Annotated in this window: 64 protein-coding genes (2 of these 64 running past the window's edge); 29 read left to right on the top strand and 35 right to left on the bottom strand. The window is 71.1% G+C overall.

Annotation, left to right across the window (positions count from 1 at the left end; translation table 11 throughout):
- From J8M51_RS44140 to J8M51_RS44160, 5 genes are all read left to right on the top strand, one after another.
- A protein-coding gene (locus tag J8M51_RS44140) for a DUF305 domain-containing protein (protein WP_076968402.1) crosses the window boundary here: on the top strand, nucleotides 1–95 show its 3' end. The gene continues 532 nt to the left of window position 1, outside the view; the window shows 95 of its 627 coding nt (coding positions 533–627); its start codon lies off the left edge, out of view; it ends in the stop codon at nucleotides 93–95.
- A 91-nt stretch (nucleotides 96–186) separates the two neighbouring features.
- Nucleotides 187–1,089 carry a F510_1955 family glycosylhydrolase gene (locus tag J8M51_RS44145; protein ID WP_079251450.1) on the top strand — a complete coding sequence of 301 codons (903 nt, stop codon included), beginning with the start codon at nucleotides 187–189 and terminating at the stop codon, nucleotides 1,087–1,089.
- Nucleotides 1,090–1,170: 81 nt separating this feature from the next.
- Entirely contained in the window at nucleotides 1,171–1,686 is a 516-nt protein-coding gene (locus J8M51_RS44150; RefSeq protein ID WP_076968429.1) for a DUF4396 domain-containing protein, read from the top strand.
- Between the two features lie 133 nt (nucleotides 1,687–1,819).
- A complete protein-coding gene (locus J8M51_RS44155) occupies nucleotides 1,820–2,230 on the top strand; it encodes a four-helix bundle copper-binding protein (protein WP_076968401.1) in 411 nt (136 codons plus the stop codon).
- A gap of 49 nt (nucleotides 2,231–2,279) precedes the next feature.
- A complete protein-coding gene (locus J8M51_RS44160; protein WP_179115584.1) occupies nucleotides 2,280–2,450 on the top strand; it encodes a hypothetical protein in 171 nt (56 codons plus the stop codon).
- Nucleotides 2,451–2,501: 51 nt separating this feature from the next.
- Here J8M51_RS44160 and J8M51_RS44165 read toward each other — a convergent pair whose 3' ends face one another.
- Nucleotides 2,502–2,876 (bottom strand): ArsR/SmtB family transcription factor, encoded by a 375-nt coding sequence (locus J8M51_RS44165; protein ID WP_076968400.1) that lies wholly within the window; start codon nucleotides 2,874–2,876, stop codon nucleotides 2,502–2,504.
- Between the two features lie 205 nt (nucleotides 2,877–3,081).
- Here J8M51_RS44165 and J8M51_RS44170 point away from each other — a divergent pair, with 205 nt between their 5' ends.
- From J8M51_RS44170 to J8M51_RS44180, 3 genes are all read left to right on the top strand, one after another.
- Nucleotides 3,082–4,455 carry an MBL fold metallo-hydrolase gene (locus J8M51_RS44170; RefSeq protein WP_086762467.1) on the top strand — a complete coding sequence of 458 codons (1,374 nt, stop codon included), beginning with the start codon at nucleotides 3,082–3,084 and terminating at the stop codon, nucleotides 4,453–4,455.
- 65 nt (nucleotides 4,456–4,520) lie between these two features.
- Nucleotides 4,521–4,880 (top strand): rhodanese-like domain-containing protein, encoded by a 360-nt coding sequence (locus tag J8M51_RS44175; RefSeq protein ID WP_086762465.1) that lies wholly within the window; start codon nucleotides 4,521–4,523, stop codon nucleotides 4,878–4,880.
- On the top strand, nucleotides 4,877–5,626 hold the full coding sequence (locus J8M51_RS44180; RefSeq protein ID WP_086762463.1) for a sulfite exporter TauE/SafE family protein: 750 nt from the start codon (nucleotides 4,877–4,879) through the stop codon (nucleotides 5,624–5,626). Before J8M51_RS44175 ends, J8M51_RS44180 begins: the two co-directional genes overlap by 4 nt.
- A 72-nt stretch (nucleotides 5,627–5,698) precedes the next feature.
- Here the strand turns inward: J8M51_RS44180 and J8M51_RS44185 are convergent, their stop codons facing one another.
- Nucleotides 5,699–5,977 (bottom strand): metal-sensitive transcriptional regulator, encoded by a 279-nt coding sequence (locus J8M51_RS44185; RefSeq protein WP_076968396.1) that lies wholly within the window; start codon nucleotides 5,975–5,977, stop codon nucleotides 5,699–5,701.
- 68 nt (nucleotides 5,978–6,045) lie between these two features.
- On the opposite strand from J8M51_RS44185, the gene J8M51_RS44190 reads away from it, so the two are divergent.
- Nucleotides 6,046–6,618, top strand: coding sequence for a rhodanese-like domain-containing protein (locus J8M51_RS44190; protein WP_076968395.1), 573 nt, complete (start codon nucleotides 6,046–6,048; stop codon nucleotides 6,616–6,618).
- 52 nt (nucleotides 6,619–6,670) lie between these two features.
- On the opposite strand, the gene J8M51_RS44195 is transcribed toward J8M51_RS44190, so the two are convergent.
- From J8M51_RS44195 to J8M51_RS44205, 3 genes are read right to left on the bottom strand one after another with little or no spacing between them, the layout of a single operon-like run.
- Nucleotides 6,671–7,192: a signal peptidase II gene (locus tag J8M51_RS44195; RefSeq protein ID WP_076968394.1), complete on the bottom strand. Its 522-nt coding sequence runs from the start codon at nucleotides 7,190–7,192 to the stop codon at nucleotides 6,671–6,673.
- On the bottom strand, nucleotides 7,189–7,893 hold the full coding sequence (locus tag J8M51_RS44200; RefSeq protein WP_086762461.1) for a cation diffusion facilitator family transporter: 705 nt from the start codon (nucleotides 7,891–7,893) through the stop codon (nucleotides 7,189–7,191). Before J8M51_RS44200 ends, J8M51_RS44195 begins: the two co-directional genes overlap by 4 nt.
- Nucleotides 7,890–8,276: an ArsR/SmtB family transcription factor gene (locus tag J8M51_RS44205; protein ID WP_076968392.1), complete on the bottom strand. Its 387-nt coding sequence runs from the start codon at nucleotides 8,274–8,276 to the stop codon at nucleotides 7,890–7,892. Before J8M51_RS44205 ends, J8M51_RS44200 begins: the two co-directional genes overlap by 4 nt.
- A 48-nt stretch (nucleotides 8,277–8,324) precedes the next feature.
- Between J8M51_RS44205 and J8M51_RS44210 the strand changes: the two genes are divergently transcribed.
- The 7 genes from J8M51_RS44210 to J8M51_RS44240 all read left to right on the top strand — a co-directional run bounded on the left by J8M51_RS44210 (nucleotide 8,325) and on the right by J8M51_RS44240 (nucleotide 14,743).
- The gene (locus J8M51_RS44210; protein WP_237277300.1) at nucleotides 8,325–8,489 is read left to right on the top strand and encodes a hypothetical protein; all 165 of its coding nucleotides are present in this window, start codon (nucleotides 8,325–8,327) and stop codon (nucleotides 8,487–8,489) included.
- A complete protein-coding gene (locus tag J8M51_RS44215) occupies nucleotides 8,486–8,953 on the top strand; it encodes a class I SAM-dependent methyltransferase (RefSeq protein WP_237277298.1) in 468 nt (155 codons plus the stop codon). The genes J8M51_RS44210 and J8M51_RS44215 overlap by 4 nt, the downstream gene beginning before the upstream one ends.
- A gap of 395 nt (nucleotides 8,954–9,348) precedes the next feature.
- On the top strand, nucleotides 9,349–10,746 hold the full coding sequence (locus J8M51_RS44220) for an NAD(P)-binding domain-containing protein (protein ID WP_086762459.1): 1,398 nt from the start codon (nucleotides 9,349–9,351) through the stop codon (nucleotides 10,744–10,746).
- Complete coding sequence (locus tag J8M51_RS44225) at nucleotides 10,743–11,984, top strand: MFS transporter (protein ID WP_076968390.1); 1,242 nt, start codon at nucleotides 10,743–10,745, stop codon at nucleotides 11,982–11,984. Before J8M51_RS44220 ends, J8M51_RS44225 begins: the two co-directional genes overlap by 4 nt.
- Nucleotides 11,985–12,724: 740 nt before the next feature.
- Nucleotides 12,725–13,111, top strand: a complete 387-nt coding sequence (gene gcvH, locus J8M51_RS44230) for a glycine cleavage system protein GcvH (protein WP_086756902.1) — start codon at nucleotides 12,725–12,727, stop codon at nucleotides 13,109–13,111.
- A gap of 292 nt (nucleotides 13,112–13,403) precedes the next feature.
- Nucleotides 13,404–13,721, top strand: coding sequence for a hypothetical protein (locus J8M51_RS44235; protein ID WP_143673223.1), 318 nt, complete (start codon nucleotides 13,404–13,406; stop codon nucleotides 13,719–13,721).
- Between the two features lie 383 nt (nucleotides 13,722–14,104).
- On the top strand, nucleotides 14,105–14,743 hold the full coding sequence (locus J8M51_RS44240; protein WP_143673222.1) for a hypothetical protein: 639 nt from the start codon (nucleotides 14,105–14,107) through the stop codon (nucleotides 14,741–14,743).
- Nucleotides 14,744–14,818: 75 nt separating this feature from the next.
- Here the strand turns inward: J8M51_RS44240 and J8M51_RS44245 are convergent, their stop codons facing one another.
- The 4 genes from J8M51_RS44245 to J8M51_RS44260 are packed head-to-tail and all read right to left on the bottom strand — an operon-like array spanning nucleotide 14,819 to nucleotide 20,725.
- Nucleotides 14,819–15,343 carry a hypothetical protein gene (locus J8M51_RS44245; protein WP_179203161.1) on the bottom strand — a complete coding sequence of 175 codons (525 nt, stop codon included), beginning with the start codon at nucleotides 15,341–15,343 and terminating at the stop codon, nucleotides 14,819–14,821.
- A complete protein-coding gene (locus J8M51_RS44250) occupies nucleotides 15,340–17,523 on the bottom strand; it encodes a hypothetical protein (RefSeq protein ID WP_086756897.1) in 2,184 nt (727 codons plus the stop codon). Before J8M51_RS44250 ends, J8M51_RS44245 begins: the two co-directional genes overlap by 4 nt.
- Nucleotides 17,520–19,316 (bottom strand): hypothetical protein, encoded by a 1,797-nt coding sequence (locus J8M51_RS44255; RefSeq protein ID WP_086756895.1) that lies wholly within the window; start codon nucleotides 19,314–19,316, stop codon nucleotides 17,520–17,522. The genes J8M51_RS44250 and J8M51_RS44255 overlap by 4 nt, the downstream gene beginning before the upstream one ends.
- Nucleotides 19,313–20,725, bottom strand: coding sequence for a site-specific integrase (locus J8M51_RS44260; protein ID WP_086756893.1), 1,413 nt, complete (start codon nucleotides 20,723–20,725; stop codon nucleotides 19,313–19,315). Before J8M51_RS44260 ends, J8M51_RS44255 begins: the two co-directional genes overlap by 4 nt.
- Before the next feature lie 384 nt (nucleotides 20,726–21,109).
- Here J8M51_RS44260 and J8M51_RS44265 point away from each other — a divergent pair, with 384 nt between their 5' ends.
- Together J8M51_RS44265 and J8M51_RS44270 are read left to right on the top strand one after the other, a co-directional pair.
- Nucleotides 21,110–22,609: a TniQ family protein gene (locus J8M51_RS44265; protein WP_086803313.1), complete on the top strand. Its 1,500-nt coding sequence runs from the start codon at nucleotides 21,110–21,112 to the stop codon at nucleotides 22,607–22,609.
- A gap of 207 nt (nucleotides 22,610–22,816) precedes the next feature.
- Nucleotides 22,817–23,566, top strand: coding sequence for a nuclease-related domain-containing protein (locus J8M51_RS44270; RefSeq protein ID WP_060880406.1), 750 nt, complete (start codon nucleotides 22,817–22,819; stop codon nucleotides 23,564–23,566).
- Nucleotides 23,567–23,855: 289 nt separating this feature from the next.
- On the opposite strand, the gene J8M51_RS44275 is transcribed toward J8M51_RS44270, so the two are convergent.
- The 8 genes from J8M51_RS44275 to J8M51_RS44310 all read right to left on the bottom strand — a co-directional run bounded on the left by J8M51_RS44275 (nucleotide 23,856) and on the right by J8M51_RS44310 (nucleotide 29,614).
- The gene (locus J8M51_RS44275) at nucleotides 23,856–24,356 is read right to left on the bottom strand and encodes a hypothetical protein (protein ID WP_086761562.1); all 501 of its coding nucleotides are present in this window, start codon (nucleotides 24,354–24,356) and stop codon (nucleotides 23,856–23,858) included.
- Between the two features lie 70 nt (nucleotides 24,357–24,426).
- Complete coding sequence (locus J8M51_RS44280; protein WP_086761564.1) at nucleotides 24,427–24,909, bottom strand: hypothetical protein; 483 nt, start codon at nucleotides 24,907–24,909, stop codon at nucleotides 24,427–24,429.
- 126 nt (nucleotides 24,910–25,035) lie between these two features.
- Nucleotides 25,036–26,292, bottom strand: a complete 1,257-nt coding sequence (locus tag J8M51_RS44285) for a hypothetical protein (protein WP_234374017.1) — start codon at nucleotides 26,290–26,292, stop codon at nucleotides 25,036–25,038.
- A 55-nt stretch (nucleotides 26,293–26,347) separates the two neighbouring features.
- The gene (locus tag J8M51_RS44290) at nucleotides 26,348–26,803 is read right to left on the bottom strand and encodes a hypothetical protein (protein ID WP_060880409.1); all 456 of its coding nucleotides are present in this window, start codon (nucleotides 26,801–26,803) and stop codon (nucleotides 26,348–26,350) included.
- Between the two features lie 41 nt (nucleotides 26,804–26,844).
- Nucleotides 26,845–27,444, bottom strand: coding sequence for a hypothetical protein (locus J8M51_RS44295; RefSeq protein WP_086761566.1), 600 nt, complete (start codon nucleotides 27,442–27,444; stop codon nucleotides 26,845–26,847).
- A gap of 251 nt (nucleotides 27,445–27,695) precedes the next feature.
- Entirely contained in the window at nucleotides 27,696–28,196 is a 501-nt protein-coding gene (locus tag J8M51_RS44300) for a hypothetical protein (RefSeq protein ID WP_086761568.1), read from the bottom strand.
- Between the two features lie 327 nt (nucleotides 28,197–28,523).
- The gene (locus J8M51_RS44305; RefSeq protein ID WP_086761569.1) at nucleotides 28,524–29,084 is read right to left on the bottom strand and encodes a hypothetical protein; all 561 of its coding nucleotides are present in this window, start codon (nucleotides 29,082–29,084) and stop codon (nucleotides 28,524–28,526) included.
- On the bottom strand, nucleotides 29,081–29,614 hold the full coding sequence (locus J8M51_RS44310; protein ID WP_060880413.1) for a hypothetical protein: 534 nt from the start codon (nucleotides 29,612–29,614) through the stop codon (nucleotides 29,081–29,083). Before J8M51_RS44310 ends, J8M51_RS44305 begins: the two co-directional genes overlap by 4 nt.
- A gap of 284 nt (nucleotides 29,615–29,898) precedes the next feature.
- Between J8M51_RS44310 and J8M51_RS44315 the strand changes: the two genes are divergently transcribed.
- From J8M51_RS44315 to J8M51_RS44335, 5 genes are all read left to right on the top strand, one after another.
- Entirely contained in the window at nucleotides 29,899–30,180 is a 282-nt protein-coding gene (locus tag J8M51_RS44315; RefSeq protein ID WP_086761571.1) for an HU family DNA-binding protein, read from the top strand.
- Nucleotides 30,181–30,354: 174 nt separating this feature from the next.
- Nucleotides 30,355–31,128, top strand: coding sequence for a hypothetical protein (locus tag J8M51_RS44320; RefSeq protein ID WP_086761573.1), 774 nt, complete (start codon nucleotides 30,355–30,357; stop codon nucleotides 31,126–31,128).
- Nucleotides 31,129–31,165: 37 nt separating this feature from the next.
- The gene (locus J8M51_RS44325) at nucleotides 31,166–33,310 is read left to right on the top strand and encodes a hypothetical protein (RefSeq protein WP_086761575.1); all 2,145 of its coding nucleotides are present in this window, start codon (nucleotides 31,166–31,168) and stop codon (nucleotides 33,308–33,310) included.
- Nucleotides 33,307–33,888, top strand: coding sequence for a helix-turn-helix domain-containing protein (locus J8M51_RS44330; RefSeq protein WP_060880545.1), 582 nt, complete (start codon nucleotides 33,307–33,309; stop codon nucleotides 33,886–33,888). The genes J8M51_RS44325 and J8M51_RS44330 overlap by 4 nt, the downstream gene beginning before the upstream one ends.
- A 50-nt stretch (nucleotides 33,889–33,938) precedes the next feature.
- Entirely contained in the window at nucleotides 33,939–34,358 is a 420-nt protein-coding gene (locus J8M51_RS44335) for a hypothetical protein (RefSeq protein WP_086803312.1), read from the top strand.
- A 49-nt stretch (nucleotides 34,359–34,407) separates the two neighbouring features.
- Here the strand turns inward: J8M51_RS44335 and J8M51_RS44340 are convergent, their stop codons facing one another.
- From J8M51_RS44340 to J8M51_RS44350, 3 genes are all read right to left on the bottom strand, one after another.
- On the bottom strand, nucleotides 34,408–35,091 hold the full coding sequence (locus J8M51_RS44340; RefSeq protein ID WP_086761579.1) for a hypothetical protein: 684 nt from the start codon (nucleotides 35,089–35,091) through the stop codon (nucleotides 34,408–34,410).
- A 302-nt stretch (nucleotides 35,092–35,393) separates the two neighbouring features.
- Nucleotides 35,394–35,714, bottom strand: coding sequence for a hypothetical protein (locus tag J8M51_RS44345; RefSeq protein WP_060880542.1), 321 nt, complete (start codon nucleotides 35,712–35,714; stop codon nucleotides 35,394–35,396).
- Nucleotides 35,715–35,780: 66 nt separating this feature from the next.
- Nucleotides 35,781–36,227, bottom strand: coding sequence for a hypothetical protein (locus tag J8M51_RS44350; protein ID WP_086761581.1), 447 nt, complete (start codon nucleotides 36,225–36,227; stop codon nucleotides 35,781–35,783).
- A 596-nt stretch (nucleotides 36,228–36,823) separates the two neighbouring features.
- Between J8M51_RS44350 and J8M51_RS44355 the strand changes: the two genes are divergently transcribed.
- The gene (locus J8M51_RS44355; RefSeq protein WP_086761583.1) at nucleotides 36,824–39,433 is read left to right on the top strand and encodes an MXAN_6230/SCO0854 family RING domain-containing protein; all 2,610 of its coding nucleotides are present in this window, start codon (nucleotides 36,824–36,826) and stop codon (nucleotides 39,431–39,433) included.
- A 92-nt stretch (nucleotides 39,434–39,525) separates the two neighbouring features.
- Here the strand turns inward: J8M51_RS44355 and J8M51_RS44360 are convergent, their stop codons facing one another.
- The 8 genes from J8M51_RS44360 to J8M51_RS44395 all read right to left on the bottom strand — a co-directional run bounded on the left by J8M51_RS44360 (nucleotide 39,526) and on the right by J8M51_RS44395 (nucleotide 46,848).
- A complete protein-coding gene (locus J8M51_RS44360; protein ID WP_060880539.1) occupies nucleotides 39,526–39,825 on the bottom strand; it encodes a hypothetical protein in 300 nt (99 codons plus the stop codon).
- 83 nt (nucleotides 39,826–39,908) lie between these two features.
- Nucleotides 39,909–40,223 carry a hypothetical protein gene (locus J8M51_RS44365; RefSeq protein WP_060880538.1) on the bottom strand — a complete coding sequence of 105 codons (315 nt, stop codon included), beginning with the start codon at nucleotides 40,221–40,223 and terminating at the stop codon, nucleotides 39,909–39,911.
- Between the two features lie 125 nt (nucleotides 40,224–40,348).
- A complete protein-coding gene (locus J8M51_RS44370; RefSeq protein ID WP_060880537.1) occupies nucleotides 40,349–40,831 on the bottom strand; it encodes a GIY-YIG nuclease family protein in 483 nt (160 codons plus the stop codon).
- Nucleotides 40,832–40,919: 88 nt separating this feature from the next.
- Nucleotides 40,920–42,785, bottom strand: coding sequence for an RNB domain-containing ribonuclease (locus J8M51_RS44375; RefSeq protein ID WP_060880536.1), 1,866 nt, complete (start codon nucleotides 42,783–42,785; stop codon nucleotides 40,920–40,922).
- Between the two features lie 131 nt (nucleotides 42,786–42,916).
- Complete coding sequence (locus tag J8M51_RS44380; RefSeq protein ID WP_060880535.1) at nucleotides 42,917–43,546, bottom strand: hypothetical protein; 630 nt, start codon at nucleotides 43,544–43,546, stop codon at nucleotides 42,917–42,919.
- Between the two features lie 81 nt (nucleotides 43,547–43,627).
- The gene (locus tag J8M51_RS44385) at nucleotides 43,628–45,436 is read right to left on the bottom strand and encodes a VWA domain-containing protein (protein WP_086757775.1); all 1,809 of its coding nucleotides are present in this window, start codon (nucleotides 45,434–45,436) and stop codon (nucleotides 43,628–43,630) included.
- The gene (locus tag J8M51_RS44390) at nucleotides 45,436–46,404 is read right to left on the bottom strand and encodes an AAA family ATPase (RefSeq protein WP_060880813.1); all 969 of its coding nucleotides are present in this window, start codon (nucleotides 46,402–46,404) and stop codon (nucleotides 45,436–45,438) included. The genes J8M51_RS44385 and J8M51_RS44390 overlap by 1 nt, the downstream gene beginning before the upstream one ends.
- A gap of 45 nt (nucleotides 46,405–46,449) precedes the next feature.
- Nucleotides 46,450–46,848: a hypothetical protein gene (locus tag J8M51_RS44395; protein WP_060880812.1), complete on the bottom strand. Its 399-nt coding sequence runs from the start codon at nucleotides 46,846–46,848 to the stop codon at nucleotides 46,450–46,452.
- 253 nt (nucleotides 46,849–47,101) lie between these two features.
- Between J8M51_RS44395 and J8M51_RS44400 the strand changes: the two genes are divergently transcribed.
- On the top strand, nucleotides 47,102–47,275 hold the full coding sequence (locus J8M51_RS44400; protein ID WP_164992630.1) for a hypothetical protein: 174 nt from the start codon (nucleotides 47,102–47,104) through the stop codon (nucleotides 47,273–47,275).
- A 35-nt stretch (nucleotides 47,276–47,310) separates the two neighbouring features.
- Here the strand turns inward: J8M51_RS44400 and J8M51_RS44405 are convergent, their stop codons facing one another.
- From J8M51_RS44405 to J8M51_RS44420, 4 genes are all read right to left on the bottom strand, one after another.
- A complete protein-coding gene (locus tag J8M51_RS44405) occupies nucleotides 47,311–47,757 on the bottom strand; it encodes a hypothetical protein (RefSeq protein ID WP_060880811.1) in 447 nt (148 codons plus the stop codon).
- Nucleotides 47,754–48,719, bottom strand: a complete 966-nt coding sequence (locus J8M51_RS44410) for a DNA cytosine methyltransferase (RefSeq protein ID WP_317853012.1) — start codon at nucleotides 48,717–48,719, stop codon at nucleotides 47,754–47,756. The genes J8M51_RS44405 and J8M51_RS44410 overlap by 4 nt, the downstream gene beginning before the upstream one ends.
- Nucleotides 48,716–49,192, bottom strand: coding sequence for a hypothetical protein (locus J8M51_RS44415; RefSeq protein ID WP_060880810.1), 477 nt, complete (start codon nucleotides 49,190–49,192; stop codon nucleotides 48,716–48,718). Before J8M51_RS44415 ends, J8M51_RS44410 begins: the two co-directional genes overlap by 4 nt.
- Nucleotides 49,193–49,431: 239 nt before the next feature.
- Nucleotides 49,432–50,205: an RNA ligase family protein gene (locus J8M51_RS44420; RefSeq protein ID WP_060880809.1), complete on the bottom strand. Its 774-nt coding sequence runs from the start codon at nucleotides 50,203–50,205 to the stop codon at nucleotides 49,432–49,434.
- A gap of 203 nt (nucleotides 50,206–50,408) precedes the next feature.
- Between J8M51_RS44420 and J8M51_RS44425 the strand changes: the two genes are divergently transcribed.
- The 3 genes from J8M51_RS44425 to J8M51_RS44435 all read left to right on the top strand — a co-directional run bounded on the left by J8M51_RS44425 (nucleotide 50,409) and on the right by J8M51_RS44435 (nucleotide 51,548).
- Nucleotides 50,409–50,576: a hypothetical protein gene (locus J8M51_RS44425; RefSeq protein ID WP_164992629.1), complete on the top strand. Its 168-nt coding sequence runs from the start codon at nucleotides 50,409–50,411 to the stop codon at nucleotides 50,574–50,576.
- A 44-nt stretch (nucleotides 50,577–50,620) separates the two neighbouring features.
- Nucleotides 50,621–51,193 (top strand): hypothetical protein, encoded by a 573-nt coding sequence (locus J8M51_RS44430; RefSeq protein ID WP_060880808.1) that lies wholly within the window; start codon nucleotides 50,621–50,623, stop codon nucleotides 51,191–51,193.
- A 97-nt stretch (nucleotides 51,194–51,290) separates the two neighbouring features.
- Nucleotides 51,291–51,548: a hypothetical protein gene (locus J8M51_RS44435; RefSeq protein ID WP_060880807.1), complete on the top strand. Its 258-nt coding sequence runs from the start codon at nucleotides 51,291–51,293 to the stop codon at nucleotides 51,546–51,548.
- 138 nt (nucleotides 51,549–51,686) lie between these two features.
- On the opposite strand, the gene J8M51_RS44440 is transcribed toward J8M51_RS44435, so the two are convergent.
- Nucleotides 51,687–52,247 (bottom strand): hypothetical protein, encoded by a 561-nt coding sequence (locus tag J8M51_RS44440; protein ID WP_234374056.1) that lies wholly within the window; start codon nucleotides 52,245–52,247, stop codon nucleotides 51,687–51,689.
- 398 nt (nucleotides 52,248–52,645) lie between these two features.
- Here J8M51_RS44440 and J8M51_RS44445 point away from each other — a divergent pair, with 398 nt between their 5' ends.
- Entirely contained in the window at nucleotides 52,646–53,275 is a 630-nt protein-coding gene (locus tag J8M51_RS44445) for a hypothetical protein (RefSeq protein ID WP_063817491.1), read from the top strand.
- Nucleotides 53,276–53,348: 73 nt separating this feature from the next.
- Here the strand turns inward: J8M51_RS44445 and J8M51_RS44450 are convergent, their stop codons facing one another.
- Entirely contained in the window at nucleotides 53,349–53,906 is a 558-nt protein-coding gene (locus J8M51_RS44450; RefSeq protein WP_060880804.1) for a DUF6248 family natural product biosynthesis protein, read from the bottom strand.
- Nucleotides 53,903–54,253, bottom strand: partial view of a DUF262 domain-containing protein gene (locus J8M51_RS44455; RefSeq protein ID WP_060880803.1) — the 3' portion only. The gene runs 267 nt beyond the window's last position; the window shows 351 of its 618 coding nt (coding positions 268–618); its start codon lies off the right edge, out of view; its stop codon occupies nucleotides 53,903–53,905. Before J8M51_RS44455 ends, J8M51_RS44450 begins: the two co-directional genes overlap by 4 nt.

Raw genomic sequence — 54,253 nt, forward strand, 5'->3', positions numbered from 1 at the left:
GCGCCTACGAGCCCGCCAAGACCATGGCCGCAGCGATCGTCACCTCCCAGACCAGCGAGATCACCCAGATGAACAAGCTGCTCGGCAAGAACTGACCGGACACCGCAGGTGCGGGTGGGCGCCGTCCGGCGCCCACCCGCCGCGGCACCCCCCGCCTGGTTTCCCCGCCGACAGCTTGGACCCGACGTGATCACCCCTGCCCGCAAACTCCAGCGCCGCGGCCGGACGGCCGCCCTCCTGGCAGCAGCCTTTGCACTGCTTGCCGCCTGCTCCACCTCAGGACCCGACCAGAACACCACCGCCGCCGCAGACCCCGGAACCGGTCACCTGCACGGGCTCGGCGTCGACCCGGCCGACAACGCCGTCTACGCCGCCGGCCACCACGGCGTCTTCCGCCTCACCGGCAAGAAGGCGGCCCGCGTGGCCGACCGCTACCAGGACACCATGGGCTTCACCGTCACCGGCCCGTCCACCTTCCTGGCCAGCGGCCACCCCTCCCCGGCCGACCCGGAAGCCCGGTCACCGCACCTGGGCCTGATACGCAGCACGGACGCCGGCCGGACCTGGAGCACGCTGTCCGCCGAAGGCGAAGCAGACTTCCACGCCCTCGAACAGGCCGGCAGCACGCTGTACGGGTTCGACAGCCAGAGCGGGAAGCTGTGGGCCAGCACCGACGGCGGCCGCAGCTGGGACCAACGCGCCGCCCTGCCTCTGCTCGACCTCGCCGCCCACCCCCAGAACCCCCACACGGTCTGGGCGGCCACCGGAAGGGGGCTTGAGCACAGCACGGACGCCGGGCGCACCTTCCGGGCCGTCCCCGCCGCCCCGGGGCTGGTCGCCGTCGACGAGCCGGAGCCCGGACTCCTCATCGCGCTGGCCGCGGACGGCCGCGTCGTCAGCAGCCGCGGCGGCCAGACGTGGACCGAGAGCGGCCGCCTGCCCGAAGACGGCGAGCCCACCGTGCTCACGGCGGTGACCGCGCAGCGCCTGCTGGCCGCCGACAGCACCGACACCGTCTACGAGTCCACCGACGCCGGCCGCACCTGGGCCGTCCTCCACCGCCCCTCCGCAGCCGCCGACAACCACTAGAGGAATACCCCTGGGGGGTATATTGTTCTGGATGTGGGATCCGGGAACGGGCCACACAGGACGGGAATGGGGATGAACGTCATGGACCACACCGCTCACCACACCGACGACCACACCGCCCACCAGGCACATCACGGTCACGACCACGGCGGCCATGCGGCCGGGGCGTCCTGGCCGACGGCGGCGAAGGCGACGCTGCACTGCCTGACCGGCTGCGCCATCGGCGAGATCCTCGGCATGGTCATCGGTACCGCCCTGATGTGGGGCAACGTGGAGACCATGGTCCTGGCGATCACGCTCGCGTTCGTCTTCGGCTATTCCTTCACCCTGTTCGCGGTCCGCCGGGCCGGCCTGGACTTCAAGACCGCGATCAAGGTCGCGCTCGCCGCCGACACCGTCTCGATCGCGGTGATGGAGCTCGTCGACAACGGCATCATCGCCCTCACCCCCGGCGCGATGGACGCCCACCTCTCCGACGGGCTGTTCTGGTCGGCGCTCCTGGGCGGCTTCGCGGTCGCCTTCGTGATCACCACGCCGGTGAACAAGTGGATGATCGGCCGCGGCAAGGGCCACGCTGTCGTCCACGCCTACCACTGACCCCGGCCGCCCGGCGCACCGCATGGTGCGCCGGGCGCGTTCGCGCCGGCGGGGGTTAGCTGGAGGGGTACCGGGGGCTCGCGAGGCGGCTTGCCGGAGTCGCCGGCCCCGCGGCACCAAGGAGGCACACGTGATGTCCAGCACCGTCAAGGACATGCTCGCCACCTACCCGGCCGACCTCGGCGACATCGACCAGGCCAAGCTCGCTACCTGCATCGAAGCATGCATCGCCTGCGCACAGGCGTGTACGGCATGCGCGGACGCCTGCCTGTCGGAGGGCATGGTGGGCGATCTGACCAAGTGCATCCGCACCGACATGGACTGCGCCGACATCTGCACCGCCACCGCCTCGGTGCTCTCCCGCCACACCGGCTACGACGCCAACATCACCCGCACGATGCTCCAGGCGTGCGCCATGGTCTGCAAGGCGTGCGGCGACGAGTGCGCATCCCACGCCGACATGCACGAGCACTGCCGCGTCTGCGCCGAAGCCTGCCGCTCCTGCGAGAGCGCCTGCAACGAACTGATCGAGGCCCTGGGCTGAGACCGGGCTCGCTTCCGCGACAGGCCGCGACGGTCAGGGATCGGGCAGGTTGGCGAAGATTGATGCCGCGATCTGCGCGGCGCACTGTCGGCTGATGACGTGGCCGGGCACCTCGGGGCGTCTTCTTGGCCCGAACGTCGGCGTTGTGATGCTGGTGAAGAAGGTCAGCGCGTCGCGGCAGGTCCTCGCCGGGGGGCGCATCCAGGGCGCTGCCCGATGAACGCCACCGCGCTCGCAGATCCGCTCGCCACGACGCCCTTCCCTGTCCCGGTCAGGCCGCAGCCGGCGGGGTCAGCAGGTTGCCCATCGCCGCCAGCACGGACGGCTCAACCCGGTAGTACACCCAGGTGCCGCGTCGCTCGGAGGTGAGCAGCCCGGCTTCCTTCAGTTTCTTCAGGTGGTGGGAGACGGTGGGTTGGGAGACGCCGACGTCGGAGATGTCGCACACGCATGCCTCCCCGCCCTCGTGGGAGGCCACGGCGGAGAACAGCCGCAGCCGCACCGGGTCACCGAGGGCCTTGAACATCCGCGAGGCCGTCTCGGCCTCCTCGGCGGTCATCGGGCGCTCGCTCAGCGGCGGGCAGCACGGCACCACCCCCTGGCCGTCGGCGGGCTCAAGCAGCGGCAGCACCTTCGCATTCGACATGCGTCTATGTTGACACGCGTCGAACCAGCAGGCCCACCCGTCGCTGATTCCGCTTAGGCGAAGGGTCGTTTGCGTAGGCCACTCCCTATAAGTCGACGGCCTGAGCGGCAGTCGTCACGCTCCCCTCGATACCCCCCTAGGTATCTCTGTTACGGTGGATTGAGATACCCCGGGGGGTAATCGTGTTGTGAGGAGAGTGTGAGCCGTGTTCTTTGCCGAGATCCTTGAGACGGAAGGTTTGGGCAACCGCAGCTATCTGGCCGGCAGGGCCCGGGCGGCGGTGGTGGTGGATCCGCCGCGGGACATCGACCGGGTGATCGCGGCAGCGGCCCGGCGCGGGGTCAGGATCGCGGCCGTCGCGGAGACGCACGTGCACAACGACTACGTCACCGGCGGCCTGGAGCTGGCCCGGCTGACCGGCGCCCGCTACCTGGTGCCCGCCGGTGCGTCGGTGGCGTACGCCCGGGTCGCGGTGGCCGACGGCGATGTCGAGGAGATCGACGAGGGCCTGGTGCTGCGGGCCGTGGCCACCCCCGGTCACACCCCGCACCACACCTCCTACGTACTGGAGGAGAACGGGCGAGCGGTCGCCGCGTTCACCGGCGGCTCGCTGCTGATCGGCAGCGTGGGCCGCCCCGATCTGGTGGAGCCGCGACTCACCGAACAGCTGGCCCGGGCCCAGCACGCCTCCGCGCACCGGCTCGCCGCCGAGCTGGCCGATGAGGTGCCGGTGATGCCGACGCACGGGTTCGGCAGCTTCTGCTCCGCCGGCCAGAGTGGCGGCGAGCACAGCACCATCGGCACGGAGAAGGCGGCCAACCCGGCGCTCCTGAAGGACGTGGAGACGTTCGTCAAGGAGCTGCTGGCCGGGCTGGACGACGTTCCGGCCTACTACGCACACATGGGCCCGGCCAACGCCGCGGGCCCCGTCCCGGTGGACCTGACCGCCCCGGAGCGCGCGGACGCGGGGGAGATCGCGCGCCGTCTGGCGGCCGGGGAGTGGGTCGTGGACCTGCGCAGCCGTGTGGCGTTCTCGCAGGGCCATGTGGCGGGCTCGTTCAACTTCGAGGTCGAGGGCCAGCTCGCCACCTACCTGGCGTGGATGATGCCGTGGGGCAAGCCGGTCACCCTGCTCGCACAGAGCGCCGAGGACCTCGCCCGTGCCCAGCGTGAGCTCGCCCGGGTCGGCATCGACCGCCCCGCCGCCGCAGCCGTGGGTTCCCCGGCCGACTGGGCCGGTGAGGGGGCGCCGCTCGCTTCGTTCCCGCGGGCGACGTTCGCCGACCTGGCTGCCGCACGCGAGCGGGGCGAGGAGCCGGTGGTGCTGGACGTGCGCCGCGACGGCGAGCGAGCCGGTGGCTGGATCGAGGGCAGCGTGCACATCCCGGTCCACCAGGTCCACCAGCGCCTTCACGAGGTGCCCGCCGGGACGGTGTGGGTGCACTGCGCGGGCGGCATGCGCGCGGCGATCGCCGCCTCCGTCCTGGACGCCTCGGGACGTGACGTCGTCGCCGTAGACGACGGCTACACCGCGGCCGCCGACGCCGGCCTCACCCTCGTCACGCCCGCCCAGCACTGACCGCACCACCCGATCCCCGCCGGGCCACCAGAGCCGGCCGGGTCACAGGCACCAGAGGAAGCACCATGCTCTTGCCCGAATGCGGCCCCGGCCGCGTCACACCGGCACAGGCCCACCGCGCCGTCGAGGACGGCTCCGCACTGCTCGCCGACGTCCGCGAGGAGGACGAGTTCCAGGCCGGTCACGCCCCTGCGGCCTTCTTCCTGCCGCTGTCCCGGCTGGCCGGGGGCGCGGACCTGCCCAGCCGGATGGACGGCCGTGACCTGCTGCTGATCTGCCGCTCCGGGCACCGCTCCCAGCAGGCCGCCCGGCTGCTCGCCGACCGCGGTGTCACAGCGGTCGACGTCACCGGCGGGATGCGCGCCTGGGTGGCCGAGGGCCTGCCCGTGCAGGACGCGCACGGGGCGGCGGGCAGCGTCATATGACCGCGCTCCTTCTCGCCCTGCTCGCCGGGGCGCTGGTCGGCCTCGCTCTGGGATCGCTCGGGGCGGGCGGCAGCATCCTGACCGTCCCCGCCCTGATCTACCTGCTCGGCTTCAGTCCGGCCGAGGCCACCACCGCCAGCCTGATCATCGTGATCGTCACCTCGCTCACCGCGCTGCTGGCCCACGCCCGGGCCGGGACGGTGCGCTGGCGGGCCGGCCTGCTCTTCGCCGCGGCCGGGCTGGGCCCTGCCGCGGCGGCCGGCCTGCTGTCCGCGCACATCCCCGCCGCCGTGCTGACCCTGGCCTTCGCCGCCCTCGCGGTCCTCGCCGGACTGCGCATGCTGCGCCGCAGGACACCGTCCGAAGACGTGACAGCGCCCGCCTCCGTGCCCCGCGCCACGGGGGCGGGAGCCGCACTGGGCGCGGTGACCGGGTTCCTCGGGGTCGGCGGCGGCTTCCTCGCCGTACCCGCCCTGGTGGCGGCACTGGCGGTGCCGATGAGCGCGGCCGTCGGCACGAGCCTGCTGGTCATCATCGCCAACGCGCTGGTCGCTCTCGCGGCCCGCGCGACGACCGAGGTCAGCCTGGACTGGGCCCTGATCATGCCGTTCATCGCGACGGCGGTCCTGGGCGCCTGGGACGGCAAACGCCTGTCCGCGAAGGTCAGGCCAGCCACCCTGCAGCGGGCCTTCGGCACCCTGCTGCTGGCAGTCGCCGCGGTGATGGCGACGGGCACCCTGCTGTGACACACCCGTGGGGCCTGCCGTGCACGCACCATCGGTGCGTGCACCCAGGCCCCACGGGGGGACGAAAGTTTTTCAGGCCAGTGAAAGGAACAGCTTCTCCAGCCGGGCCCGCATCTGCGCGGAATCCCGCACCTCGGGATCGTCACTGGTCATGCACTGCTGCAGACCGGTCGCGATGATCGAGAACCCGGCCCGGTCCAGCGCCTTGGAGACCGCCGACAACTGCGTGACGACGTCCTCGCAGTCCCGGCCCTCCTCGATCATCTTGATCACTCCCGCGAGCTGACCCTGCGCCCGCCGCAGCCGGTTCAGCGCCGACTTCAGCTCCTCGGCACTCATGTCGAGTTGCACACCAACCTCCTCACATACCCCCGTGGGTATCCTACCGTGGGGAACCGCTCAGAAAGGCGAACCATTCCATGACCACTCCCACCGCACTCGCCCCCGCCCAGGCCGCCGCCCGCTTCGGCGAGTTCACCGTGATCGACGTCCGCACCCCCGGCGAGTACGCCACCGGACACCTGCCCGGCGCCCACAACATCCCCCTGGACCGCCTCGACGAGGCCACCGACGCCCTGAAGAAGGCCGCCCAGCGCGCCCCGCTCCTTATCGTCTGCGCCTCCGGAGCCCGCTCCGCCAAGGGCTGCGAGAAGCTGGCCGCCCAGGGCATCGACGCCACCACCCTCGAAGGCGGCACCACCGCCTGGACCGCCGCCGGCCGGGAGACCGAGCGCCCGACGGGGGCCCGCGCGACCTGGCCCATGGACCGCCAGGTCCGCCTCGCCGCCGGCACCCTGGTCCTCGCCGGCTTCCTCGGCGGTCTCGCCTGGACGCCCGCGCACTGGCTGTCCGGGGCGATCGGCGCCGGACTCGTCTTCTCCGGCGCAACCAACACCTGCGGCATGTCCGCAGCCCTGGCCAAACTCCCCCACAACCAGCCGCCCAAGAGTGCGGTCTCGTTCCAGGAGACCCTGCTGCGCGTGGCCGCCTGACCCCACCCCGGTACCCCGTGGGATGTGATGTCACTGTGGCAGGGATTCCCGGCTACTGCGGTGTGGAGCTGTTCTGTTTCGCCCCGGGCCCGGGCCGGTCCTCGCGCCAGGACAGGGCCACGAGCAGCAGGCCGCCGCAGACGATGAAGACGTCGGCGAGGTTGAAGGTGGGCCACCAGCCGGTGTGCAGGTAGTCGGTGACCCGCCCGTCCGGGGCGCGGTCGATGAGGTTGGCGAGGGCGCCGCCGAGAACGGCGGCGAGCGCGATGCCCCATGGCCGGCGGGACGTTGCAGCGGTCCGCCACAGCACGACCGCGACCGCCGTCGTGATCAGGGCAGTGACGGCGACGACGGTCCAGGCCGGGGCGTCGGCGGCGAAGGAGAACGCGACCCCGGAGTTGAAGGCGAGTTCCATATCGAGCGGTCCGCCCTCGATAGGGGAGCCCGGCAGGGCGCGCTCCGCCCATGCCTTGATGCCCAGGTCCGTTCCGGCCAGGGCGGCGGCCAGGGCCAGCAGCCCCGTCCGGCGCTTGAGGGCGCCGGACGGGGCCACGGCTGTGGTGGGGGCGGTCACTTGCAGCCGTCCGAGCAGGAGGAGTCGCCGGTCGCGGTGGCGGGCTTGTCGTCGTCCTCGCAGCCGTCGTCGCAGACGAGTTCGCCTTCCCAGGCTTCCTTGCCCTCCATGATCGCGAAGGCGGCGATGACGAAGCCGGCGACCGGGTCGATCCAGGTCCAGCCGAAGGCGCCGAACGCGAGCAGGCCGACGAAGGTGGACACCGACAGCCAGGCGCACAGCTTGGTCTCGGCGGCGTCCGCGACGACCAGGCGGGAGTTCATCTCCAGTCCGGCCTTGCGCTTGGCGCGTGCCAGCCACGGCATGATCACGATGGACAGGCCGGTCAGGGCGATGCCGACGATCGAGGTGTCGGGCTTCTCGCCGCCGAACAGGTCGCGGACGCCTTCGACGGTGACGTACGCGGCGAGCGCGAAGAACGTGATCGCGATGAACTTCAGCGCCCGGCGTTCCTTGGCCTCGTCCGGCTCACCGCCCTTGATCTCCGCCAACAGCCGCACCAGCACCACCACCGCGGCGGCGACCTCGATGCCGGAGTCGATGCCGAACCCGATCAGCGAGACCGCCCCGGCGACCGTGCCGGCCGCGATGGCGATGACGCCCTCGATCACGTTGTAGCCGATGGTGAACTTCGCGTACCGCACCGCGCGGTGCGCAGCCGGCCCGGTGACATCGGGGACGGAGGCGGGAGTGGTGCTCATCGGGCGGGCTCCTCGGGGGCGGGGTGGGTTCCGTAGGCGGGGCACAGGTCGACGGCCTCGCCGGTCGCGGCGAGCAGCTGCTCGGCTGCGGCCAGCAGGTCCAGCAGCTCCGGGCGGGCCAGCGAGTGCAACGTGGCCCGCCCTTGCGGGCGGGAGGTGATCAGGCCACAGTCGCGCAGGCAGGACAGGTGCGCCGAGACCGTGGACTGCGCCAGCCCGACGCAGGCGACCAGGTCGGTGACCCGGGCCTCGCCCTCCGCGAGCCGTTTGAGGATCGCCAGTCGGGCCGGGTCACCCAGGGACCGGAACAGCGCCACCGCCGCCGAGGGTGCCCCGCACGAGGTGGTGGCCGTACTGCCGACCGCCGTGCTATTCATCGTCATGGGACGATGATAGCTACAACTGCCGATGACATCTATGGGGGTCGTGTCATGCTGATGAACCGGATCGAGACGGCGGCGGTCAACAGCCCCGCCCGCCGGGCCCTGCAACGGTTCTACGAGGTCCCGGCGCTGATGAAGCTGGCCGGCGGCCCGCTCGCGCCGGAGCGAGGGCGGTCGAGATTGGCTGCGGTTCCGGGTTCGGCACGCGGATGATCCTCGACCACTTCGGCGCCGCGAAGGTCGACGCCCTCGACCTGGACGCCGCCATGGTGGCCAAGGCGAGGCGCCGCCTGGCCGACCGGCCGGGGCGGGTGCGCCTCGAGGCGGGGGACGCCACCGACCTGAAGGCGGCCTTCGGCGCCGAGGACGGCACGTACGACGCGGCGTTCGACTTCGCGATCATCCATCACATCCCCGACTGGCGATCCGCCGTCGCCGAGATCGCCCGCGTCCTGAAGCCGGGCGGGGTCTTCGTCTTCGACGAGGTCACCGCACATGCCCTGGCTCGCCCCACCTACCGCAGGCTCTTCGACCACCCTGAGCACGACAGGTTCACCGCACGCGAGTTCCTGGCCGAGCTGCCACGCCACGGCCTGGCGGTCACGGGCGCCTTCACCCGCATCAGCGGCGACTACCTGCTCGGCACCGCCCGAAAGCGGGCAGCGAACCGGGGCTGAGCGTCCAGGCCGCCAGGGCACCGGGAGCCCGGCTCGTACACCGTCCGGGGTGCGCGGGCAGGGCACGGTCGCGGTCAGGTTCAGCTGGAACAGGCCGTAGCGGTTCGCATGCGTCCGGACCGGCGGGGCCAGCGGGTCCACCTCGGTGAGTTTCTCGCAGCCCAGGACCTACCACCTCGGCATCGTGTCGACCACTGGCCGCAGTGGGCAGCCAGCGGCGCAGCAGTGCGTCCGCAGGTGTCGACAACGCCGGACTGACCGCCACCGTCGACCTGCTTCACAGCACCCGAACACCACTCAGTTTCGATGATTGTCTATGTTGACGCTCATCGATACAAGTGTCATGCTGGGCCGCGCAAGCCATCGACAGATGTCGAACCACGCAAGGAGTCGCCGTGAACGCGCCCGCCACCACTGAGCTGCCCGTCGTCGTAATCGGGGCCGGACCCGCGGGTCTGGCCGCCGCCGCCCACCTGGTCGACCAGGGCATCGAGCCCCTGGTCCTGGAAGCCGGCCAGCAGGCCGGCGCAGCGGTGCGCGAGTGGGCGTACGTGCGCCTGTTCTCCACCTGGGGCGAGGTCGTCGACCCGGCCGCCGAGAAGCTCCTCGCCCCCACCGGCTGGACCCGGCCCGACCCGGCCACCTACCCCTCCGGCGGCGACTGGGCTGAGCTGTACCTCCAGCCGCTCGCCGACGTCCTCGGCGACCGCGTCCGCGTCGGTGCGACGGTCACCGGCGTCTCCCGGGCCGGCCGGGACCGCATCGTCGACGCCGCCCGCGAGCAGCAGCCCTTCGTCGTGCACTTCACCCGCGCCGACGGCCGGGAGGAGCGCGTCTTGGCCCGCTCCGTCATCGACGCCTCCGGCACCTGGGCCACCCCGTCCCCGGCCGGCGGCAGTGGACTGCCTGCGCTCGGCGAGCGGGGCGCCGCGGACCGGATCACCTACCGCGTCCCGGACCTGAAGGACCCGGCCGTGCGCGCCCGGTATGCGGGCAAGCGCACTGCCGTGATCGGCTCCGGCGCCTCCGCGTTCACCGCCCTCGCCTACCTCGCGGACCTCGCCAGGACCGAGGACGGCGCGGGGACGAAGGGCGTCTGGGTCCTGCGCCGGGGTATCTCCGGGTCCACCTTCGGCGGTGGCGAGGCCGACCAGCTCCCCGCGCGCGGCGCCCTGGGCCTGGCGGCGAAGGCCGCCGTCGACGAGGGTCACGCGGACGCCGTGACCGGCTTCCGCACCGAGGCGGTCGAGCGCGACACCGACGGCCGCCTGGTCCTGGTCGGCGAGGACGGGCGCCGCCTGGACGCGGTCGACGAGGTGATCGTGCTGACCGGCTTCCGCCCCGACCTGTCCTTCCTCGACGAGTTGCGCCTGGGCCTCGACGAGCGCCTCCAGGCCCCCGTCGCGCTCGCGCCGCTGATCGACCCCAACCAGCACTCCTGCGGCACCGTCTACCCCCACGGCCACCGCGAGCTCTCCCACCCCGAGGCCGGGGTGTACCTGGTCGGCATGAAGTCCTACGGCCGCGCCCCGACCTTCCTGGCGATGACCGGCTACGAGCAGGTCCGCTCGGTCGCCGCCGCCATCGCTGGCGACGTCGAGTCCGCCGACCGCGTGGAACTCACCCTGCCCGAGACAGGAGTCTGCGGCGGCGCCGGCCTGTTCGACGTCCCCGACACCCAGGAAGCCGACGGCGGCTGCTGCGCGCCTGCGCCGCAGCTCGTCCAGCTCGGCGCCCCCGTCTCGATCGGGGCTGCTGAGGAGGCTCCGGCGGGCGGCTGCTGCGGCTCGTGACCGATCTGGGCACCCCCACGCGCGGAGCCGCGACCGGAACAGGGGACCGGTCGCGGCCCCGCGCCGCCCTGCCCGCCCTCTGCGCCACGCAGATCGTGAGTTGGGGCATCGTCTACTACGCCTTCCCCGTCCTCAACCCCCAGATCACCCATGCGACCGGCTGGCCGGCCGGGGCGACCACCGCGGCGTTCTCCCTCGGCCTCGTCATCTCCGCCCTCGCCGGGATCCGCGTCGGACGCATCCTCGACCGGCGCGGCCCGCGCACCGTCATGACCGCCGGTTCCGTGTGCGGCACCGTCAGCCTGCTGATCGTGGCCGCGGCTCCCAACCTGCCGGTCCTCTTCATCGGTTGGGCGCTCGCCGGGCTCGCGATGGCCGCCACCTTCTACCAGCCCGCGTTCGCCGCCCTCACCCGCTGGTGGGCCCCCGACCACGTCCGCGCCCTGACCATCGTCACCCTCGCCGGCGGCCTCGCCTCCACCGTCTTCGCACCCCTGACCGCGACCCTCGCCGACCACCTGTCCTGGCGCCACACCTACCTCGCGCTCGCCATGATCCTCGCCGCCGTCACCATCCCGGCCCACGCCCTGGCACTGCGCGCGCCCTGGCCCGAGGCCCCAACGAGCCCTGCCCATAAGGCCGCCGACGCTGCCGATGCCAGGCGCAGCCGACCGTTCCTGCTGCTCGCAGCCACCTTCACCCTGTCCAGCTTCGCGATGTACGCCGTCGTCGTCGCGCTCGTCCCGCTCCTGCTGGAACGCGGGTACACCACCAGCCAGGCCGCCTGGGCCCTCGGCATCGGCGGCGCCGGACAGACCCTGGGCCGAACCCTGTACGCCACCCTCGCCCGCCGCACCACCGCCACGACCCGCACTACGGTCCTCATTGCACTCGGCGGACTGACGACGGCCGCGTTCGCCGCCACCCCAGGTCCGTACGGCCTCCTCATCGCCGTCTCGGTCGTAGCCGGCATGGTCCGCGGCAACCTCACCCTGCTCCAGGCCACCGCCATCACCGACCGCTGGGGCACCACCCACTACGGCCGCCTCTCCGGACTCCTCGCCGCGCCCGCCCACACAGCATCAGCCCTTGCACCATTCGCCGGCGCCGCCCTGGCCGTGCCCCTCGGCGGCTACGGACCGCTGTTCTTCCTCCTGGTCGTCCCCTCCGTGGCCGCCGCGCTCATCGCGCCGTGGACAGCCACCGACGCCATACGCCGTCGCACCCCAGGGCTGTGAAAACCACCAAATGCCCTGCAGGCGCAGGTGAACCCGCCCTCGCTCCGATCTTCAACCCGGAAGCGACGCGCGGGTTCGACGGTTGAGCCCTCCAGGAATCCGCGAACCCGCGCGCTTCCGATCGCGCTGCGGCCAAGATTCGCGGCGACGAAGTCGGACATCGCGGTGCTGAGCGCCGCCTCGCAGAATTCGGAGCATCGCCCCGCCGACCCGGACAATCCGGCCGTGACTGGCTCGCCCAGGCCCTTGAGGACATCTCGGCGACCGTCGTCCACCACGCTGGCAATCACCGCTTCTGCGGACGGTTGCCGCGTGTTGCCGCTCGGTTGACGACGGTACCAGGGCGACGGGGGTCACGGCTGTAGACCACCGTCCAAGGTGCCCAGCGCTGAACTCGGCGCATGGGGGGCTCCTTACAACCGGCACACGTGCTCTTCGCTCGCGCGATCTCATCCCTAAGTCGGGGGCTGACCGTGTCGCAGAGTGGCACACGTCGTTGCCAGGGCATGAAGAAGATCGTCGAGCTAGGCGCGCTCACTCCTTGCTGCCGTGTCCGCCCGGGTCCTTGGCGGGCTGCTGCCGATGGGCTGATGGTCTTCCCGATCTGACCAGCGGCGCGCCGGGGCGCACCCCGCTCTTAGCCGACGTCCGATGCGCCAGCGATACCCGGGGTTCCTGCCCCTGCGCAGGGCTCATGGACACGCTGATTCCGCACAACCACACCCCCCGAAGGAGCAAGCATGTCGAACATCCCTGCTGAGCTGAGGTACGCCAAGTCGGACGAGTGGGTGTCGCCGGCAATGGACGGTGCGATGTACGTCGGGATCAGCGACTACGCACAGCAGCAGTTCGGCGATTTCGTGTTCGTTGGTCTGCCCGAGGTCGGCAAGGTTGTCGCGGCTGGCGACTCTGCCGGTTCCGTCGAGTCGAACACCAGGGCGTCGGAGCTCATCGCACCGATCGGCGGCGAGGTGATCGCTGTAAACGAGGAGCTGTCCATCAGCCCGGAACGTCTCAACGAGGACCCTTACGCGTCCTGGATCTTCAAGCTCACGCCGTCGAACGCTGCCGACTTTGACAATCTCCTCAAGGCGGACGAATACAGGGCACACATCAGCGAAGGCTGACATTCGTTTCCCCGGCCCGGACCCTTCGCCCCGAGGCCGTGCAGCCTCCCGTGCGGGGCAGGTCGGCAACCCCCAGTTACCGACCCGTCCCGCGCCAGGCGCCGCGATGGTGAGGACTGGCCGATGCGGTCTTGCGGTCTTGGTTTGCCCGGCCGATGTAGAAGATGGAGCTGGCGGTGGGGCGCTGGTCGGCTCCGGTTCTCCCGCAGGCCGCGAGCCGCACAGGGCAGGTGTGTCACCGGATTGGAAGCGTTTCCACCGGTCGGGGCGGTGCGTTGATGGTGGCATGAAGATGAACCGCACAGCCCTGGGTGCCGCCATGATTGCCGCGGGCCTGCCCCTGCTCCTGGCCGCTCCCGCTCACGCCGACACCGGCGGCTTGTTCGGCTCCAACGCCGGCACCACCACCGGCAGCACGCCGTCCCTCGCCGACCTCTTCGCCGCCGAGAAGGCCCCCTTCGCGAGCATCGAGGCCACCGCCAGGGCGGCGGGGGGCCTTTCCGAGGACTCCTGGGAGTACACGAAAAGGGCGTGGACCGTCGCCACGGATGATGTGCAGCAGGTGTTCCACGCGGCGCAGCAGCCGCTCGGAGCGTCGCAAAACCAGTAACGCATGCCGCGCATCGCTCCACACGGCGTGGGCAGGCCAGTTAAGAACGCCCGGCGGCGTGCTCGCGGCCGGGGGCCGTGACGTCAGACGTGTTGCGCCATTTCCAAGTCTTCGAAGTAGTACCACTCTGCGGGGGCTCGGGAATGACGTAGTAGCCGGGGTCGTCGCGACGCGGGTGACGTCCTCGTCGCGGACGCCGTAGCCCTCAATGCGGAGCTGGGTGGAGCGGCGTGAGGCAGATGGGCGGGCGCTCCAGATCGGCCGTCCTGCAATCTTCCCTCGGATGGCGGTTATTTCCGATCTTGGTGCGGCAGTAGACAAGACCGACGACAGCGGTGCCGCATGCGGTGGCGCTGTTCCCTACCACTTCTTCAGGAGGACCCGTGGAGCTTGACACATGGAATCTGGACGACCTCGGAGGGGCGTCGGTGTTTTCAGTGAATGGGGGCGGCGGCCTCGTCAAGCCGCTCATTTTCGCTGCCGACCGCCCAGTCGGTGAGGGTGCCACGGATTTCAGTGCGTTCATTGAAAGCCTCTCAAACTTTCTGAATCCGGTCCCGAGTGACTTCACTCGCGGCCATGACCCTGTTCTGGTCGGCTACTTCGACGACGCTTCCACGGTCGATCACCAAGCACGTGTTGTACGGGAGGCGATCTTGAAGGTGATCGAGAAGCGGAAAGGCGACAGTCGGCTGACGGTGGGCGGCATCGGCCAGGGCGCCCAGGCGGTTCGCCTTGCCCTCGTCTGGCTGGAGGACGCAAAGGTCGATCACCAGACCCAGACCTACTTCTCCTACAACGGCACCCCGCCTGCCACGAGTCTGGACGAGGAGATCCTGGAAAGGGCGGGCTGGCCCAAGCTCCCCCGCAAGCTCAAGCTGGTCACAGAAGACTTCACCAGTGAGCTGAAGGACGACGACTTCGACGAGACCATCGTCGGCACCCCCAACCCGGAGTGGAACCAGGGGGGGATGCTGTTCAACAGACAACTCGTTTCCGCGTTCATGGACAAGCTGAAGTAAGAGGTCTTCAGGCCCCGCGCCGGGTGCGCGCCGACCTCGACGGGGTAGCAAGTGTCGCCGGGTGCGGGAGCGGGATCAGGTTCGGCGCCGCCGGGTGAGATCGGGGATTGTTGCGTGGGCGGCCAACTGCCCACGCAGGCTCGCGTTGGCCTCCTTGATCTGCTGGTTCTCGACCTCTAGGACCTGGACGATCCGGGCCATGAGCTGGAGTTGTGTGCGCAGGTCGTCGCGTTCGGCGCGGACTCGGGCCAGGTCCTGCTGGTCCTTGGCCGCGCGGTTCCGCGCGGCCCCGGATCCAGTCTCTGGGAGGGGCGCGCGGGCTTTGACGAGGGCGTAGAAGAGGTCCTTGAGCCCGGTGTGCTTGTGGGTGAGTTTGTTGCGCCGCAGGCCGGCTTCGGCGGCCAGCGAGACGACAGTCAGTTTGCCGTCGGAGTGCAGCGGGGTGCCGATGAGCAGGCGCACCATGGCGTCGGCGATGGCTCGCACCTCCGCGGCGTCTCCGGAGTCGGCGTCGTGGGCGCTGGCGAGGGCTATGCCGACGAGTTGGGCCAGGGCAGCCTCGCCGCCCGGGTCGGGGCCAGCGTCGCTGGGAGTGCTCACTGTGGTTCCTCGGGGTCTGCTGTGCCCGGCTGCTGGACGTCGTGGCGGCGGATGATCTCGGTGAGGTGGGTCCGGCGCTGCTGTTCGCGGGCCGCGATGGGGTAGGGGTCGAGGCCGGCCTCGGCGGCGGCGTCGATCCGGGTGACCTCGGCCCGCAGGGCGGTGATCTGGCTGTCGGTGCGGCTGATGTTCGTGCACGCCGCCTGGCAGCGGGAGTGGTCCGGGGTGCTGCGGCTGCCGGCGCGTGCCCGGTCGCGGTCCGGGTCGCACAGCGCGGTGAACGCGTCGTGGTTGCAGGTCAGGAAGGCTTTGGGGTCTTCGTAGACCTGGAGGCGTGGGTTGTCGACGAGCGCGCGCAGCTCGCGCTTGCCGAGGTAGGCACCGGCGTAGCGGTCGGTGAACTCGGCGGCCGCGGCGCGGTAGCGGTCGGCGGCCGGTCCGCTGACCGTTTCGCCGGCGGCGATGCGCTCGCCGGCCTCGGTGAGGGTCTCGGCCAGGGCCAGGCCCTTCTCCTGGTCGAGGACTTCGAGCATGTCGGCCTTGGAACGGCCTGCGTACGACTCCGACATGGCGGTGGCCGCGTGGCCGTACTGCACCGCCAGGGCGATCCGGCCGCCGGGCTGGCGGTAGATGAACCAGGCGATGGTGCGGCGGAAGCGGCGCAGGGCGACGGCGCCGTCTGGGTCGTCCGGGATGAGCTCGTGCGGGCGGTCGTGGACGGCGGCGAGCCGGTTGGCCCAGGCGGTGAAGGCGCGGATGCGTTCTGCGGCGGCTTCGGAGGACAGCCCGGTGCGGGTGATCGAGCTCTTCGCGCCGCGAAAGAGGGTGCGGGTGAACAACTCCTCGCCCCCTTCGAGCTGTTCCGCGACGGCGATGGCCCGGGCGACCGGCTCCAGTACGATCCATGGATCCGCGCGCATCTCGCCTTCGCCGATCGCGTTGCCGTCCTCGTCGAGGACGCCCTTGAAGTGCCGGCCGCGCACCTCGTAGCGCACGGTCCCGTCCTCGCGCTCCACGCGGGTGCAGCAGCCACGACGCAGGGCCAGGACCTCTTCGGGCCGCATGCCCGAGAGGTACGAGCAGCAGATCAGCACGGCGGTGGACAGGTGCAGCACCAGGGTGTCGACGTCGTCGAAGCCGAGCCCGGGTGCCCAGGGGGCAGGGCCGATCCGGCCGGAGACCGGCACGTCGAGCACGGGGCCGGGGCCGAAGTCGTCCGCGGTGAGCTCGTCGGTCAGGGAGTGGCGGGCGACGCCGAGCTGGTTGGGGGTGACGCCGATGGTGGCGGCCAAGAAGGTTCCAGCCATCGGCGGCAACGGGCCGCGGTAGCGCGCGGCCACGGCGGCGGCTGCCGGGGCGGTGCTGGTGGGGATTGGCTGGCCGGCCGCGAGCAGGTCGCGCAGATACTTCCGGGCCGTGTCGACGCCGTTGGGGATGGCCCGGGCGGGCAGGGAGTCGAGCAGCCGGCGGTGCTCGCGGGCGGCGGCCAGGATGTCGTCGGAGAGGTCCAGGACGGTGCGCAGGGCCCACACCAGCAGCGGGGCCATGACGGCCGGGTGCACGATCGGGATGTTGTTCTCGCCGTCGGGGGCGTCGTCGTTGGTGCCGAGGAAGTCGGTCATCACCCGGGCCGGTTCCTCCCAGGGCGGCATGGCCAGCCGGTCGCGGTCGGGAAGGAACGGCGCGTACGCCCACAGCCGCGTGATGATCCAGAGTTCTCTGGCGTCGGTGCGCCAGCGGCGCCCGCTGGGCCGCAGCTGCTCGGCGTACTCCTCAAGGTCATCGGCCGTAACCTGCCCGAGTTCGGTGATACCGCGAGCCGTGAGCCAGGTCGCGAACCGGATCCAGACCTGGAAGTAGTGGCGCAGGCTGGACGGCTGTGTCACCGAGCGCGAAGCCCGCTGCTGGAGCAGGACGGCCGGAGTCGGCACGTTCAGCTCGGCGAACGCCGCGCGCATCAGCGCCGGCCGCAGCGCGGCGGGGCACCGGCTCCAGTCGATGACCAGGGAGCGGTGGGACTCCTTGCCGCTCATCAGCGCCAGAGGCCAGGCCAGGTCGCCGAAGCGTGGCAGCTTCGCCGTCTCGAAGCCGGGCCGCAGGCGGGCGAAGGGCAGGACGAACGTATCGGGCGCCGGGTCGATCACCCCGGGCCCGGCCGGGTCGGTGGACGGCGTGGTCACGGGTCGAGCCTCCGCTCCAGCATCGCGTGGATCAGCTCCCGGTCCGGCTCGCTCACCGCGGCCACCAGGCGGGGCCTGCTGTCGGTGGTGGTGTAGGTGGTCAGGAAGTCGCCGATCCGGGCGTGGTGGGTCGCCCAGTCCGCGGCCCACACCCCGGGGGTCACCGCCGAGCGCAGCGACTCCACTGCCTGGTGGAGGTAGGCGATGCGGGGCAGGTCGCGGCCGGTGGCCACCGCGTTGCGGCAGGCGAAGCACAGCAGGAATGACACCGCGCACGGCGTCCCAACCGGACTGTGGTCGGAGTTGAGGAAGTCCGCGCACGAGGCGACCGGGGTCCGCAGCCGGCCGGCCACGATCCGGCGGGCCACCTCGATATCGACCTCGGCCTCCTTGGCCACTAGCTCGGCGCCAGCCTCGGTGTCGGTGTTGCCGTCGACGTGGTCAACCAGCCGCATGGCCACCGTCTGCCGGGCGGAGTCGAGGGCCTGGGTGAGCCCGAGCTCCACTGCCCCGCGCGAGGCGTCGCGAACTCCCTCGTCCAGCAGTTGGTAGTCCCGCTCGTGGGTGGCCTGGGTGTTGTTGCGGGCCCGGCCGTGGTGCGCCTGGGCGCTGTGCCGCAGCGCCTGGGCGTGGATCCGCTGCGGGAGGGCCACGCCGTCGGCGCGGGCGTGGCTCTGCCAGCGCCGGATCGCCGCGTCCAGGACGTTACCGTTGGCGTAGTCGCGCAAGTTCTCCGCCCCGCCCAGGCCGCGGTGGCCGACCAGCAGCCTGGCCGTGGGCCGCCCCAGCAGCTCCAGGGTCGCCCGCGCTGGCGCGGTGAGCTCCAGGACGTGGCGCAGGGCCCGGCCGCCGGAGCCCTCGCCGACATCGACGAGGGTGTTGCTCGAATACCGGCGCCGTCCGCGCCGGGCCTTGTCCGTGTCCACCTGGTGCACCGCCGGGTCCGCGCGGTCCGCGTTCGGCCACCAGGTGGGCACGTCCATCTTCTTGACCACGGACAGGTTCCACGCCTCGTGCACGATCAGCAGCACGGCCGCTGCCCCGATCTCGTCCGGCGTCGCGAAGAGCCGGGTCAGCGAGGCGGCGTTGCCCTCGAAGCCGAACGTGCCCTTCACGTACGCCGTCACGGAACGGTCGTCGTAGCGTGGCAAGTCGCCGGTGCGGGCCAGCACGTCCAGCACCTCGCCGACCGCCCAGTCGCCGTCCCCGGGCTCGATCGCCCCTGCGCGCCAGCGCTGAAGCACCGCGGTGTTCGCCGCGATCCGCAGCCGGCCGGCACGCACCGTCGCGGCGGCCCCGGTCCGGATCGTCTTCAGCTCCTCGCGGGTGTGGGCCTCCTTGCGGCGCCGGCCGCGGCGAGCCGGCGGGCGCCGCCGCGGCGTCTCCATGAACACCCGCGTCGCCTCCGGCACCCCGGGCGCCCGCCGCACGACCGCGGCCAAAACCCGGCGGACGTGGATGTCGCCGGACCACTTCTTCCACCACTCCACCGTGATCTGCCCGGTCGAGGTGACGGGCGGCTCGGCCGCGGCGGCAGCCTTGAGGAACAGCCGAAGCGTCCGGGCGTTGGTGCGGTAGGTGTCCTCACTGCCCCAGCCCCGCCCCTGCGCGGCCAGCGCGGCCACCAGGGACCGGCGGAAGTCCACCGGCCCGGGGCCGTCCCGGAAGTCCCACACCCCGAGCGGCTTCCCGTCGCCGCTGACCGGGCGCAGCACCAGCCCGTCCGCATCAAGCACCGGCGCCTTGTGGAAGCCGCTCGGCGGCAGGGCCGCCCGGCGGCCACGGCCGCTCACGCCGCGTCCAGGATCAGACCGGTGCGCTCCGCCAGCTCCGCGATCTTCTCCGCGTTGACCGGGTTGTCGTCGTCGTTGAGCAGCGACTCCAGCTGCAGACCGCGCACCGGCTCCAGGTAGACGTCCCGGGTCACCTGCTCGCTGCGGTGCCCCAGCATGTCCTTGACCATCAGCCAGACCTGCCCGTACACCTCCTCGTAGTGCAGGCGCTGGGCCGGCGTCAGCCCGAGCCGGCGATCCAGCGCGTTGTGCAGCGCGATCAGCATCCGCAGGGCCATGGAGTGCCGGAGCATCTTCGGGGTCGCGAAGACCTCAAGCCCCGCGTCCGCGCAGCGGTCGCTCGCGCGCTCGAAGACCTTCGTCCAGCTCGCGTACTCCATCGGCAAACCGGACTCCGTGAGCCACAGCATCGCCGGCTCCAGGCCGTCCTCATCGTCGACGAACAGCCGCATCCGCTCGGCGGCCGTCAGCCGCCCCAGCGCGCTCTCGCCCACACCGCCGTCCCGGCTCGTCCAGTACACCCGTCCCGCCCGAGTGACCTCCCGGATGACCCGCAGGCCCGGCAGCCGGTCGTAGACGCCCCGCGCCCGGGCCCGGTTCACCGCCAGGGCCCGCGTGCTCATCCGGTAGCCCTCGATGCGCTGGAGCGCCGGATGGCCGACGTAGAAGGTGTAACCGGCACGCTTGGCCACGGCCTGGCCGACCTTGCCCGCGTAGTAGTTCCGGTGGCCCAGGGCGGGGAGTTCGCAGGTCAGCAGGGTACCGCCCTCGCGGCGCCGCACCCCACTGGAGTACAGCAGGTCGGCGAACGCCGTGTCCCGGCCGGAGCACCGGCCGCGCCACCCCTCATCTTCCAGCCCGCTCGGCAGCATCCCGCCGAGCCCGACGTTGCGCCACAGCCGAAAGGCCCGGGGCGACAGCCACTTCACGTCCGAGCTCTTCACGTCCGACGGCACCGGCAGCGTCACCGGGTTCGCCGGCACGAAACCGTGCCCGGCCGCGATGTCGTATAGCAGCTTCAGCGCGGCCAGTTCCTTCGCCCAGGTCCCGCCGCCGACCGGCGCCGGGTTCTCTGCTCCCCGCCGTCGCCACGCCTCCCAGTCCTCGACGTCCTCCTCCGACGCCTCGTCCCAGTCCAGCCCGCGCTGCCACAGGAAGGTGAAGAACAACCGGTAGATCGGCGCGTAGGTGAGCTGCGTGCCCTGCGCCTTCGCGGAGAACGCGGAGCGCCGGAAGCACTCGCTCAGACGGGGATCGACTCGTCCCTCCGGCGAGACCAGGATCGGCTGCCGCTCGCGCAGACCCAGCGCGCGCTCGCGCGCCTCCAGGTCTTCCCACCCCGCCACCGGACGGTCGGCGGCGGGCACCCCGCCGTCACCGACCCAGAACAACCGCCACTTGTACGCCACTTCGCTCCCTCAGCCGCAACACGACACGGGGCAACACAGCGTATGTCTACAGAACACCGCTACGCCCGCGCGATCGGCCCCCGCCGCACCCCCATCATCGCCACCGCCCTTCCCCGGCCCCGGCGTCAGCGGGCCTGAGCGCCACCGCGGCCTTCACCCCGCTTCACGGATCGGCAGCGCCCACCGCGGACCCCCATGGCCGCTGGGTACGATCGGGACAGGGCAACCGCGCCACGCCCGACGTCCCGCCCGACCGCGCCCACGCCGCCCCGGGCACCGAGGCCAAGAGTCTGAGACTCGCGCGAGGTGATTGGCCTGCCGTGATGTCCTCCATCGACGGTCGCAGCGCGTGGGACAGACGACCGTGGACAAGGTGCGACACCCATGACGAGCAAGAGCCAGCGCGAGATCGACCGTGCGATCCGCCAGTACCAGACCGACCACCCGGGTACCTCCCTCTCGGCGGCCCGCCGCGCTATCGAGCGCCGCACCGAGATCCTCACGCCCCCCGCCCGCCTCGCTCACGTCGTGCCGCCGCGCGCGGGCGAGTCGCTGGAGGACTGGATCGGCCGGCTGGCCGAAGCCAACGAAGTCCGCCGCCACCGGATGATGGAACTCCTCGGCCTGGAGCCCGGACGATCCGCCCTGCAGCGGTTCCGCAGTCTCGCCGAGCACATGCCGGACCACACCGTGAACCGACTGCACGTCGCCACCGGCATCGACGCCGAGCAGGCCCGCGCAATGGCCGCCATCGGCCCCAAGTCGGACCGGAAGGCGCCGATGTCCGCCGAGCAGGCGGCCGAGCACCTCCACGGCCTCCTGGTCAAGGCCCGAGCCCAAGCCGAGGCCGAAGGGCTCCCTCCCTCGTCGTCCTGGTCCCTGGCCTTCGTCGAGCCGCGCATCACCCGGCTCGGCGGCGCAGCCGCCCTCCGCACGGCAGCCAAGCGCGCCGCCCGCCGGCTGCGCATGAGCATCCGCGTCACCGTCTACCGCCGCCAGGGCGATCCGGACCAGCTCATCACGGTCAACAACCAGGGCCCGTTCAAGACCGTCAAGCGCGACCCGGTGGACACCCTCACGACCACCCCGTTCACAGCCGACCCGCAGCCCGGCCCCCGCAGCGCCCCGTGCGACTGCCGCCACGGCTACTGCATCAGCGGCACCGACACCTACTTCGGTTCGACGCCGTGGCCGGGGGAGATCTGGAACGCGATCCGCCCCGACACCGACCTGCGGACCCTGCCCGAGGACTACCGCACCACATACGACGTCGACATGCTCTTCGCCCAGCTCACCCACCGCGCCTACGACGACTACGGCAGCATCCTCGACCTCACACCGTTCCTCGACGGAGCCGAGCTCGGCCCGCTCGCCGACGTGCAGGTGTACGCCACGAACGCCCGCGGGCACTATCGCGGCCGCTCCCACGGCGCCCTGTGCCAGCACGCCGACACCCGAAGCGGCCGGGGCTTCGGCCCGCTGCCATCGCAGCAGCACGAGATTCTGCCGCTCGCCGAACTCGTCGAGATCCTCCGCCCGCTCCGCCACAGCCGCCGGCACCAGGGCCTGGGCGACCTGATCGGGCCCGGCGCCGCACGCCGCGACCGAGACCTGGAAGACCGCTGGTGCTCCTACTGTGGCGGCTACTCGATCCGCCGATTCGCGACCCCAGAGGCGTGCGCCCACTACCGCGCCGAACGCGAACGCTGGTCCCAGCTACCCGATGACGAGCCCCGTGACACCGCTGACGACGCCGACGACCCGATGCTCGACCTGCTGAGCGAGGCGGACAGCTTGCTGGACTCACCCGCAGTCCAGCGGATCTTCGACGCCCACGACCGAGCCATGGGGACCATGCCCGCCCAGCCGCACGACCGTCCCTAACCCGGGCCTGCCCGCTCCCTCCACCGCACGACGGTGGCGCGGGCACGCCGCCAGGAACTCACCACACCAGGTCTCGGTCCCCCGCAGAACGGCCCGGACTCCTCACCCGAGTCCGGGCCGTCGTGTTCTCGGCGCCCGGACTCTGTCCACAGCCCGCCACGCGCACCATCGCCGTCTCCACACCCGCGTGACCTTGGAGGAGACCGCATGCCCACGACGCGATCGAAGCGCCGGCCCGGCGCCGGAGCGAGCGCCCAGGCCATGGCCGACACGATCCGCGCGGCCGAACGCCGCAAGCAGCACCGCACCGCCGCGTGGGCACTCCCGCTCCTCGTGACGCCCGCTGCGCTCGGCATCGGCTACCTCGTGGCAGCCGTGACCGACTGGCACGCCGGACTCGCCGTCACCGCGGTGACCATCGTCCTCGCCCTGCGCCGGCTCTACCGCAGCAAAGGCAGCACCTGGGCCACCGGAGCGGCCGGCGAACGCCGCACCCGCTGGATCCTCGCCCCGCTCGTCTGGTGCGGATTCGGACGCTGGGCGGTTCTCCACGATCGCCAGGTACCTCGCTCCCGCGCCAACCTCGACCACATCGTCCTGGGCAGGTGCGGGCCGGTGTACGTGGACACGAAGACCTGGAAGTCGAAGAAGGCCAAGGTGCACCTGCGCAGCGGGAAGCTCTGGTACGGCAACCATCCCCAAAAGGACTCCATCGACACCGTGTTGTGGGAGGCGAGCCGTGTTGCCGGCGTCCTCGGCCACCCCGTCCTGGCCGTAGTCGCCGTGCACTACGCCGCGGTCCCTCCCGGCGGCCTCATCAGCCAGGGGGTGACCATCATCCAGTCCAGCGAGCTGCGCCGCTTCCTGCGCGCCCTGCCCAAGGCGCCTGGCTGGGACCGGGCCCGCATAGCGACCGCCCGCCGGCAGGCCGACATCCAACTGCCGCCCGCCGCCTGACGGAACACGCCCGGAACCCGCCGACGACCGGCACCCGGCCGGGCGGGCGAGGGGCAGGGAAAGCCGGCAGGACACCTTGCTCCCTGCGCGGCATAATTCGCATGCTTTCGACAGCAGTTGGGGCTACTGTGACAGATGTACGCCCCGGGTAGCAGTCACTGCGAATCCCCCCTCGCATACTGTCCGGGGCACAGCTTGGTAAGCCCCGGTGTCCGCCTCTGCTCTCTGGAGCACGCGGCCCGGGGCGCAGCCTTGTTCGGGCCCGACTGCCGCGCCGCCCCTGCCGAGTTCAGGACGGCGCCTTGCCTGGACGCTCGTCGACCTCCACCACGGTGTACGTGGTGGTCATCCGCACCAGCCGAACCTCGGCGTCAGGGTGGCGCTCCCGGCGCTCGCGCAGCCGGTCCTGGGCCAGGTCGTACTCGTCGTCGCGGTAGCTGAACCGGAACCGGCCGGCCGAGTGCAGCACCTCGACGATCCAAACATCCACAGCAGGATCGGCTTCGACACCTGCGCCGACAGGCACCCACGCCCGGGTCGGGATGCGAACGGGCACCACCTCGGTGGCCTCAACGGTGGTACCCCAGCCGTGGTCCACGACGCCCTGGCGCTCGGTGAACGGCCTGTCGTAGTCGACAGCCCAGTAGGCGTCCCGATCCGCGAAGACGCAGCGCCGCCTCTCCGCCTCGCGCCCGTTCAGCACGTGGAAATCGGCGACGGTCGGTCGGGACAGATCGAGCGGAACGCCCAGGACGTGCAGCTCCGCAGCGGTGAAGATACGGGTGCCCACGGCTCTCCTCACAGTGGGGCGGACGGGAGGTCCCGGGGGCCATGGGCGACGCCACGGCCCCCCAGGGGAATCACTGAAGAGCGTCGGCGTCTGCCAGCTGCGCGACACGGCGGCCGAGCTCGGTACGGAAAGCCCGGAACCGGGGCCCGTGGAGGCCGGAGCCCCCGTCGTTCGGCTGGACGGCACCGGAGTCGTCGCGGTACTCCGCCAGCCCGAGCGCGGCGAGCCCGTTCCGCGTGACCCAGTGGACGTTGGGCAGGAACGCCTCGTCCTCATCGACCCGGCTGGTCAGGTCGCGCCACTGGGACTCGGTCAGCACCGCGCGGCGTCCGGTCAGGGTGATCCGCCATGCCGTCTTCCCCGTGTAGGCGAGGGCCTCGGAGTCGCTGAGCCGGTACCCGTCGGAGTCCTCGCGGTAGATGAACCCGGCATCGAGCATGGCCTTCAGCAGGCGGGAGGACACCCGCGGGGGAAGATGCCCGTCCGGGTCGGCGATCGCGGTCTTGAGGTGCTTGGACTCGGTGGCGGTGGCCTGGCGCGGAGCCTGGGTCACAAGGGCCTCCTTCGAATCGGAGCGGTGGATGGGGTGGTGCGGTCCGCGACGCGGCAGCGGACGGGGTTGAGGTGAACGTGGCGGGAGGGCGCAACCGGGTTCGCGCGGGAGAACGGCGTCGGCTGGTCAGCGGCCGAGCGCCCGGTACTGCGCCTCGCGGGTGCGGTGCCGGAAGGCCTGCGTTTCGCACTCCCGCTGTTGCGCCTTGAGCTGCGCCAGCTGCTCGCGGCACCTGGTCAGCTCCCGGGGGGCCTCACTCTTTGCCGCGGCGAGCTGCAGAGCTGCGGCGTCAGGGCGGTCGAGGTAGCGCAGGGCAAGGGCGCGCAGCACCGCGGAGGCGCGCCGTTCGGTCGCCCGGGACGCGGACATCCCGGCCCTGATGCCGCTGCTGGCCGAGGCTGGCAGGCGGGCGGGAGCCGAGGTGCTGATGCCGTCGGCGCGTTCGTGGTCCCACAGGCCGGTGATGCGGACGCCGTGGACGGTTGGCTCGTGCTCCTGCTCGCTCGGGTACGGGCTGGTGGAGCGCAGGTGGCCGTAGGTGACGCGCACGCCGGCGGGCAGAGGCAGTGGACGGAACCGGTCGCGGCCGACGGTGAACCGGCCGTGCACATGGGCCCCCGTCGCCTCGTATACGACCGTCCCGGGGACCACCTCGTTCACGGCGACCTCGCGGATCGCCAGGACGCCCAGGGGCTGTCCCTTGGCGTCGACGATCGGCACCTTCACCGGCGACGGGTCGGCCGGGCGGACCGGACGAAGCCGCCTGCGCAGCACGCCGAGCACGGCGTTGAGACGATCACGCACCGCCTTGCGCTGCGCCTGGAGCTCGGTGATCTGGTCCTCGAGCGCCTGAGCCTCCTTGGCTTCATGGGCGGCGAGGGCCTCGGCCTCGGGACGCACGGCGGCCATGCCCAGGTCCGCACGGTGAGGGAGCGCGGCCCAGTGGCGTACCAGTGCGCGCACCACTGCTTCGGTGCGGCGCCGAACTCCGAAGCTCAGCTCGCGGTGGGTACGGTTGTCCCGCAGACAGGTCGCGTTCCGGCCGAGGAAGTATCCCGAGGGCGGACTGTCGGGGTCGATGTGCTCGGTCCAGCCGTGCAGGCGGACGTTGTAGACGACCGGCTCGTCGGGCCGGTGGGTCGAGTAGAACGACAGATCGTCCTCCCCGGGCTCGGAGTCGTCCCCGAACTGAACCCGTACCGTGCTCGGCAGAACGCTCCGGTCGTGAAGAACCTCGGGGATGACGACGAAGCTGCCGCGCACGTGCGGGCCGCGCACCGTGTACCGGACGTGCCCGTGCTCCAGCGTGGTGACGCGCATCGCCAGGGTGCCCATGCCGGGCACATGGACGTCGTCCCGGCGGGTGATGGGGCGGGTGGTCACGGGTCACCTCCTGGCGGTGGAACGCGGATGGCTGGTGGGCGGGGTGCGTGGCGGGTTACGAGAGGTCGGGGTCGGAGCAGTGGACCGTCCGCGACCGGCCCACGGCGTCGGTGACGGTCCACAGCGACTCCGTGATGCCCAGGTCGACCTGCCGCCCGCGGGCCTCGTCGGCCGCCTGCTGGGCGTCGTCGACGTCGTCGATCGCGATGTGCCAGGCCGCGTGGAACGTGCGCGGTGCCGTGGAAGGCGCGGGCACGTCGGGGATGAACACGAGGGCGCCGAGGTCGATGGCGCTCTCCCACCCGGCCCGCCGCAGCGTCTTGGCGAACGCCGCGTTCTGCTCCTCCTCCAGGTCCCATGTGTCGGAGCTGAGCGGGTTGTACCGGACGACGAGGTGAGTCGCGCCGAGGTCGGGACGGAAGACGAGAAGTTCGCTCAGTTCGTGTCCGGCCGCGTCGAGCGCGGCACGGACGGCGGAGACGGCCGGGTCGGCCTGGGCGGTCGTGGGCATGGAGAGTCCGTTCTCTGGAGGCGTCGGCTGACGGGGTGGGGCTACGCGGCGAGCAGGGCGTGCAGTTCGGTCACACGGCGCTCGGCGTCGGCCACGGCGGTGACAGCACGCAGCGCAGTCTCGCGACGCGCGCTGAGCTGGGCGGTGTAGGTCTTCAGGAAGAGCTGCGCGGCCTGCCGGCGGGCAGCGGAGGCCAGTTCGTCGAGGTCCTCGCGCTCGCGCCAGGTCTTGAGGACGGCGTCGAGGACGGCCCTTGCGTGCCGGTGGGTGCGAGGCGGAAGCCACTCGGGGCGTCCGGTCTTGCCCCGGCGAACGGGCCGGTAGTCCGAATCGCTCTCGGCGATGCGGACCGGTCCGGTGAGCACGATGTTGTTCACTGACAGCGGCCGTGATTCGTGAAGCGCGAAGGCGGGGGCGAACTTGTCCGGGTTGATGATGAGTTCGCCGGTTCCCGGGTTGGGCATCGTGGGGTCGTCCGCTGCGGCGGCGGGGGAGAGCATCACGCAGCCGCGCACGTGCGGGGCGTGGAGCCGGTAGAGGACGTTTCCGGAATGGACGTCGGCGCGTGCGGCGATGGTGAGCTGACCGTAGGTCCCGAGATCGTGGGTGGTGTGCTCCTCGCGGACTCGTGGATCAGGCACGTGGGCTCCTTCCAGCGCTCGGGTGCCGACTGGCCGGCCCGGGGGGTTGGGCGGGCCAGTCGGAGGAGCCGTCCGGCGGGCTTAGGGGGGCGCCGGACGGCGGGTCGATGTGTCGCCCTGCTGGGGGCGTACGTAGCGCACCCCCAGCCGGGTTGACGCTTATATCTTAACTCGCCAACACGATGTCAGGCAACTTAAAAGGGTCAACGGGTGTTCAGCCTTCTGCGTACGGACCGGGCGCGGACAGCCGGTCATGGTCGCGCGGCCGGCGCGGCGGGATAGGCGAAGACCTGGCCCTGGACCAGGACCGTGCGCGGGACGGGAGTGACCGGCTGGGGCGGTGCCGCCTCCTGCGGGACCGGGACCCCCTCCAGCTCCGGGGCCGTGCTGGGGTTGAGCAGCCCAAGGATGCGCAGCCCCAACTCGGCGGGCACGCCCGTGATCTGAAGATCCATGCTGGTCGCGTCGTGGCTGAGTTTGACCTCGCCGGCGGCGAGGGCGGGCTGAGTCTCGATGCCTTCTTCGCCGCCCGACCAGTACGACTTGGACCGGCCCGCAGACCCCCGGTGCGGCATGGCGCTGTGCCCGAGGCTCGGCAGCACCTGCTCCAGGCGGCGGTTCATCGCGATCCGGGCCTGCTCGTGCTGTGCGGCCTCGGCGGCGGCCTTCAGGGCAGCGTCGATCGTCGCGAGGTACTCAGGCAGCAGGCGGCGCCTGATCTCGCTGAAGATCCGTGCCGGTGGCTGCTCCATGCCGACCGTGATCGGATCGGCACGCGGACCGGAGTGCCCCGAAGGGTAGGCGCCCTCCACTGTCAGGCGCCGGCCCGCCTCGCCCTTGAGGTGCTTGTTCTGGTGACGGAGCCCGACGCCGAGTCCTGAAGGGTGCAGGAGGGTGGCCGAGCAGACGTGGGACCTCTCCGAGGTGCGGTGGGTCCAGCCGCCGCCCGCGACGCCGTACCCGTTGAAGAGGTCGGCGAGAGCACGCCCGAGGGCGTTGGAGCGGGCGTGGACAGATTCCGGGACCGTGATGGATTCCTCCTCGTGATGATGTGGCGGGCGCGGTGCCCGGACGCAGGCTTATGGCCTGGGCGTCTCGGGTGTCGTCTGGGCCGGGATGTGCGGAGCGAGCGCGACCGCGATGTGCAGAGCCTCGACGGCCTTGAATGCGCTCTCGTCGTCCAACTTGAGTGCGACGTCGCCGCGGCCGAACGGCGAGCGCTTCGCGGTCCCGCGGTCTTCAGCGTCGAGGGTGAGGATCGCGACCTCCTCGTCGCGGGGCAGAGTGGCGAGAGCGGGCCAGGGGTCCTGCTCGCAGTCGCAGACGTCGTCGTGGAAGCACTCGTCCTGAAGGTGCGCGCGGATCCGCTCGTAGGCCGCCGGGCTGACGTGGATGTCCAAAGCGGCGCGGTCGCCCAGGGACTCCGGGACGATCCGGGCCGTGCCGATGCCCGAGGCCATCACGGTGTGCAGGGCGCCGGGGATTCCGTTGTACTGACGCAGGTGCCCCCCGGCGGCATCGGCCATGGCGGCGAGTGCGACGGTCCGGGCCGCGTCGATTGCGTGGCGGACCCCGTCGAACACGGCCCGAAGGGCCTTGGCCGAGCTGTCGGGGAGGGTGTGAGAGTCGGGGCAGCTCACGTCGTGCCCTTTCGCGAACGGGCGGGGCGCCAGCGGGTCTCCGCCAGCACCTGGCGGTCCTGGCGGAAGCGCTGGACCAGGGGGAAATGAGGACCGTCCTGCAGCAGCATCGGCAGCTCGGCGCCCGCCGGCTCGCCGTCAGCGATCCGGCGGGCGTAGGCGATGGCTTCCTCGAAGGCCTTCAGATACGAGTGCAGTTCCTCGGATGCCCGGCGTCGCTGCCGCCGCTCCCGGCGGGTCCATGCCTCCTCGGTGCGCTGCTCGTTGCGCTGGTGGACGCGCTTGAGCAGGAAGTGCCCTCCAATCAGAGACGCAAGGACCCGGCTTCCGGCGACGGCATCGCCGGTGTCGGAGGCGCTCATCGGCAGGACGTCCGCAGCCGCGTTGTCGACGGCGAAGGCGATCGCCTTCCAGGCGTCGTCCTGCAGAAGGCCCTCGTTGGCCCGGCCGGCCCGGCCGCGAAGAGCGGGGAGCCTGAGTCGCAGGGTGAATCGGAGCCGGGGCAGGAGGGTTATGGCGGTCGAGCTCATGGTCGAAGTCCCCTTCGCGGTGGGAGTGCCGTTGCTGCGCCAAGGGCAAGCGCCGTACGGAACCGGACAAGTTGGCCCCGGGGGCAGGCGGCTGGGAGTGGGTGCGTGGAGCGGGTCACCGAGACGATCAGGTGACGCTAAAAAATTAATGCATATCTCAAATGTGAGTCAAGTTAATCGGGTCATTTTCGAGGGGTCGCGTCGCGCGGCAGGGGTTGTCAGTGGGGCCTGGCAGCATGGAGGGGCAGCAGCCGCACAGGCAGAACGAACATGGAGAGCCCCATATGAACCGCAGTGAGCTGGTGGCCGCTCTGTCCGAGCGCGCCGAGGTGACCCGCAAGGACGCCGACGCCGTTCTGGCCGCGCTCGCCGAGACCGTCGGCGAGGTCGTCGCCAAGGGCGACGAGAAGGTCGCCATCCCCGGCTTCCTGACCTTCGAGCGCACCCACCGCGCCGCCCGCGAAGGCCGTAATCCCGCATCGGGTCAGCCGATGACGATCCCCGCCGGCTACAGCGTGAAGGTCTCCGCGGGCTCGAAGCTCAAGGACGCTGCCAAGGGGCGGTAACCCCTATTTCAGCTGATCGGCAGGGGTGCGCGACCCCGCCGATCTGCCCTTGAGCTGCCGATGGGGCGGCCCGGACGACACCGGGCCGCCCCATCGGCGTTATGACCGACCGCCGGACGAAGGGATATGGGAAAACACAGGGATACATGAGAAAACCCTGGTATATTGTGCGGCATGAATGAGGCGCTGGATGCGATCGAGAGGCAGATGTCCCGGCTCCGGACCGAGATGCGGACCGCGGCCGAGTCCTCGGATTCCGGTCGCCTCTCTGAGCTCCACGCGCAGCTGCGGAGTGCGCAAGACGCCTGGTCCGCGCTGCTGGGCACATCCGTCGGCCCCTCGGCCGCCGCTGCAACACGCCCCCTGAAGTCCGTTCGGGAGCAGGTGCTGCAGACCCTGACCCTGATCGGGGCGCCGGCGAGTCAGAAGACCATTCGGACCGTGCATGACGCCTTCTTCGGGGGCGCGCTCCTGAGTTCCTCCCGCATGGCAAGTCTCCGGCGGGACGAGGAGCGCAGCTTCCGGAACAGCAAGACCACGCGGACGTACGTATGCCCGGCACTGCTCACCGAGACCTTCCGTTCCGCCCGCTCCTTGCTCGTCTCCTCCGAGTGGCCGCTGCACCAGCGCCTCATTGCCTCCGGGTCGGGCCAGGTCAACTACCTGACCATGGCGGTGAATCTGGCCGACGCGGCCGCGGGAGCTGGTGACGAGGCCGGCGAAGATGGCGACGCGATCAACGCGCTGCTGGCCAGCATCGCGCTCGACATCCCTGGCGTGGCCGGGGGCACGTCGGTCAGCCCGGCACGGATACGAGCTGCGGCCCAGCGAGAGCTTGACCGCCTGCTCCCCGCAGACCAGGAAGCCCGATCCCAGGCGGCGAAAGCCGGCGCGCAACTCGACCCCACCGAGCAGATGTTCGGCATCGCAGTACCCCAGAACACCTGACGACCTCTGCAAGATGACCCGAAGGGCAGGACAGACGATGACCCAGGTGCGCCTCGCCGGGTGTGTGGGCTGCATCGGCAGCGACCGCCCTGGCTACGTCGTCGTATGGAACCTCGACGGCGGCCAGATGCTCTGGGAGTGGAAGCGCTGCCCCGAGAAGTGCACCGCCGAGTCCCGCGCCGCGACGATCGAACGCCTCAGCCGGCGTCGCGCCGAGCAGGAAGCCGAAGAGGAAGCCCGTCGGGCCCAGGCCCAGGCTGTCCCCGAACCTGCCCCGCAGCCGGAGCCCGCCTCCGAGCAGGCGCGCCCTCAGCCCGTGCGCCACCCCGCCAGCCCTCGTCCGGCGCCCGCATTCCGCGGCCGCACAGCCGCAGGAGCCGCGCGTTCCGGCGGCCGGAGCGCCCCGGCTCGCAGCGGACGCAGCACCGCTCCGGCCGCGAATCCGCCGCGCCGCTGGCCGGCCGTCGCACTCGACCACGGCACCGAGGGCTGGGAGCTGGACGTCGCCCAGGTCCCGCGGCCCGCCGGTACGAAGCTCACCGACTGGTTCGCCTGGCTCGGCACTGGCCTGCCACTGCGCATCGACCGCGTACACGACGCGGGCCGGACCGGCGACGGCCTGGTGTGCCTGTCGGCCGCAGCCCTCAAGACCCTCGGCCTGCCGGCGTCGCTCCCGACCACCGAGAAGGCGCTGGCTGCGCTCACGAAGAAGCTCACCACGGCGGCCGCGAGCGTCGGCATGGAGCTCTCCCAGGAGATCGGCCCCATCTTTCACGCGTTCCGCCGGGCGGGCGCCCCGGGCGGGCCGAAGTCGTCGCTGCGCGTGGTGATCACGCCGTGGATCGGCCAGGGCAGCGAGAAGCAGCAGGTGACGAGCGCGCTGATCGCCCAGCTCGCCACCGCGCCCAACGGCGACCTCGACGCGCTGACCCTTGCCCGCCGCATCCGCACCTACGTCGCCGATCTCGGGATCGCCCCCGGCGTCACCCCGGCCACCACCAGCAAGCTGCTCCTCGACGCCGTCCGCCCCCGCTCCGAAGCATTCCAGGACGAGCAGGGCGAGTGGCGCTCCCGGCTTCGCGACGGGGCACTGCCCGGTGGAGACACCGCCGTGCCTCCGGCCGCCGGCGCCCGCCACCCGCTGACCCGCGAGCTCCAGGAGCGCGGCGAAGCCCTCTGCGAGGAAGAGGACTTCAAATGGTGGGCCAGGCCGCTCACCGAAGCAGAAGCGGCCATGCCGTACGCCGTCGCGTGCGACGTCTGCGCCTCGTACCTGTCGGTCACGATGTCGCTGCGGCTCCCCGTCGGCCCGCTGGAACACCACGCCGAACCGGTCTGGGACACCAAGTCGGCGCCCGCCGGCCTGTGGTGGTGCGACTTCACCGACATCGAGGTCGACCCCCTGCTGCCGCACCCGGCGACGTTCCACGGCGAGGCCCCCACCGGGCCCGGCTGGTACGCCACGCCGACGGTCGCCTACATGGTCACCGAGTACAGCTTCGACCCCACCACCATTTCCGAGGCGTACCTGTCCACGCTGACCGTGCCGTTCCTCAAGGAGTGGACCGTCCGCCTGCGCGAGGCATACAAGCGTGTCTACGCCGTGCTCGGCCTCAAGGACGGACAGGAGCCGGAGGAGTTCCTCGCCGCGTACGCGGCGCACAAGGACATCGACGCCCAGGACGTCGAGCGCGCCGACGCCCTGGTCCTGGCCGGGCTCTACAAGGCGATCTACAAGGGCGGCATCGGGAAGTGGACCGACGGAGCCCAGCACCTCGACGAGGAGGTGTGGCTGCAGGAGATCGTGGCCAACTGGTCCTACCGGCCGGAAGTGCGCTTCCAGATCATCGCCGCCGCCCGCATCGGCAGCCACCGGCGTATGCGCAAGACGTACAAGAAGACCGGCCGGGCCCCCTTCGCGATCAACGTCGATTCCTACCTGTACGCCACCGAGGAGCCGTCACCGCTGGAACTGCTCACCCCGCCGGAGAACGGCAAGCCCGTGCTCGGCGTACTGCGACTCGGCATCGGGCCCGGCCAGTTCAAGCACGAGGCGAGCATCCCCATGGAGGCCATCCTGGAGATCATGAGCAGCGGCGACCACCCGTCCCGCCTCACCCACGACTACGACACTGACGGCGTCGCCCTCACCGGCGGCGAGCAGGAGACGGCGAGCGCATGAGCGGTCAGGACAGCACGCCCACCCCCGGAGCCAACGCCCGGCTCAAGGAGACCCTCTTCCCCTCCCGTAAGGCCCCGGCGCGTACCACGACGCAGTCCGAGCACGTCCGCGACCGCAAGTACGGCGGCAACACGGCCGCCATGGCAGCCGCCTACAACGTCACCCCGCGCACCGTTGGCCGGTGGATCGACGGCACCCGCACCCCGCGCGGCGCGAACGCCACCCAGCTGCGGCAGGAGGCCACCGAGGTGGCTACCACCTCACGGGGCCGAGAACGCCGCGCCCGCGAGATGGAAAAGCGAGACCAGCAGGGACTCCCATCCGGCTACGGCGCGACCGTCAACCGCGCCAACAGCTTCGACATCCAGGGCTCCAGCGCGCTCCGCAGCCGCAACATCCCCATCCCCCTGACCAGCGCCCAGGTCGCCAAGCTCGCCCGCACCATGGACGAAGCCGAAATCGAGGCGGTCATCGCGCAGGGGATCGCTGAATACATGAACGGCGGCCGCGTCTCCGGAGGCTTCAGCCCCAGCGACTTCACCTTCAACCTCGACGACGTCACCTTCAAGGGCATGTGAGCCGCCGAACGGGACGCCGCTCTGTCAGTGCCGTCGTGCAGACTGACCCGATGGAGAGCGCACCGACTGGGCAAGGAGCTGTTGCCCGCATCCTGCCGGCACTCCCCGACACCGACCCGGAAGCGGGAGAGATCCGTTGGGACCGGTGGGAACCGGCTCTCCTGGTCACCCACATCGACCCCACGTGCAGGACCTGCGCCTTCCCCGGGCCACTGTCTACCGCGTTCGGCAAGACCTGGTACACGCCCGAGCCGACCCAGGTCCGCATTCAGCGGTCCCGCCCCGGTGAACCCTCCAAGTGGGCGCGGGTGCAGGGCAAGCCGTACTGGTGCAAGACCCACTACGCGGTGCGCTGCCCGCAGTGCGACGAGATGACGGTGTACCGACGCCAGGGCTGGGTGGAGATCCACTACCGGCCGCCCACTACGGAACGCGCCGTGCCGTCGACGGACGACAACGTCCTCTTCTAGCCGCGGAGTCGGCGCGCACGCCGGTCAGGCGCCGCGGCCGGTGCTGGTGTCAGGCCGGCTCCGCAACCTCGGCCTCGACGCTGCCGGGCTCGGGGTAGCGCGCAGCCGACAGCAACTGCGCAGCCTCGATGCCCCGTTCGATCCCCGACCGGTAGACGTCGCCGACGGTGGTGACCTTAGCGGCAAGACGTTCGTACTCCGCCAGCGGATCTGGCAGCCGGGACATCTCCTCCGGGCCGGGCGCAACAGCCGGCGGCACCAGCCCGGGGTACTTGTCCCGCCACTTTCGGATCTTCCGAATGGAGTCGACCGATGTATGCCAGCAGGCGGCCAGCACCTTCTCGGCCAGGTCGCTCGGCAGCCGCAGCGGGATGCTCTCCGGGAAGCCGCCGGTCCGCGATCCAGGCCACCGGCCCCCGAGGGAGCGGGCCTCGGAAGGAACCGCGGGCCACTCACGAGCCCAATGCCGCTCCTGGAGCTCTTGCTTGATGCCGCAGGCCGCGAGGGTGTCGATCGTGTCGATCAGCTCCGCCGACCCGCGCAGACGTTCCACCTCCAGGCGCCAGCGGTCACGAACCGCCGCAGCGCCCTCGCGCGACAGGCCCCGAGTCTGCCACTCCGAGCCTGACGAAAGGATGATGCGGCGGCGCTTCTCGACCTCGAGGGCGTCCTTCATCCGCTGCCGGGTGCCCGCGACCACCCACGCCGTCGCCGCCGCCGTTCCCTGCGTCACTGCCGCTCACCAACTAACGTCGCACTTTGCAATGGACAGTTGGTCAGGCTACTGGTGCCGCGTGGTCCGGCTCTCGCAAGCCGAGCGGGACTTGGTCCGGAAGTGTCCGACGCTGTCCACGCGGACACCGTCGGACACTTCCGGACAGCACAACGGAGCGCGGGGGAAGCGCCAGCAGGTGCGGCTCCGGGGCGCGGGAAGGTGTCACGCCCGGGTGTCACGCTCACTGTCACGCTCTGGGGCGTGACACCCTGCCACCTGCGCAAACAGTGCCTCGTCAGCCTGACGGGGCGGCGGGCCGGCTACCTGCTGAGAAGGGAGCTGCGCGCTTCGAGGGCGCGGCTCAGAAGTGCCGCCTCGCCCGGATCGACCACGAGCGGCTCACCGGGACGGGCAGCGAGGGGCGTGGTGAGCCGCACCTCGCCGTGGGCAACGCCCGCGCTCAAGTCCGCGATCTGCTCCGGGGTCAGCGTGTGGCGGACGAAGACGTCCACGCCGCTGAGGGAGACGCGGAAGATGATCAGGGTGTCGAAGAACACCTCGATGACGTTGCCGCTGAACATGGCCTCGGCCAGTTCCTCGGTCGTGCGCTCGGTGTCGTGCAGGTCGTCGGTCGCGGGCATACAGCTCCAGGTCTGGGGGCGGAGGGCGGCGGAACGAGCCGTGGGCGAGCTCGTGAGCGGGGAAGGTCAGGCCGTGGTGTCCTCGGGCGTGTACGGGCCACGGAACCGTGCGGGGATGTCGCTGGGCGGCGTACTGGGATCGGGGGCATCGGCCGGGCCGCGATCGGAGTGGCTCCAGTAGGACAGGGCGAGGAGATCGACCGAGGTATCACGTTCCTCGCGGGTGGCCCAGGCTTCGACGCTGACGTCGCCCTCCGTGTACACGGCGAGCGCGTAGTACAGCTCGAACGGGCTGTCGTAGAGGGCGACCGCCTGGTAAGGCCAGTTGCCGAGGTCCCAGCCCTCGCTTCCCCAGTCCCGGACGCCGGTCCATCCCCAGGGGGCAAGGTGTGCCAGCCAGGTGTCGGCGTCACCGCCATCGTGGAAGTCCTCCGGAAGGAACGGGAGAACCTCCAGCGGAACAGGTCCGGAGGTGAACGGGCGGTCGCTGGAGGAGCGGGAAATGGAAGTCAAGGCGGTCTTCCTGGTCGATGAGGGGGGGCGAAGTCAACCCCTTAACACCAATGTACTCCAGCAAGGGGGGATAGTCAATATAAAAGGGTCGCCCGCCCCTTGAGGTCGCGGGGTTCGACGCAATTAAGTTGACACAAGGTGGCTACGTGTGTATTGTCTCAAGCGTCGAAGCGGGGTTCCGGCCCCGCGGTGGCAGGCCCGCCGTCCCGCCTGGGGCGCGCAAGGTTCAACACCTCTCGGGCCATGAAGAAATCCCCGTGCAGCGGCAATCGAGCGGTTGGTAGGGTCCTGGTTGCGGGGCGGCTCCGATACGTGCTTCCTTCTCTCTCTTTGGAAAAGACTCAGCGCGATCACTTCCCGCCCCGCATCCGAGAGCCTCACCCGCACCGGGTGCCCCGCGCACGAGCAACCGGCGGCCCCACTGCGCCCGTTGACCACGATCAGGTTGAAACTTTCGGCGACGCCGAGCGGCTCTCAGGAACCCTTCCTCCTTCCGGGACGGACACGGGCCCCTTCCGCTTCGGCTCAAGAAGACGAAGCCCTGCACCACAGGGCCCTGCAGGCCCGGAAATGCCGGGACAGGGGGAAGGACGACGATGACGACCACGACCATCACGACCACCACCGGAGCCCGCCGCGGCCTGGCCGCCACGCTCCTCGCCCGTCGTGGATCCGTCTACCTCAACACCTCGGCCACCGCGCCGGCTCAGACCCCGTCCGTCGACTCGCTCGCCGGAATCACCCTGCTGGAAGCCGACGTCCTCGAGCGGGGCTTCCTGCTGTCCGACGGCCTGCGCCAGGCCCTCGCCCGCAGCACCGACGCCGAGCTCGTCACCGCCGGCCGCGCCCTGCTGTCCGACATCGACGCGGCCCTCGGCGCGGACCGCGACCACACGCCCCTGTTCCGCAGCTTCCCGGCCAGCACCCCCAGCGACACCCTGTCCTTCTACGTCGATCGGGTGTTGTCCCTTCTGCTCCAGGCCCCCGAGCAGCCGTGCATCCTGTGCGGCTCCAACGACACCGTGCACGCGGTCGCGCCGTGCGCCCACCTGGTCTGCACGGCCTGTTTCGACGGCGCCGACTTCTCGGCGTGCCCGATCTGCCACCGCCGCATCGACACCGACGACCCGTTCCTGCGCCCGCAGCACCACCGGCCCACCGCTGGCACCCGGCGCGCACTCCCGGACCGGCTCCGCGTCCTCAACTACGGGGGCAGCCTCACGGATCGCACGGCTGACGCCGCTGCCGAACTGGCCGGTCTGCTGTCCCGCACCGGCGCGCTCAGCCCGCAGGACACCGACGACCTCACGACCCTCCTCGACGAGGCGGGCGACCGCACGGACGTGTCGTGGCTTCCGGAGTCGATCCCCGGCCGCGAGACCAAGGCCCGCGTTCTGGCCTGGCTCCTGGACGAGCCGGACCAGTACCTGAACGTGCTCCCGGCGGTGATCGCCCGCATCACCACGGCCACCGACGTGCTGCGCCTTGTGGCCGTCCGCTCCGGCGGCGATGCCGGGCTCGTCACCCCGACCCGCTTCACCGCCATCCCGCGTCCGCTGCGCCGCGCGCTGCTGGAGGCCCTCGATCGCCTCGACGTGACCCTGGTCGCGGAGGACATCGACCGCCACGCGCAGGCGTGGAAGCACCTGGCCGAGCGGCTTCACCCCTTCGAGTACGCCCCCCGCTACCCGAACGCGGCCCTCGCCTTCGCCGCGCTGCGCGAGACCACGCTCACCGACGACACTCTGTCGCGCACGCTGCGCGCCACGGCCCGCACCGTGCCGGTCGCCAACACCAACCGGCCGAAGGTCGCGATCGCGCTCTGGTCCACCCAGGTCGAGACGGCCCTCGCCAAGGGCGACGTGAAGAGCGTGCTGCCCCTGCTGACGCAGCGCCCCGGCGAGTTCCTGCGACGGCTGGATCACGTGCTGCGTCTCGCGGGGACCGACCAGGCGACCCTCGTCCTCGACGCTCTGGAGCGGGTGGTGCCCCACGTCGCCCCGGCCGTGGTCCTCTCGGCGCTCGGAGAGATCCGCACCCGGACCCGGAAGGGCGCCGAGCGGGTCTTCTTCCCCAAGGGCGGCAACGCGAAGGCGCACATCGTCGCGGACGAGCGCGCCCCGCTCGCCGGCGCCGTCGTCGACCGTGCCGTGTCCATCCTGACCGGCGAGATCCTGCGCCGCGCGGGCCAGCTCACCCAGGTGGAAACCGCCGTCGTCGACGCGGGCCTGGACGGCGTGATCGCGCCGTTCGCCGAGCGGACCGCCTCGCGCGCCCTGGTCACCCTGCCGCGCGGCAGCGAGCTGCCCCTGCCCGACGGCCGCACGGTCCGCTTCTTCCTCCACTGGATGGAGAGCGACACTTCCGGTCGCACCGACCTGGACCTGTCGGCGGCGATGTTCAACGACGCCTGGGAGCACGTCGGCACCTGCGACTACACCCGGCTCCGCTTCGCAGGCTCCGCGGCCGTGCACTCGGGCGACCTCACGAGTGCCCCCGCGCCGAAGGGCGCCAGCGAGTTCGTCGACCTCGACCTCGACCAGCTGGCCGCCGCCGGCGTGCGCTACCTCGTCGCCGTGGTCTTCTCGTACAACAACGTGGCCTTCGACGACCTCGCCGACGCGTTCGCCGGATTCATGTCCCGCGACGAGGACGGCAACATCGGAGCGGTCTTCGACCCGCGTCAGGTCGAGCAGCGCTTCGACCTGACCGGCCAGTCCCGCGCCAGCGTGCCCCTGCTCATCGACGTGAAGGGCCGCACGATGCGCTGGCTCGACGTCGTGCGGGGCGTCACCGGGACCAACCACGCCGTGCACCGGCACGCGAGCGACCTCGCCACCCTCGGCCAGGGGCTGACCAGCCTGTTCACCTCCGGCGCCCGCGTCGGTCTCGGCGAACTCGCCACCTGGCAGGCGGCAAGCCGCGCTCGCACGGTCGTCGTCCGCCACCTGGACGGCTCCACCACCACCTACCGGCGCGGCCCGGAGGAGACCACCATGGCCTTCGCCGCGCGCATCGGCACCCCGCACGCCGACGACGGCCTCGACCTGGACCTCGCCGACGTTCACCTCGCCTACCTGGTGCGCGGCGAACTGACCGTGACCGAGGGCGGCGAGGCGTACGCCCTGTACCCGGCAGGACTGGACGCCCGGCAGGTGCGCCTGCTCGGCGCCTCCGACCTGGTCTCCGCACTCGCACCGCAGTAGAGAGCCAACCGGCAGCACAACAAGAGCCCTTGATGACGCAGCGCATCCGCGTGCCGTCGTCAAGGGCTTCTGCCTGTGCCCGGCCGGGCAGGTCACCGCGCGTCGCGTCTGCCGCGCAGCGAGGCGATCACGCACAGCGGCGTGGTGAACAGGGCGTGCCAGCCGTAGAAGCACAGCCCGGCCAGGCCGGCCAGCTGCACGAGCACAAGCAGAAGGGCCAGGATCTGCGCGAGGAGGACCGGCACGGTCCCGCCGGCGGTCGCGGACAGCAGATGCGGCGTGACCCACTGGACGGCAGCGCACAGGAGCAGGGCGAAGGCGAGGCCGCCCCAGATGACCGCCAGAGCCCGCCCCGGCCGATCACGGCCGGCAGGCGCGGCAGACCGCTCCATCACCTCGCCGTGATCGACTCGGGCATCAGGACCGCCAAGGTCCCCGGGAGCGGCCGGCACGGACGGGCCGGGAGTGCCGGTGCTCAACTGCCGCTCCGCGAACGCCGCAGGTGCCCGCCGAGCGCGCGCCCGACCCGGCCCAGGCCCATGCCGATGGCGCCGATGACGAGCACCCCGAACAACCGCTCCACGAGCAGGTACGTGCCGGCCACGGGCTGCCACACCACCGGCAGCAACAGGGGCAGCACCCGCACCGGATTCAACTCGCTCCGTCCGAGCAAGAGTTGCTCCGCCGGGTGCATGAACAAGGCGCCGCTGGGGGTGGTGTACGTGATCGCCACGCCCATCAGCAGCGGCAGCAGGATGGTCAGCAACACGTCGAGCACGGCGATCACCACGGGCGGTCTCCTCGGGATCAGAGCTACGGAGGCCGGGGCGGCACCATGCTCCGCCCCCGACGCCAGCAACCCTCACCGCAAGCGCTTGTGGACAGAGTCCGCCTGCGCCGCGGGAAGTCCTCCCCCTACCCGAAGTGCGTCCGCCACAGGCCCTGCGCCCAGGACTGGGCGCGCTCGCGCAGACTGCCCTTCTTCGCGTCCCATCCCGCGGCCGGAGGCGCGCTCCCCGTGACGGCGCGGTGCCACTCGATGAGCCGCCGTTCAAGTTCGCGCGCCTCGAAGAGATCCGCGGTCGGCACCCACCACGCCTCGGCCTGGTGGTGCTTGAGCATGTGCACCACGCTCACCGCCCATGACTCGGCCGGCTCGTACGCCGACACCCACCCCTGCTCCCGGCCGAGCCGCTGACGCAGCGACGCGGCAGAGCCGACGTAGAGGACGGCGCCGCGCGGGTCGGCCCAGACGTAGACACCGGGATCTGCCGGCACCTCCCGATGCTGGGAGAACAGCGACGGTGCGCCGCGCTTGGCGTCCGCCGAGAAGTGGCCGCGCAGCGCCGGCTCGAGATCGGGAACAGTCAGGACACTGATGGTCAGGTCGATCGCCATGAGGCGAAGCGTGCCGTGCCCGTGTCGGCCCCGCCACCGTGCCCCCGGCCCGCTCCTTCGAGGGCCGGGGATCCCAGGATGCGTGGCGTCACGCGGCGTCGCTCTCGTGGCGGTTGAGACGGGTGTGGATCTGATCGAGGAGGTCCGCGGCCGCAGTGGCCTTCGCCGAGGACTTCGTGGAAGTCGTGCCGGTGCCGACCAGGACGTCACCCTCGTGCACGGCCCGCGCCGTGCACTTGAAGGTGGGCACATGGCTGGGCCCGTCCATCGTGAAGTCGAACCGCAGATCACTGATGATGAGCAGCTGGGTGTACTCGTTGAGCACCATGACCGGCTGGCGCCCCTCGGCGGCAGCGGGCTCGATCGCCTTCTTCGCCTTGGCCGTCGTGCTGTCGCCGCCGCCCACCTGGTCCTGGGAAGGGTCCGGCAGGCAGGCGAGCCGGGCAAGGAGGCTGAGCGCGGCCTGGTGACGCGCCGACTTCTTCACCGAGGCGGTGCGCTCCTCGCCGCACACCGGCGTGCCGCCGAGCGCGAGTTCGGCACGGGAACGGAATACGGCGTTGTGAATCTGACCGGCGCTGTGGTCCGTGAACGACGGATTCGCCACACCGTTGACCTGCGCGTGCGTCGCCAGCACGCTCACCGCCGTCTCCGGCGAGGTCGCGACGGCCTTCAGGCATTCGGCGCGGGCCGGCGCCCAGGTGTCGCTGCTCGCCACGAGCAGGATCATCTGGAGGTCGAGGGAGGTGAGCTGCTGCTGCCTGGCACGGCGGACCGCCTCCTGTGCCAGGGACGCGCTGCCGATGTTCTCCTTGCAGCCGCGCTTGAGGAGGGCCTGGAAGTCACGGCTGTCCAGATGGGAGTAGTCGCCCCCGGCTGATGCCGCCTTACGGGCGCGAGCATGCGCGGAGGACTTCAGCGACGCCTGCTGCGCCTCACGGTCGGCGCGGGCGCCCTCGTTCAAGGACTCGGCAATGGACTGGAGCTCTTCGTCCGTGTAGGGGCTGGGGGTGCCGTCGATGTGGCTGAACACGACCCGCTGCACGACCAGGTCGGCGTAGCGGCGCAACGGCGACGTCGAGTGAACGTATCCAGGCAGATTCAGCCCCCAGTGGCCGCGCACGAAGGGCGCGTACTCGGCCGCCCGCAGCACGAGGAGGGTCCGTTCCTGCAGGGCCTGGAGGCGGGCGGCGGAACCCTCGGACAGCGCGAGGTCGAGATCGTCGAGGAGCGCCTCGCGCGGCGGAGCGACCTTTGCGGCGGAGTGGTTGCGGAACAGGAGCAGCAGATCACGCTCGGCGGCCCACCCGGCCAGGGCGGTGTTCGCCGCGATCATGCACTCCTGGACGATCTTGTAGGCGATGTTCCGCTCCGCGACTGCCACCCGGACCAGGCGGCCGTCCTCGTCCGTGGCCCAGCCCTGCAGCAGGTCGTACAGGGCCAGTGCGCCCTGGCTGCGCCGGCGGGCGAGCAGGACCTCGCTCAGCTCGGCGGCATCGCGCAGCTGGCGGTGCAGGGGGTGGCTGGGGTCGCCGACCGCGGTGGCGACCGCGTGATGGTCCAGGGCGAGGGCCCCGCGCATCTGCGCCCGGTCGACGTCGACTCCGAGCGCGGTGCCGCCGTCGTCGAAGGTGACCCGCACCCGCAGAGCCGCGCACGCGCGGCCCTCCGCCAGAGTGAGCCGCGCCTCGACAGCCCGCGGGAGCATCTTGGCCGTGCCGCGAAACCCGCCGTACGCCGACTCCCTGCGCGCGAAGGCCTCCTGGTCGGCGGTGCTTCCGGGAGCGACACCGCAGGCGACGTCCGCGACGTACACGGTGAGCTCCCAGCCGTCGGGCAGACGCCGGACGGTGATGGCGTCGTCCCGGTCGAGACTGCCCTTGCGGTCGATCATGAGCGGGACGCCCGGGGAGTCTGCGGAGGGCGGCTGGGCGGGGGAGGCGTGGGCGGGCAACACTTCTTCCTTCCGTGACGCGGCGGGGCCGAACGGTGAACGGCCGGCGCGAGATCCATCATGTCCAACGAGGCGGCCGCCGTTTGCCGAGTTGTCAGGAAAACGGTGCGGCGGCCGTGGGGATTCGGTCATCAGGTGCGGGCCAGGGCGGCGGCGACGGTACGGACGCACGCGCGGGTGTCCTCGTCGTAGCTGGACACCGGAGCCGTCGGGTAGCCCGGCGCCTCGTACAGCGGCGTGACCCCGTCGGCCGTGACCAGACGCGCCCGCCATCCGCGGTGCGCGCGGACAGGGTGGTCGATGTGGTTGCGGTGCTCGATGAGGACGTACGCGGTCCGCTCGTCCGGATCGGGCTCGAAGTGTCCGGCGATGACGCAGCTGTTGCGCCCCAGCTCGGCGGAGTAGCCGGTCTGTTCGGGAACGCGGACCTCCTTGAGGAGCTGGCGCAGCAGACGGTCCGCGCGGCAATCACAGCTCTCGACCTGGCAGGGCTGGTCCTCGGTCCAGGCGAGAAGGATGGTAATTGCGGAGGTGATCTCGGCCATTTCCTCCTTGCCGCGTTCCATGAGCGGGTCGTCGGGCCCGTCGGGCATGTTCAGCACTGCCTCGGTCGCCAGGCTCTCCCGGCGCATGCCGGCAAGGGCGAGCCGCAGGCGGGCGAAGCAGCCCGGGGTGCTGCCGGCGGCGAACTCGGCGATCGGTCCCGCTTCGGACAAGGTGCTCGCGATCGCACGAGCCTGTTCCTGGGTGGTGATGGGCACGCAGCCTCCGTGGTGTGAGGGCGCCGCCGGACGGCGGCGCCCGGTGGGGCGGGCGGCCTTTCAGGGCCGCCCGCCGGTCGGTCAGGCCTGGCGCAGCGCCGAGAGCAGCGCGCTGCTCAGGGCGGCGGGGATCTCGGAGACCTGGGTGATGTCCACCCGGTGAGCGCCGGGCAGCACGTTTGACCCGGGGTCGAGGCAGAACCAGAGCACATGGACTCCGGCCCGGATCAGCCGCCGTACGAGACGTTCGCCGCCCACGCGTTCCTCCGGCTCCCAGTGGCCGTCGGAGACGATGACCAGGACGCGGGCACCGTCCTGGCGGGACAGGCTCAGGGCGCCGTCCAGGGCATTGGTGGCCTCGATGAACCGGTGGTTGCCGTCGTTCGCGTGGAACTCGGTGACCTGAGAGGGGGGCTGGCCGGGGGAGACGATCGGAGTGACGGCGGTGCCGAACGCCACCGTCGCGGCCCTCCCGTCGACTTCACGGGTTCCGTGCGCGAAGGTCCAGGCCGTCGAGGCGATGATCGAGGTGTAGGCGCGCATCGAGCCGGAGACGTCGACGGCCACGCCGACGGCGACCGGCGGTTCGTGCGAGTGCGTGCGCTTCAGGGAGCGGAAGGGCCGGGCGGTCACCGGCATCCCCAGGGCGCGCTGCGCCGCGCCGAGCATGGCGTCGCGGCCGGACACGCGGCCCGGCGGAGCCGCGGCAGCCGTACGGACCCGGGCGGGGTCGCGGAACCGCGCCTTGGCGAGGGCGATTCCCAGCCGCCGCGCGGCCGCCCGCTCCAGCGAAGTGGGCGGCCTGTGGCCGCTGACCGGGGTCCGCGGCCGCGACCGGCGCGAGGACGGGGCGGGTGCGGGGGTGAACACCCTGCGGGCCGCCTGCTGCGCGGCCTGCTGGGCGGTGGTCTCGTCCCGGCGGGCCTTCTGGCGCCGGGCGGCCTCCTCTTCGGCACGGCGCTCCTGCTCGGGGTCGGGCAGCGCTCCCGTGGAGATCTGGGCCTGAACCGAGGCTGCGACGGCGACCGTCGCCACGGCTGCGCCGAGTCCGTCACCGTCTTCCGCACCGTCGGTGCCGTTTGAGGAGGATTCGGCCCGGGGCTCGCCTGCCGCGCAGCCGACGCCGGGCAGGTCCTCGTCGGCATCCGCGCCGACGACCTCGACCCAGCGGCGGGCGATGTCCAGAAGGCCGTCCTGGTCGCCGTCGTCGAGCGTCAGGACCTCCTGCCACAGGGCACGCAGCCTGGCGAGGTCTCCGGTGCCGAGGGCGGACTCGGCGGCGGCGTACACCGGCCGGGTCTCGGTCTCGGTGAGGACACCGGCGTCGACCCGGCCCAGGATGAGGGCTGCGCCCGCTGCCGCGCGCCACCGGTCGTGCAGCGGGGAGGCGGCGCGCTGGGCGGGGAGCACGATGTGGCTCGCGCAGGCGCGCAGGAAGACCCGGTCACCCGGGCGCTCCTGAAGGTGACGGGCCTCGATCCGGGGTTCTTCGAGCAGCACGGCCGCGCGGATCACCGCCCGGCCGCCCGCCGACGCGTTCCAGTCACCCCAGCGGGTGCTGCGTGCGTGAGCGGCCTCGTGCGCGGACATGCCCACGATCACCGGATGCCGCAGACGGCCCGAGATGCTGAGCGGGTCGACCTGGTCCGGGTGAGTGCCGTCCTTCAGGGCGACCGCCCCGTTGATGGTGACCTTGATCAGCTGCGGGTCGAACCAGGCCGCCTCGGCCGTGGGCGCGGCGTCCCAGGCCATGGTGAGCAGCACGTCGTCACGGTCGGCGAGGGTGTTGATGATGGATCCGAGACGCCGGGAGAGCGCGCCCCGGGCATCGGCCAGGTCCGCGTCGACGTCCTCCTGCGGGGCGGGCGGCGAGGCCGCCGGGCTGGTCATCACCGGCGCCCCGCGGGGACCCGGGTGCCCAGTGCCAGAGGGGCGATCTCACCGAACTTGTCCTTCATGGCCTCGGCGAACTCGGTGCGGTCCGGGGAGGGGCACTTGCGCAGCAGGCTGGCGACGGCGAAGTCCTGGCCGTAGCGCCGGGCCGTCCCGGCGAACGCGAGCGCGTCGCGCAGCTGGGGAATCCAGCCCTCGTACGTTTCCTGCTGCCTGCGGCTGTCGAGGTTCTTGGCCACGGTGATCAGGTCCAGCGGCACGCCGAGGTCGGCGGCGAGGTCCCAGTCGGTGGTCACTTCGACGTGATGGTGGAACCGGCTCAACAGGGCATCGCTCAGGTTCGCGCCGGGCACGTCGGGGTTGCAGGCGCCGACGACGAACCAGTTGGGGCCGACCTTGAGCGGCGGCAGCGTCGGGTTCTGCGTGACGTGCAGTTCCCCGCGGCCGTCCATGAGCGCGTACAGCACGGTCAGTTCCCGGGGGTCGATCAGGGCGATCTCGTCGACGAGGAGCGGCACGTCGTTCTCGATGCTGCGGATGAGCGGGCCGGAGACCCACTCGAAGCCGCCCGTGGTCGGGTTCTGGACGAAGGTGCCGACGAAGTCCGAGACGTCGGTGTCGGCGGTGCCGACGATGGTTTCCAGACCGTTGTGCTGGCCCTGGACGGCGTCCTGAACGAACGCGGCCTCGCTCAGCGCGGTCTTCCCGGTGCCGGGCGGGCCGACGAGCAGCACGTGCTCGCGGTGGCTGCGGGCGTCGCGCAGGAAGGCGAGGTCTTCCAGGTCGCCGACCATGCGCGGGTGGTAGAGCTGTCCGTTCGGCCGGGTCTGGGGGCCCACCGGCGGGAGGGCGGTGGAAAGGGAGGCGGGAGCGGGAGCGGGGCTACGACGCTGGGTGCGACGGCGCTCGACATCCTCCAGTTCAGCGAGGCCGCGCTGCTTCATCTGGTTCGTGAACGTGGACAAGAGGCTCCTGGGATGTAGCGGGTGGGGGAGTGGCGGGCCGGGCGGCTAGAAGTTCGATCCCGGGATGTGGGAGGCGTTCGGGAGCTCCGTGCCGGACTCGCGGGCGTACTTGCCGAAGTACCGGGCGATCTCATGGGCGTTGGCCTTGGCGTCGGCGGCGCCGGTGAGCGACACGGGGAGGTCGAAGACGGTGAAGTCCCGGCTCACCTCGTAGCCCTTGTTCTCCTTCGCGCGGGACCGCGTCACCACCTGGGCCAGCGCTTCGGCGCCGGTGATGCGGGTCGTCAGCAGCCCGACCTGACCGTCTCCGTTGCGGGACCCGTGGAGGCCGAGCGCGATCGCCTCGTCTCCGGTGACGACGATGAAGCGGTAGAACTTGTCGCTGTTCCCGCTCTCGAAATGAAGTTCCCAGCCGAAGCCGCGGACGTCGTCGCTAGAAGCCAACTGAAGAACCCTCCATGTGGGTAAATTTTTTTGCGTCAAAGTGGTCATAGGGGCGCTCGGTGAAATGGCGTGGTCGGCGCGCCCCTGACATGCTCAAATGTACGCGAAACGCGCCCCTAGGTCAAGTTAATAGGGTCAGTGTGATCGGTTGCTCCCGGCTCACGCCCTGCTCGGGGGCTGAAACGGAAGGCACAGCCGCGCCACGCGGCCCTACACTCGGCACCTGTTTCCAGCACCGGGGGAGAGCACCACCGTGAACACACCGCAGCCCGCCGGCGTCGCGAGCACCAGCGACGCCCCGATCTACGCCGGCCTGGTCGAAGAGCGCGGCGACGTCCTCGCCGAAGTCCGCCGCACGGCAGAGCAGGCATTGCGTCAGGCGGACCAGGCCCTCGACTTCAGCCTGATCTCCGCCGACGCCGCCTGACGTCGACACCGCAGCGGGCGACGCCCCGGGCTGCACTACTCCACCACGCTGCCGCCGTCGACCTGCTCAGCCCTGTCGCACTGCGGGGAGCGGCCGGACAGGCAGATCTGCTCAATCAGGCGCATCTGCTCGGACGCCTTCTCGTCCCACTCGCACCGGCGCTCCTCGGCGACCCTGGAAAGGTCCCGGCCGACGGGGACGAACGGAGAGCCCGGGTGGCCCGGCCACCGGTTACCGCTCACCGGGTCGAAGTCCATGTTCCGGTAGCCCACCCACGCGTCGTGGTGACGCGGGCACAGCTCAGCGGGCGGACGCACCGTGTAGCGCTGATCCGGCGGGAAGAGGTTGTTGGTGGCCATGTGACGGCTGCGACGCCACGTGGCCGCGTCCCAGCTGTCCCACTGGCGCCGGATGTCATCCGGGACGGGCACGCCCAGGTACTGGCGGGGAACCTCCACGGAATGCCGGGAGATCGTCGTCAAAGGGTCTCCTTCAGAAGGGGAACGGCGAACGGCGGGACGAGGGGCGCCGGCACGGGAGCGGAAGGCCGGCGGCCGGGGCGAGTCGCGACGAGCCGGCCGGCGGCGTTGAGCTTGAGGTAGGGGCGCATGATCTCGGGTACGGGAGCGGTGTCCGGGACTCCGCGGGCGATGGCGCCCCACTCGCCGGTGGTCAGGAACTCGTTGCCGATGTACTCGGTGTATGCGGGCGGGATCGCCTCGGTGAGCTCCTCGTGGACGTCGGTCCAGTGGATGTCCATGGCCTGCTGCATCTCGCGGACGGTGCCCTTGCCGCCGCCCTTGCCGTACGCAGCGATGTACGGGCCGTCGCGCCACACGCCGTGCCGCAGGCCGCGGACGTAGCCGCGGTGGGGCTGGTGCGGACGTCTATCGCCCCGCCAGTAGTCGATCTCGAAATACCGGTGGCGAAGAACGCCGAGCCCGAACATCTCGCCGCACAGGACCAGGTCCCGCCGCAGCTGTGAGCCCTGGACGTTCTCCACGACGGACGGCACGCCGTACCAGGCGAACAGCTCGCGCGTGGCCGGGATCAGGTCGATGTACTCGCGGCCCTTGTTCGTGCCCTTGGTCAAGGTGCACGAGTGCTGGCACGGCGGCGACGCGTGGACGAGGTCGAACTCCTGGACGTGCGCGTGGGCGAACTCCAGGGCGTCGCCCTGGTGGAACTCGAAGGGGTAGTTGGGCCGGGCCCGGATATCGACACCCACGACGTCGAACCCGGCCCGGTAGTAGCCCATCCCGGCACCCCCGGCGCAGCAGAACAGGTCCAGCACGCGCGGCCGCCGACCGGAGAAGGACGGCCTCTTGGGCAGCCGCATGCGCCGGGGCCGCCGACAGGCACCCGCGACGCAGCACGGCAGATTCAGCCGTCCGGGCCGCCACCGCACCGACGGCGCGCCCAGCACGGCAAGGGGACCGGTCACTCGGCCGACGGGGCGCCGGGCAGGCGCTGGACCAACTCAGCAAGCGCGTCCAGCACTTCGGCCGCCTGCCGCACCTGCCCGGCCTCGTTGTCCTCCGTCTGCGTCCACGCCGTACGACGGGAGGTGCTGAAGAACGGGATGACCTTCCGCAGCGAGATCAGCGGCGTGCCGTGCACATTGCACTCCGCCTCAAGGACCCCCACCCCCGGCACGTGTCCGACGTAGGACCCGTTGGCGGGGTAGGAGGGGTCCTGCCAGATGACGAATGCCGCCGTGGGGGCGTTCGTCATCAGCGCCTCGGCCAAGCTGTGGGCGGACCCGGCCGTTACCTCCGCGGTGCTGTAGACGAAGCCGAGGTCCAGCCGAGTCGGCGTGGAGCCAAGGCCGTAGTCGGTCGTGATCTCACCGGCGTGGAAGGCGGTCAGCACGGCGGAAACTTCGGTGTCATCGACGGCGTAGACGATGACCTGCAACTGTGAACTGCCGGACAGAGCAATCTCCTTGAGTGGAAGGGGAGCGAGAGCGGGGGACTGCCCGGAACGCGCGCCAGGGCACGAGCACAGCGGGAGCCGGCGGGGCCGCGCCCGGGAGCCTGGGTGCCGTGGTGAAGCGCACCGGATCAGGGCGGTCGCGGAGATCGCCGAGTGCGCAGTCGCCGCGGGAGCCGGTCCCGGTCGCGGCCGAAGCCGAGCCGACCGGGACCTGGCGGGGGTCAGCGCGCCGCGAGGCGCTGCATCGTGCGGGCGTAGTCCTCGACGCGGGCCTTGGCGATCACGGAACGGTCCATGGTGCGAAGCACGATGCCTTCCGGACGGCCGCCGGCGCCGTCGTCCAGCGCGACAAGAGTCCCGGGAAGCCGGGAAGCGAGAAAGTCCTGCATTCCGGCCAGGTCGGTCGGGAGCTGGTCGGCGGGGACGCGGCCGAGGCGCGGCGTCAGCTCGATGCCGTTCTCCTTGGCCATGAGAGCGAGGTCGTCCTCGGCGAGGAACTGCTGGCCGCCGTTCTCGCGCCATGAACTGATCGCGGGCCGCGGGAGCTCCAGGACCGCAGCGTCGACAACCGCGACGTCGAAGAGGCGGAACCCCACCGCGCGGCTCCCGGTGTACTGCTTGCTGGCCTTGGTGATCTTGTCGCCGTAGACCTCGAAGAAGTAGACGCGGATCCCTGCCGTGGGCGCCGTCAGGTGCTCGGCCAGAGAGCGCAGTGCCGGAACGATGCTCTGGACCGGGTTGAGGACACGGTCGCCGCGGGCGTGAAGGAGATCCTCCCGGCTGCCGATCACGTAGTCGCCGTCAGGCAGGACGATGACCCGCGCGTTCGTGCCGTCGACCTTCTCGGTGAGGACCACGTCGTTGCTGAACGGCATCACGTTGTCGAGCAGGATGCCGCGGTCGATCTCGTGGTACGTGGCGATCGGCGGGTACTTCGTCGCCGAGTTCAGAGCGTCCAGATCCAGCGCGTCCAGATTGATCAAGGAGACCTCCATGGGCCGGTGAGTCCGGCGTTGAGTTCCGCGAGGCGATCACCCCGCAGAACGCTAAAGTACGCGAGTAAGGGGTGTGTGGCAAGTTAATAGCGTCACACGACGTTGGCGACCCTTTACTGTGACCCTAATAACTTGACACATGGAGGGGTTAGAGGTAAATTAGTGATTACCCGTTCGGATCGCTGACCAGGAAGGAACCCCCGATGAAGCCCCGTCTGAGCGACTACACCCGCAACCGCGCCCACGCCGTTGCCACCCAGAACCTGCGCCGCTCAGGAGCGAGCGGCGCTCACGCGGGCGGCCCGAAGCGCCAGCGCAACCGGCGCGCGGCGAAGAAGGCGGCCATCCGCTTCTCATCCACCGCCGGATGACCGCGAACGCCCCAGCCCGAAGCACGCCCACCTCTGGAGAGGCCGTGACCACTACCTCAGCCGCGCCGCTCGCGGTCATCATCACGAGGGCAGACGGAGGAGTCACCCGGATCGGCCCCATCCCCACCCCGGACGCAGCCAACGCGATCCGTACCTCCCTGACCCGGCGCACCACCATCCCGGAACAGGCTTCCGCCACTGCGGAGGTCGCCCCCTTCGCGTCCGAAATGCCTCACCTGCCGCTCCTGGACGCCGAATCCGACACGGTCCTGGCGCTGATGGACGACGACGAGCAGGGGGTGGAGGCCCCCTTCCCTTCCCTCTGGGACCGCCTCGTCGCCCAGCACGGACTCGGTACGGCCGTCGCCGTGTGGAAGGAGGCACTCGCGCGCCCCATCCGGCGCCCCTGCGCCCTCCGGGAAGCCGACGCACAGAGCGCTTCGCGCGCCGAGGCCGATGACGTCTTCGACCGAGACCTCCGGGAACTGCTCATGGAGCACACCGGTCCCGGCGGCATCTCGCCTGCCGCGCTGAACGACGCCCTGGCAGGCATCCGCCGCCTGGCCGATGCGTGGGCGCGCTCGCTTCAGCGCCCCGCCTCGCCCGACTCCGACTGAGCCGTCCCGACACATCATCGACCCGCGGACGGCCACCGCCCCCGGCCGCATTCACCTGAAGAAGGAGCCCCACCTGAACCCCGGACTCATCCACGAGATGCACCAGGCCGCGTTCTACCTGCCGCCCGACCCTGACGCCCCCGGCGAGGCGGTGCCCATCCTGGCCCTCGCCGGCCTCCGCATTGCCGCCTACATCACCGATGACGGCGGACTGTCCGTCGAGGTGAACACGGAGGAGGCTGCCCCCGTCTTCCGCCGGACCGCGGACGGCAATCTCACGGTCAGCGTGCGCGTGGACTCTCTCACCGCACAGACGTGCTCCCGCGGAGGAGCTGACCTCCTGGCGCCGCACTGATCCCCGCCGAGAGGTGTCACCGGGGTGACGCCGGGACGGGGGCCCGGCACCGGCCCCGCGCGACCCGGACCAGCGCCTCACAAGAAGCTCCGCGTAGCCGGTGCGCCGCCCGTCTCGACGACGGGCGGCGCACAACCCTCAGCCGCGGTTGTTCACATAGGAAACGAGGCCAGCGGCCGTGAACCCCAGTCCGCGACCTCGGCGGAACTCCTCCAGCCGCTTCTGGTCCGTGTACTGCTCCGCCGGCATCCCCGGCGGCGTACGCACGCCGAGCTGGATCCCGTAGAGGCACAGGACGAACCCCGTGGACACGGCGGCAGAGATCCAGGCGGGATTGAGCGGCACCGCGATCCGGGAGAACGCCTCTCCATTGGGGCTCCGAAGCTCCAACTGCTCGTCGACGAGCCGGTGCAGGGCCCAGCCGGGCGCCGGGCGCAATGCGGCGAACCCGAGGCCGAACCGGCCCATGCCCAGCTCGATCGCGACTTCAGCCTGCTGCTCCCGGTCAGGCTGACCGGGGATACGCATCATCAACGCTCGCTCCGGCTCGAACAACGCCGCCGGCAACTGGCCGGTCTCACCGGCATCGACCGTCACGGCGCCGGAAGCGAGATCGAATCCACTGGCGACCTGGCCGAGCTGCAGCGCAGGGTCGTCCCAGAAGAGCACCCGTCCGTGGTCGTCGATCGTGTCGGCCACCGCAGTAACGTGGGACGCAAAGTCGGCTTGCCCCACCGGGCTCCCGTCGACCTGGAATCGGCTGTGACGCTGCTTCTTCGGCCTGAACCTGCCCATCAGGGCCTCCTGCTCGAGTAGGTACGCTCCGGTCGCCGCCAGGCGATTCGGAGCACATCGGCGCGGCTCATCACGGCCGCGCGCCGATGCTCGAACGGTCCCTCTGTGGACAGAGTCCGCACCGAAACCTGGGCGTTCGCCAGTAGCCCCGGCCGCATGGCGCGAGCTGGAGATGATGCCGACGCCCACTCGGCGGAGGTTCGACCCGCGGCACGGTCGCTTCGCAGTGCGACGGGGGCGATTCCGGTCACACTCGAATGGCTCCTGGGATGGGTAGATCCGCAACGATCTAGGGTGTGCGCATGTCACGCACAGGTACCGCAGCCGTCGTCGTCTTCCTGGGTCTCGCCGCTCTCACCTCCTGCTCGTCGGACAGCTCGGGGGAGGAGTCGGACAAGCCGATCACCGAGCAGCTCTCGCAGGGCGAGATATCGCAGGCGCTGCCAGGCGCCGGGGACGTGATCTCGGGGTGGGAGCCCTACAAGGGCAAGCGCGTGACAAAGGAAGGCACGTACTGCACGGCATCGGGCAGCACCACCGCACCCAAGGGATGGGTACGAGGCGGCTCCGCCTGGTTCGCCCACAACGGCTCCACGGACAACATGCTGGACGTCTCGATCTGCCTGTACGACACGGCCGCGAACTCCAAGGACGCGTACGCGGCGTGGAGGGGCAAGGAGACCGACAAGGAGCAGGACCTCAAGAAGACCGTGGGGGAGGAGTCCGTGCTCGTCGCCAATCCCGGCCGCAGCGAGGGCACCCTCTACGCCTTCAGCCGCTCGGGCAACGTCAACGTCAGGGTGAAGATCGACGGTGCCGCCGGGGACAGCACCGGCGCCCAGGATGTCCTGGCAGCCACGCTCAAGCGGCTGCAGCAGGTTCAGGACGGCGAGCGTGCCACGGCCACTGCGGCGGACCAGGCCAAGGAGTAGGAGCAGCGGCTCCGCGGGTCCCCGGTGGCCACGGTGCCATCCGTGGCCGCCTGCGCTTACCCGGGAGTGAGCTCTACAGGCCGGGCAGAGGTTCCTGGCCGCTGGGGCCGCTTCCGGAGCAGACCCGGCGCGAGTCGTTCCGGGGAGTCGTCGCAGCGGTCCGATCCGGGTCCGCGGGCGGCTGCTCGGTCTGCTCGTCAATCTTCAGGCAGGGGCACCGGCACCACCACACGCACGGTTCACCTCCGGGGCGAGGGATGAACTTGGCGACGGTCCGCCCGTGCTGGTTGTGCACGGACTCGGCGTTGTCGCATGCGTCGGGACCGCCCTTCTGGCGGTGCATGCACCACTCGCAGCGTCCGGCCAGACAGTTCCAGCAGGTGCCGCGCTCGCAGAAGGCCCAACGCCAGAATCCGAAGGCGTACCCGTCGTCGATCTGATGGAAGAACCCCGGCCAGACGTACTCGCGGACCCAGGCGCCCTCGTCCTCGCTCATCGGGGACGGATTGGGCACCGGGTCGACGAGGCCGAGGTGAAGCATGCGGTGGAAGGGGAGGCTCTGCACCCCGCGCACGACTTCGCGCTCGGCCTCGGACAGCCGGCGCTGAGGGCGCCGGACGGGGCCGGTCACCGGGCCGCCCGGGGCGAGCCCGCCTTCGTCGCGACACGGGCCGCGTTGTCCATGTCGCTGCCGCTCTGCGGGGTGCCGCCGCCGTTGACCAGGAGGTAGATCTCGGCCTCGTCGGCGACCGTCGCGACCTTGGCCATCGCGACGGACAGGTGCGCGCGGTTGGCGAACTTCAGCCGGGCCGGCTTGCTCAGCCCCGAGATACGGACGTAGGCGCCGTCCGCGGTTTCCTCGGTAGCGGTCACGTCGGCAGCAGGGAACCAGCTGGCGGGAACGGCCAGTTCATCGTCGTACCAGCGGTAGGCGGTGGTGATGCGCTGCCGGCCGTCGATGCACGCGTACATGGCCTC

Source organism: Streptomyces griseiscabiei, from assembly GCF_020010925.1.
GTDB lineage: Bacteria > Actinomycetota > Actinomycetes > Streptomycetales > Streptomycetaceae > Streptomyces > Streptomyces griseiscabiei.

What these genes read in the sequence shown, in the direction of transcription:
- J8M51_RS44420 (WP_060880809.1), bottom strand. Translation starts at nt 50,205, where the DNA reads ATGGAGGTCTCCTTGATCAATCTGGACGCGCTGGATCTGGACGCTCTG.
- J8M51_RS44355 (WP_086761583.1), top strand. Translation starts at nt 36,824, where the DNA reads ATGACGACCACGACCATCACGACCACCACCGGAGCCCGCCGCGGCCTG.
- J8M51_RS44215 (WP_237277298.1), top strand. Translation starts at nt 8,486, where the DNA reads ATGATCCTCGACCACTTCGGCGCCGCGAAGGTCGACGCCCTCGACCTG.
- J8M51_RS44200 (WP_086762461.1), bottom strand. Translation starts at nt 7,893, where the DNA reads ATGAGCACCACTCCCGCCTCCGTCCCCGATGTCACCGGGCCGGCTGCG.
- J8M51_RS44300 (WP_086761568.1), bottom strand. Translation starts at nt 28,196, where the DNA reads ATGGAGCAGCCACCGGCACGGATCTTCAGCGAGATCAGGCGCCGCCTG.
- J8M51_RS44270 (WP_060880406.1), top strand. Translation starts at nt 22,817, where the DNA reads ATGCCCACGACGCGATCGAAGCGCCGGCCCGGCGCCGGAGCGAGCGCC.
- J8M51_RS44210 (WP_237277300.1), top strand. Translation starts at nt 8,325, where the DNA reads ATGCTGATGAACCGGATCGAGACGGCGGCGGTCAACAGCCCCGCCCGC.
- J8M51_RS44385 (WP_086757775.1), bottom strand. Translation starts at nt 45,436, where the DNA reads ATGACCAGCCCGGCGGCCTCGCCGCCCGCCCCGCAGGAGGACGTCGAC.
- J8M51_RS44155 (WP_076968401.1), top strand. Translation starts at nt 1,820, where the DNA reads ATGTCCAGCACCGTCAAGGACATGCTCGCCACCTACCCGGCCGACCTC.
- J8M51_RS44150 (WP_076968429.1), top strand. Translation starts at nt 1,171, where the DNA reads ATGGACCACACCGCTCACCACACCGACGACCACACCGCCCACCAGGCA.
- J8M51_RS44265 (WP_086803313.1), top strand. Translation starts at nt 21,110, where the DNA reads ATGACGAGCAAGAGCCAGCGCGAGATCGACCGTGCGATCCGCCAGTAC.
- J8M51_RS44290 (WP_060880409.1), bottom strand. Translation starts at nt 26,803, where the DNA reads ATGCCCACGACCGCCCAGGCCGACCCGGCCGTCTCCGCCGTCCGTGCC.
- J8M51_RS44360 (WP_060880539.1), bottom strand. Translation starts at nt 39,825, where the DNA reads ATGGAGCGGTCTGCCGCGCCTGCCGGCCGTGATCGGCCGGGGCGGGCT.
- J8M51_RS44165 (WP_076968400.1), bottom strand. Translation starts at nt 2,876, where the DNA reads ATGTCGAATGCGAAGGTGCTGCCGCTGCTTGAGCCCGCCGACGGCCAG.
- J8M51_RS44205 (WP_076968392.1), bottom strand. Translation starts at nt 8,276, where the DNA reads ATGACGATGAATAGCACGGCGGTCGGCAGTACGGCCACCACCTCGTGC.
- gcvH (WP_086756902.1), top strand. Translation starts at nt 12,725, where the DNA reads ATGTCGAACATCCCTGCTGAGCTGAGGTACGCCAAGTCGGACGAGTGG.
- J8M51_RS44445 (WP_063817491.1), top strand. Translation starts at nt 52,646, where the DNA reads ATGTCACGCACAGGTACCGCAGCCGTCGTCGTCTTCCTGGGTCTCGCC.
- J8M51_RS44435 (WP_060880807.1), top strand. Translation starts at nt 51,291, where the DNA reads ATGCACCAGGCCGCGTTCTACCTGCCGCCCGACCCTGACGCCCCCGGC.
- J8M51_RS44235 (WP_143673223.1), top strand. Translation starts at nt 13,404, where the DNA reads ATGAACCGCACAGCCCTGGGTGCCGCCATGATTGCCGCGGGCCTGCCC.
- J8M51_RS44310 (WP_060880413.1), bottom strand. Translation starts at nt 29,614, where the DNA reads ATGAGCTCGACCGCCATAACCCTCCTGCCCCGGCTCCGATTCACCCTG.
- J8M51_RS44345 (WP_060880542.1), bottom strand. Translation starts at nt 35,714, where the DNA reads ATGCCCGCGACCGACGACCTGCACGACACCGAGCGCACGACCGAGGAA.
- J8M51_RS44335 (WP_086803312.1), top strand. Translation starts at nt 33,939, where the DNA reads ATGGAGAGCGCACCGACTGGGCAAGGAGCTGTTGCCCGCATCCTGCCG.
- J8M51_RS44370 (WP_060880537.1), bottom strand. Translation starts at nt 40,831, where the DNA reads ATGGCGATCGACCTGACCATCAGTGTCCTGACTGTTCCCGATCTCGAG.
- J8M51_RS44180 (WP_086762463.1), top strand. Translation starts at nt 4,877, where the DNA reads ATGACCGCGCTCCTTCTCGCCCTGCTCGCCGGGGCGCTGGTCGGCCTC.
- J8M51_RS44315 (WP_086761571.1), top strand. Translation starts at nt 29,899, where the DNA reads ATGAACCGCAGTGAGCTGGTGGCCGCTCTGTCCGAGCGCGCCGAGGTG.
- J8M51_RS44175 (WP_086762465.1), top strand. Translation starts at nt 4,521, where the DNA reads ATGCTCTTGCCCGAATGCGGCCCCGGCCGCGTCACACCGGCACAGGCC.
- J8M51_RS44190 (WP_076968395.1), top strand. Translation starts at nt 6,046, where the DNA reads ATGACCACTCCCACCGCACTCGCCCCCGCCCAGGCCGCCGCCCGCTTC.
- J8M51_RS44320 (WP_086761573.1), top strand. Translation starts at nt 30,355, where the DNA reads ATGAATGAGGCGCTGGATGCGATCGAGAGGCAGATGTCCCGGCTCCGG.
- J8M51_RS44325 (WP_086761575.1), top strand. Translation starts at nt 31,166, where the DNA reads ATGACCCAGGTGCGCCTCGCCGGGTGTGTGGGCTGCATCGGCAGCGAC.
- J8M51_RS44330 (WP_060880545.1), top strand. Translation starts at nt 33,307, where the DNA reads ATGAGCGGTCAGGACAGCACGCCCACCCCCGGAGCCAACGCCCGGCTC.
- J8M51_RS44425 (WP_164992629.1), top strand. Translation starts at nt 50,409, where the DNA reads ATGAAGCCCCGTCTGAGCGACTACACCCGCAACCGCGCCCACGCCGTT.